This is a genomic window from Streptomyces scabichelini, from assembly GCF_011045015.1.
Taxonomy (GTDB): domain Bacteria; phylum Actinomycetota; class Actinomycetes; order Streptomycetales; family Streptomycetaceae; genus Streptomyces; species Streptomyces scabichelini.
This window is the reverse complement of sequence record NZ_JAAKZY010000013.1, coordinates 1-57,671: the sequence shown is the minus strand read 5'-3', so window position 1 is coordinate 57,671 and position 57,671 is coordinate 1. Positions and strand designations below refer to the sequence as shown.

At 69.7% G+C, this 57,671-nt stretch carries 47 protein-coding genes, 1 pseudogene and 1 riboswitch (1 of these 49 running past the window's edge); of the genes and pseudogenes, 17 read left to right on the top strand and 31 right to left on the bottom strand.

Annotated elements, in window-relative coordinates; all coding sequences use genetic code 11:
* From G5C60_RS06530 to G5C60_RS53985, 6 genes and pseudogenes are all read right to left on the bottom strand, one after another.
* Positions 1–269, bottom strand: the beginning of a protein-coding gene (locus G5C60_RS06530) for an inorganic phosphate transporter (protein ID WP_241266555.1). Its footprint begins 274 nt before the window's first position; 269 of the gene's 543 nt are visible here — the first part of the coding sequence; it begins with the start codon at positions 267–269; its stop codon lies off the left edge, out of view.
* A gap of 321 nt (positions 270–590) precedes the next feature.
* Positions 591–1,349 (bottom strand): SDR family NAD(P)-dependent oxidoreductase, encoded by a 759-nt coding sequence (locus tag G5C60_RS06525; protein ID WP_165255526.1) that lies wholly within the window; start codon positions 1,347–1,349, stop codon positions 591–593.
* A 25-nt stretch (positions 1,350–1,374) separates the two neighbouring features.
* Positions 1,375–2,721: an MFS transporter gene (locus tag G5C60_RS06520; RefSeq protein WP_165255524.1), complete on the bottom strand. Its 1,347-nt coding sequence runs from the start codon at positions 2,719–2,721 to the stop codon at positions 1,375–1,377.
* Between the two features lie 78 nt (positions 2,722–2,799).
* On the bottom strand, positions 2,800–3,384 hold the full coding sequence (locus G5C60_RS06515) for a TetR family transcriptional regulator (protein ID WP_165255521.1): 585 nt from the start codon (positions 3,382–3,384) through the stop codon (positions 2,800–2,802).
* 72 nt (positions 3,385–3,456) lie between these two features.
* Positions 3,457–4,029 carry a recombinase family protein gene (locus G5C60_RS06510; protein ID WP_165255518.1) on the bottom strand — a complete coding sequence of 191 codons (573 nt, stop codon included), beginning with the start codon at positions 4,027–4,029 and terminating at the stop codon, positions 3,457–3,459.
* Between the two features lie 253 nt (positions 4,030–4,282).
* Positions 4,283–4,438: pseudogene (locus G5C60_RS53985) on the bottom strand (IS630 family transposase); the annotation flags it as partial.
* Positions 4,439–4,986: 548 nt separating this feature from the next.
* Here G5C60_RS53985 and G5C60_RS06505 point away from each other — a divergent pair.
* From G5C60_RS06505 to G5C60_RS06490, 3 genes are all read left to right on the top strand, one after another.
* Positions 4,987–5,238 (top strand): hypothetical protein, encoded by a 252-nt coding sequence (locus G5C60_RS06505; protein WP_165255515.1) that lies wholly within the window; start codon positions 4,987–4,989, stop codon positions 5,236–5,238.
* 26 nt (positions 5,239–5,264) lie between these two features.
* Positions 5,265–6,062, top strand: coding sequence for a hypothetical protein (locus G5C60_RS06500; RefSeq protein WP_338145718.1), 798 nt, complete (start codon positions 5,265–5,267; stop codon positions 6,060–6,062).
* 645 nt (positions 6,063–6,707) lie between these two features.
* Positions 6,708–7,352: an RNaseH domain-containing protein gene (locus tag G5C60_RS06490; protein ID WP_165255571.1), complete on the top strand. Its 645-nt coding sequence runs from the start codon at positions 6,708–6,710 to the stop codon at positions 7,350–7,352.
* A gap of 1,021 nt (positions 7,353–8,373) precedes the next feature.
* Here G5C60_RS06490 and G5C60_RS06485 read toward each other — a convergent pair.
* From G5C60_RS06485 to G5C60_RS06470, 4 genes are all read right to left on the bottom strand, one after another.
* Entirely contained in the window at positions 8,374–9,042 is a 669-nt protein-coding gene (locus G5C60_RS06485; RefSeq protein WP_165255509.1) for a thymidine kinase, read from the bottom strand.
* A gap of 87 nt (positions 9,043–9,129) precedes the next feature.
* Positions 9,130–10,323: an alkaline phosphatase family protein gene (locus G5C60_RS06480; protein WP_165255507.1), complete on the bottom strand. Its 1,194-nt coding sequence runs from the start codon at positions 10,321–10,323 to the stop codon at positions 9,130–9,132.
* Positions 10,323–10,910, bottom strand: coding sequence for a DUF5998 family protein (locus G5C60_RS06475; RefSeq protein ID WP_165255504.1), 588 nt, complete (start codon positions 10,908–10,910; stop codon positions 10,323–10,325). The genes G5C60_RS06480 and G5C60_RS06475 overlap by 1 nt, the downstream gene beginning before the upstream one ends.
* A gap of 41 nt (positions 10,911–10,951) precedes the next feature.
* Complete coding sequence (locus tag G5C60_RS06470; protein WP_165255502.1) at positions 10,952–13,780, bottom strand: bifunctional acetate--CoA ligase family protein/GNAT family N-acetyltransferase; 2,829 nt, start codon at positions 13,778–13,780, stop codon at positions 10,952–10,954.
* Positions 13,781–13,952: 172 nt separating this feature from the next.
* Between G5C60_RS06470 and G5C60_RS06465 the strand changes: the two genes are divergently transcribed.
* On the top strand, positions 13,953–14,234 hold the full coding sequence (locus G5C60_RS06465) for an HPr family phosphocarrier protein (protein ID WP_030021209.1): 282 nt from the start codon (positions 13,953–13,955) through the stop codon (positions 14,232–14,234).
* A 223-nt stretch (positions 14,235–14,457) separates the two neighbouring features.
* Here the strand turns inward: G5C60_RS06465 and G5C60_RS06460 are convergent, their stop codons facing one another.
* The 4 genes from G5C60_RS06460 to G5C60_RS06445 form a co-directional block, all read right to left on the bottom strand.
* On the bottom strand, positions 14,458–15,153 hold the full coding sequence (locus tag G5C60_RS06460) for a GntR family transcriptional regulator (RefSeq protein ID WP_165255499.1): 696 nt from the start codon (positions 15,151–15,153) through the stop codon (positions 14,458–14,460).
* Between the two features lie 233 nt (positions 15,154–15,386).
* Positions 15,387–16,175: a M23 family metallopeptidase gene (locus G5C60_RS06455; RefSeq protein ID WP_165255497.1), complete on the bottom strand. Its 789-nt coding sequence runs from the start codon at positions 16,173–16,175 to the stop codon at positions 15,387–15,389.
* Positions 16,176–16,188: 13 nt separating this feature from the next.
* Positions 16,189–16,343, bottom strand: a riboswitch (cyclic di-AMP (ydaO/yuaA leader).
* A 204-nt stretch (positions 16,344–16,547) separates the two neighbouring features.
* The gene (locus tag G5C60_RS06450; RefSeq protein WP_165255495.1) at positions 16,548–17,939 is read right to left on the bottom strand and encodes an insulinase family protein; all 1,392 of its coding nucleotides are present in this window, start codon (positions 17,937–17,939) and stop codon (positions 16,548–16,550) included.
* Positions 17,936–19,273: a M16 family metallopeptidase gene (locus G5C60_RS06445; RefSeq protein WP_206439165.1), complete on the bottom strand. Its 1,338-nt coding sequence runs from the start codon at positions 19,271–19,273 to the stop codon at positions 17,936–17,938. Before G5C60_RS06445 ends, G5C60_RS06450 begins: the two co-directional genes overlap by 4 nt.
* Positions 19,274–19,514: 241 nt before the next feature.
* Here G5C60_RS06445 and G5C60_RS06440 point away from each other — a divergent pair, with 241 nt between their 5' ends.
* A complete protein-coding gene (locus G5C60_RS06440) occupies positions 19,515–21,974 on the top strand; it encodes a DNA gyrase/topoisomerase IV subunit A (RefSeq protein WP_165255492.1) in 2,460 nt (819 codons plus the stop codon).
* On the opposite strand, the gene G5C60_RS06435 is transcribed toward G5C60_RS06440, so the two are convergent.
* Positions 21,975–23,063 carry a CobW family GTP-binding protein gene (locus G5C60_RS06435; protein WP_241266551.1) on the bottom strand — a complete coding sequence of 363 codons (1,089 nt, stop codon included), beginning with the start codon at positions 23,061–23,063 and terminating at the stop codon, positions 21,975–21,977.
* A 326-nt stretch (positions 23,064–23,389) separates the two neighbouring features.
* Here G5C60_RS06435 and G5C60_RS06430 point away from each other — a divergent pair, with 326 nt between their 5' ends.
* The 3 genes from G5C60_RS06430 (at position 23,390) to G5C60_RS53980 (ending at position 24,931) form a co-directional block, all read left to right on the top strand.
* On the top strand, positions 23,390–23,893 hold the full coding sequence (locus G5C60_RS06430) for a DUF6082 family protein (RefSeq protein ID WP_165255487.1): 504 nt from the start codon (positions 23,390–23,392) through the stop codon (positions 23,891–23,893).
* A 302-nt stretch (positions 23,894–24,195) separates the two neighbouring features.
* A complete protein-coding gene (locus tag G5C60_RS06425) occupies positions 24,196–24,432 on the top strand; it encodes a hypothetical protein (RefSeq protein WP_165255485.1) in 237 nt (78 codons plus the stop codon).
* Between the two features lie 124 nt (positions 24,433–24,556).
* Positions 24,557–24,931, top strand: coding sequence for a DUF6082 family protein (locus G5C60_RS53980; protein WP_420907347.1), 375 nt, complete (start codon positions 24,557–24,559; stop codon positions 24,929–24,931).
* Here G5C60_RS53980 and G5C60_RS06420 read toward each other — a convergent pair.
* Positions 24,928–26,094, bottom strand: coding sequence for a citrate synthase/methylcitrate synthase (locus tag G5C60_RS06420; RefSeq protein WP_165255482.1), 1,167 nt, complete (start codon positions 26,092–26,094; stop codon positions 24,928–24,930). The two genes, G5C60_RS53980 and G5C60_RS06420, sit on opposite strands and share 4 nt — an antisense overlap.
* A 106-nt stretch (positions 26,095–26,200) precedes the next feature.
* On the opposite strand from G5C60_RS06420, the gene G5C60_RS06415 reads away from it, so the two are divergent.
* From G5C60_RS06415 to G5C60_RS06395, 5 genes are all read left to right on the top strand, one after another.
* Entirely contained in the window at positions 26,201–27,460 is a 1,260-nt protein-coding gene (locus G5C60_RS06415) for a citrate synthase (protein ID WP_165255480.1), read from the top strand.
* A gap of 51 nt (positions 27,461–27,511) precedes the next feature.
* A complete protein-coding gene (locus G5C60_RS06410) occupies positions 27,512–28,465 on the top strand; it encodes a sucrase ferredoxin (RefSeq protein ID WP_338145717.1) in 954 nt (317 codons plus the stop codon).
* Between the two features lie 88 nt (positions 28,466–28,553).
* A complete protein-coding gene (locus G5C60_RS06405; protein WP_165255476.1) occupies positions 28,554–30,278 on the top strand; it encodes an ATP-binding protein in 1,725 nt (574 codons plus the stop codon).
* Positions 30,275–30,955, top strand: coding sequence for a response regulator (locus G5C60_RS06400; RefSeq protein WP_165255474.1), 681 nt, complete (start codon positions 30,275–30,277; stop codon positions 30,953–30,955). Before G5C60_RS06405 ends, G5C60_RS06400 begins: the two co-directional genes overlap by 4 nt.
* Positions 30,956–31,237: 282 nt before the next feature.
* Positions 31,238–31,930: a response regulator gene (locus tag G5C60_RS06395; protein ID WP_165255472.1), complete on the top strand. Its 693-nt coding sequence runs from the start codon at positions 31,238–31,240 to the stop codon at positions 31,928–31,930.
* A 144-nt stretch (positions 31,931–32,074) separates the two neighbouring features.
* Here G5C60_RS06395 and G5C60_RS06390 read toward each other — a convergent pair whose 3' ends face one another.
* Positions 32,075–34,198, bottom strand: coding sequence for a DNA gyrase subunit B (locus G5C60_RS06390; protein WP_165255469.1), 2,124 nt, complete (start codon positions 34,196–34,198; stop codon positions 32,075–32,077).
* A gap of 444 nt (positions 34,199–34,642) precedes the next feature.
* Between G5C60_RS06390 and G5C60_RS06385 the strand changes: the two genes are divergently transcribed.
* The gene (locus G5C60_RS06385) at positions 34,643–34,873 is read left to right on the top strand and encodes a DUF7455 domain-containing protein (protein WP_165255467.1); all 231 of its coding nucleotides are present in this window, start codon (positions 34,643–34,645) and stop codon (positions 34,871–34,873) included.
* 166 nt (positions 34,874–35,039) lie between these two features.
* Here the strand turns inward: G5C60_RS06385 and G5C60_RS06380 are convergent, their stop codons facing one another.
* The 7 genes from G5C60_RS06380 to G5C60_RS06350 all read right to left on the bottom strand — a co-directional run bounded on the left by G5C60_RS06380 (position 35,040) and on the right by G5C60_RS06350 (position 46,033).
* Positions 35,040–35,858, bottom strand: coding sequence for a S1 family serine peptidase (locus G5C60_RS06380; protein ID WP_165255465.1), 819 nt, complete (start codon positions 35,856–35,858; stop codon positions 35,040–35,042).
* A 130-nt stretch (positions 35,859–35,988) separates the two neighbouring features.
* Positions 35,989–37,536 (bottom strand): RNA polymerase sigma factor, encoded by a 1,548-nt coding sequence (locus G5C60_RS06375; RefSeq protein ID WP_165255463.1) that lies wholly within the window; start codon positions 37,534–37,536, stop codon positions 35,989–35,991.
* A 414-nt stretch (positions 37,537–37,950) separates the two neighbouring features.
* Entirely contained in the window at positions 37,951–38,838 is an 888-nt protein-coding gene (locus G5C60_RS06370; protein WP_165255461.1) for an FCD domain-containing protein, read from the bottom strand.
* A 162-nt stretch (positions 38,839–39,000) separates the two neighbouring features.
* Complete coding sequence (locus tag G5C60_RS06365; protein WP_165255458.1) at positions 39,001–40,764, bottom strand: ATP-binding cassette domain-containing protein; 1,764 nt, start codon at positions 40,762–40,764, stop codon at positions 39,001–39,003.
* Between the two features lie 91 nt (positions 40,765–40,855).
* Entirely contained in the window at positions 40,856–41,614 is a 759-nt protein-coding gene (locus G5C60_RS06360; RefSeq protein WP_165255455.1) for an NUDIX hydrolase, read from the bottom strand.
* A gap of 144 nt (positions 41,615–41,758) precedes the next feature.
* Positions 41,759–43,705: a glycogen debranching N-terminal domain-containing protein gene (locus G5C60_RS06355; protein ID WP_165255566.1), complete on the bottom strand. Its 1,947-nt coding sequence runs from the start codon at positions 43,703–43,705 to the stop codon at positions 41,759–41,761.
* Between the two features lie 663 nt (positions 43,706–44,368).
* Positions 44,369–46,033 carry a DUF4192 domain-containing protein gene (locus G5C60_RS06350; protein ID WP_165255452.1) on the bottom strand — a complete coding sequence of 555 codons (1,665 nt, stop codon included), beginning with the start codon at positions 46,031–46,033 and terminating at the stop codon, positions 44,369–44,371.
* 133 nt (positions 46,034–46,166) lie between these two features.
* Between G5C60_RS06350 and G5C60_RS06345 the strand changes: the two genes are divergently transcribed.
* Entirely contained in the window at positions 46,167–48,329 is a 2,163-nt protein-coding gene (locus G5C60_RS06345) for a RecQ family ATP-dependent DNA helicase (RefSeq protein ID WP_165255450.1), read from the top strand.
* Between the two features lie 219 nt (positions 48,330–48,548).
* Positions 48,549–49,175: a hypothetical protein gene (locus tag G5C60_RS06340; protein WP_165255447.1), complete on the top strand. Its 627-nt coding sequence runs from the start codon at positions 48,549–48,551 to the stop codon at positions 49,173–49,175.
* Positions 49,176–49,531: 356 nt separating this feature from the next.
* On the opposite strand, the gene G5C60_RS06335 is transcribed toward G5C60_RS06340, so the two are convergent.
* From G5C60_RS06335 to G5C60_RS06325, 3 genes are all read right to left on the bottom strand, one after another.
* Positions 49,532–50,161, bottom strand: a complete 630-nt coding sequence (locus tag G5C60_RS06335) for a hypothetical protein (RefSeq protein ID WP_165255445.1) — start codon at positions 50,159–50,161, stop codon at positions 49,532–49,534.
* A 68-nt stretch (positions 50,162–50,229) separates the two neighbouring features.
* Complete coding sequence (locus G5C60_RS06330) at positions 50,230–50,931, bottom strand: ribonuclease HII (protein ID WP_165255442.1); 702 nt, start codon at positions 50,929–50,931, stop codon at positions 50,230–50,232.
* Between the two features lie 105 nt (positions 50,932–51,036).
* A complete protein-coding gene (locus G5C60_RS06325; RefSeq protein ID WP_165255439.1) occupies positions 51,037–51,660 on the bottom strand; it encodes a TetR/AcrR family transcriptional regulator in 624 nt (207 codons plus the stop codon).
* 171 nt (positions 51,661–51,831) lie between these two features.
* Here G5C60_RS06325 and G5C60_RS06320 point away from each other — a divergent pair, with 171 nt between their 5' ends.
* Positions 51,832–53,379 (top strand): DHA2 family efflux MFS transporter permease subunit, encoded by a 1,548-nt coding sequence (locus G5C60_RS06320; protein ID WP_165255437.1) that lies wholly within the window; start codon positions 51,832–51,834, stop codon positions 53,377–53,379.
* Positions 53,380–53,452: 73 nt separating this feature from the next.
* Here the strand turns inward: G5C60_RS06320 and G5C60_RS06315 are convergent, their stop codons facing one another.
* The 4 genes from G5C60_RS06315 to G5C60_RS06300 all read right to left on the bottom strand — a co-directional run.
* Positions 53,453–55,216, bottom strand: a complete 1,764-nt coding sequence (locus tag G5C60_RS06315) for a DUF4153 domain-containing protein (protein ID WP_420907346.1) — start codon at positions 55,214–55,216, stop codon at positions 53,453–53,455.
* Between the two features lie 288 nt (positions 55,217–55,504).
* The gene (locus G5C60_RS06310; RefSeq protein WP_165255434.1) at positions 55,505–56,416 is read right to left on the bottom strand and encodes an ADP-ribosylglycohydrolase family protein; all 912 of its coding nucleotides are present in this window, start codon (positions 56,414–56,416) and stop codon (positions 55,505–55,507) included.
* A gap of 12 nt (positions 56,417–56,428) precedes the next feature.
* Positions 56,429–57,088: a histidine phosphatase family protein gene (locus tag G5C60_RS06305; protein WP_165255431.1), complete on the bottom strand. Its 660-nt coding sequence runs from the start codon at positions 57,086–57,088 to the stop codon at positions 56,429–56,431.
* Between the two features lie 81 nt (positions 57,089–57,169).
* On the bottom strand, positions 57,170–57,671 hold a 502-nt coding region (locus G5C60_RS06300; protein WP_206439154.1), incomplete at its 5' end, for a DUF4937 domain-containing protein.

Below are 57,671 nucleotides of genomic sequence, written 5' to 3'. Positions count from 1 at the left end.
GCCAGCACCACCCACGTCCCGGCCCCGGCCAGGACGGCGAAGGAGAAACCGGACGTCGGCCGCTCGTCCACGATCCCGGAGGAGAACAGCGCGGCCATGCTGCCCGCCAGCCAGACCGAGGCCACCGCCCCCACCACGGTGGTCGCCGCGCCCCAAGCAACCGCCGTGTGGTAGCCGGTCATCCCGGAACCGGCCAGCGTGGCCACGCCCTTGGGCACGTCGTTGGCGCCGTTGGCCACGGCCAGCGTCAGCACGCCGACCAGTACCATCCAGGTCACCGCGTCACCCCCGCTACCTGGCCCGTGCCCCGCCCGCGCCGGTGTGCCGCGAACGGCAGCTCCATGCCGCCTCCCCCTCGTCGCCCGCCACCCAAAGGTGAATGCCATATGAACGGGCAGGAAACCCAGTGGAGGCGAGTGGGTATTCCGTCCGTCCCGGAAGGAGCCAGGCGCAACCCGCGGAGGCCGCGCTCGGAGACACCCTCACCGGTCGGAAGCCCCAGCGCGCGCCAGGACCCGGTACACCGTGGCCCGCTGACAGAGAAGATCTCGGCAAGGTCGGCGATGGTGTGCTCGCCGGTGGCGTGCCCGTCAGGCCGAGGATCCACTGTCGATGACCAGGTCGGTGCCGACCACCGCGCCGGCCGCCGGCGAGGCGAGGTAGAGCACTGCGGCCGCCACTTCTTCGGCCTCCGCCACCCGGCCGAGCGGAGTCGCCGTCTTCATTCGCTCGGTACGGCCGGCCTCGGTCTCACCGGGCAGCAGCGACATGGACGTGGCAGCGGGACCCGGGCTGACCGCGTTGATGCGGATGCCCTGGTGGATGTGGTCGAGAGCGGCGGCGCGGGTCAGCGCGGAGACCGCTGCCTTCGAGGTGATGTAGGCGGCGACGTTCGGGATCCGCAGGTGCGCGCCCAGGTTGGAAGAGATGTTGACGATGGCACCGCCGCCGTTCTCCCTCATGTGCGCGATTTCGTGCTTCATGGCCAGCCAGACACCGGTGACATTGGTCCGCAGCACCGCGTCCCAGTCCTCCTCGCTCACCTCGCCGACGGGTACGGTGCCGCGGAGTATCCCGGCGTTGTTGACCGCGATGTCCAGACCGCCGAAGCGAGTAACGCTCTCGCGTACCAGGTTCTGGAGCCGGCCGGAGTCGGTGACATCGGCGGTCACAGCGGCGGCCGTGCCGCCGGCCGCCTCGATGAGGCCGACCGTCTCGTCCAGGGAGGCCGCGGTGCGTCCCGCGGCGACCACGGATGCGCCCTCGGCGGCGAAGGCGAGCGCGATCGCGCGGCCGAGGCCGGAGCCTGCGCCGGTGACGAGGACGGTCTTGCCGGTGAAGCGGTTCATTTCGGTGACTCCCTTGAGTGATGGATTACTTGGTGCGGTGGTTCAGGAGGGCCACGACGGCGAGGGCGGCCCCCGTCACGGCCAGGGACCAGGCGTCGCTGCCGAGCGTGAGCAGGAAGGCGAACAGGACGGTCGGGCCGAATTCCATCGCAGTGTTAAGCACGCCACCCGCGAGCCCGGTCTGCTGCTGCGGTACACCTTCGGTGGCGAGCACGGCGGCTCCCGCGAAGGAGGCCGCGGTGCCGGCCGGCAGCAGCACAAGGCCCGGCAGCAGTCCATACGCGTACCAGGTGTGCGCATCGAGCCCGGTGAACGCGAGAAGGGTGAGCCCGGCCGCGCCCGTGCCGAGCCCGGCGGCTGTGACGGCTCCGGCCCCGTACCGGCCGATGAGCGGTCCTGCCGCCCGGCCCGAGGCGATCAGCGCGACGGCGAACGGCACGAAGGCGGCCGAGGTCTGCAACTGTGACCAGTCGCGCGCCTGCTGGAGGTGGAGTGAGAGGACCACGAAGGTCATCGCGGTCCCGCAGGCGCTCAGTGCGATGGCCGTGAGGGCGAGGGCCCGCCGCCGGTCAAGCAGGAAGCGGGGTGGCAGCAGCGGGTCGCGGGCCCGGCACTCGACGTACCAGAACGCGGCCAGCAGCGCGGTCCCGCAGAGCAGCGGCACGAGCACGCCGGCCGGCGACCAGGGTTGAGCGTCGGTGACGACGAGCCCGTAACTGGCGAGGGTGATCCCGACGGTGGCAAGCAGAGCACCCGGCAGGTCGAGAGCTCTGTCCCGGCTCGGCGATGTGTCCGGCAGCAGCCGGGGCGTGAGGGCGAGGGCGGCGACCGCCACCACGAAGGGGACGGCGAAGGTCCAACGCCAGGAAAGCAGCGCCGAGATGACGCCGGAGAGCAGATTGCCCGCAGTCGCGCCGAGCACCGAGAGCCCGCCCCAGGTGGCCATCGCCCTGCCGTACGCGGTGGGGGAGGGGAAGACGGCGCGCAGCACGGCCATGGCGGCGGGCGCGACGAGGGCCGCGCCCGCGCCCTGTGCGAAGCGCGCCGCGAGCAGTGCCCCGATGCCGGGGGCGAGCGGGGCGGCGGCCGAGGCGGCGGCGAAGAGGACAAGGCCCGCGGTGAGGGCGCGCCGCCCGCCGTAGCGGTCGGCGAGGCGTCCGCCGAAGAGCACCAGCCCGGCGAAGGTCAGTCCGTAGGCGGCGCTAAGCAGGATCAAGTCAGCGCGCTCCAGGCCGAATTCGCGCCCGATGCGGGGCAGCGGAACAGCGATCGCGGCGAGCGTGAAGATCAGCGTGGTCTGGACGCTGCCGAGGAGGACGAAGGCGCATCGGTGTCGCATGGTGGCGACGCGGGCGGCGCCTGCGGCGGTCATGTCTCCCCCTTGATATTTGACCGATCGGTTCATTATTTGGCGCGCGGAAGGGAGCCCGGTGGCTCCGGTGAGTGTGATTCAGTCCAGCAGGGTCAGCGCCTGCTCGGCCGCGTCCCGCACCCGGGCGGGATCGTTCGACGCCTTGCCGACGATCCGTACGCCCTGCAGCAGGACGAGCAGCATGCGGGCCAGCGCGCGCGGATCGCGGTCCTCGGGAAGCTCGCCCTGAGCCTGGGCCCGTACGAGCGCGGAGTGCAGTGGGGTCTCGAGGTGCTCCCAGCTGATCTCGACCCGGCGGGCCGCAGCAGGGTCGTGCGGGGCCAGCTCGGCCGCGGTATTGGTGACGAAGCAGCCGTTCAGCCGCCCTTCCGGGGAGGCGGCTTCCGCGGCGAAGCGGCGCACCACCGCCCGCACCGCAGGCAGCGCGGGGCCCGGCTGGGACAACTCGACCAGGAGAAGCGGGTCGCGCATCTCGGCGTACCGGTCCATGGCCTTCAGATACAGCTCACGCTTGCTACCGAAGGTCGCGTAGATGCTGGCGCGGCCGATGCCGAGGTGCTCGACGAGGTCCGTCACTGACGTCGCTTCGTAGCCGCGCCGCCAGAACAGCTCAAGGGCCGACTGCAGCGCGGCGTCCGGATCGAATTCCTTGGTCCTGGCCACGTCGAAGACCATAGGCGCATCTAGAACGTTCGGTCAAATAACTGGGCGTCGTGGCCAGGTTCGTGAGGGCTCCTAACTTCCTCCGCGCTCCAGGACCCGGTACACCGTCGCCCGGGAGACGGAGAAGAGTTCGGCGAGATCGGCGATGGTGTGCTCGCCGCTGCGGTGTTCCTTGATGAGATGGGCCTGCTGGCGGGGGGTCAGCTTGGGCTGTTTGCCCTTCAGCTTGCCTTTGGAGCGGGCGACGGCCATGCCTTCGCGTGTCCGCATCCGCAGCAGGTCCACTTCGAACTCGGCGAAGGTGGCCAGGATGTTGAAGAACATCTTGCCCATCGGGTCGGCCGGGTCGTAGAGCGTGCCGCCGAGCGACAGTTTGACGCCGCGCGCGGTGAGGGAGTCGCCGATGTCGCGGGCGTCGGGCACCGAGCGGGCGAGCCGGTCCAGTTTCGGGACGACGAGAGTGTCGCCGGCGCGAACGGCGGCGAGCGCCTGGTCGAGTCCGGGGCGGTCGCGGTTGGTGCCGGTGAGCCCGTGGTCGAGGTAGATGCGGTCTTCGGCGACGCTGAGGCCGAGCAGGATGCCACGCTGCGCGGTGAGGTCCTGCTCGTCGAGACTGCACCTGGCGTAGCCAATGGACTCGTTCATGCCGGGAGTGTACGGATAGCCCCCGCTCACCGTACAGATCACCGGACACCCTAAATGAGACACCGTCACCGCAGGTCGTCCATCGCGCAGTTCCAAGATCGCGACTGTCCGGTCGGGGATCCCCTTACGAACAACCCTCAAAAGGTCCGCTATCTCATGCGACCAGTCCTGACCCGCCAGGGTCCGGACGCGGACAGTAGCGATGGCTACTCAGTGTTACTCGCCACCTGGCGGCAGCTATACGAGAACTGGGCCGCCACCACTGCACCCAACGGACGCTCACCCGCAGGTCCTTGGCGATCACTGAGCTCGCCTCACCCCGAGCGAACCGTTCCGCCGCCTGGAGCCGTAACTCCTCACGAAACTACTACCGTTCGGCGGTCAGCCCGCCCCCTTGTGGATACCCCATGCCTCCGGTGATACCGCGGCCGACGGCCAACCGTCAGCTCCTACGACACCACGAGTTCAACCTCAGTAATTGGACCGCCAAGGGTATGTGGAGTGCTTTTGGCCAAATACCGCGCCTGAGTCACTCCCGATGTGGCGGCCGCAATGGCCGAGGGGATTTTCGGGATGCAGGCGAATGGCTAAAAGTCTGAGCGCTGGCGCAAATTAATCAAGAATATGAGTGACGCTTCGATCAACTCATGCACATAGTGGTGACGGCGATGGGCGGCCACACTTGTTACGCCAAGGCGACAATTTCCCGTCGGAGCAAAACCATAATGGCCGGCGCAAGTCGCATCTCAACGAAGATGGCGATCTCGCGCCAGCCAACCCAGACGGTGAGGCGACGATCGTGGATCACATCGTCGGACGTGATCCCGCCAAATCAGATAGCCCCTTCACGTCGCTAAGCCGCGAGGGGGCGGATGCCAAGGAATTCGATACCGGGAGTGAGTAGACCTGCCTAGGCTAGAGCACGGCATCGCTGCTGGCCGAGTCACGGGGGTCGAGGTGTACTCGCCCGAGGAGGTCCAGACAGCGATCCAGCGGAGTGCGAACAAGTTCGCCGGCCAGGACGCGGACCTTACTGTTCTGCCCGGCTCAACTCGTTCTGATATCCAAGAGATTGCGGAATTACTAGGCCTGAGTAAGGGCAAGACGAAGCGAGTTGCTCAGCGGATGATGGACATGATGCGCGACGAGGAGTGGCTCATCAAGAGTAAAGTCCCGTACGGCTATATCAGCGGACCGTTCGGCGGTTGATCATGAAAGGAGGTGAGAGGTGAGAGGTGAGCCAGTTCAGCCAACTACTGGGCACTGACTTCGACGGCCAGCCGACTACGGATCTTGATGATGTCATCTACGGGGGTCTTGACGACCCGCGACACCGTGACCGTGTACCCGGTCTCATCGAGCTGATGGAGGACGCTTCGGCACCTGTTAGGGAGCGTTTTCTTTCCTGCTTGGCGCTCACTACGTGGGGCGAGTTGGCCGGATACAACGCGGTTATGAGCGCTGCGAGGAACGCCAAACTCGCACCGTGGTACGAAATCCTCATCGACCGGAAGTTTTCGGTAGACAGCACGTTCGCGCAACTTGCGGTGTCCGTTAGCGACAGCGACGAAATGGCGGAAGAGAAGGGGACGCTTACACAGCGGACCGAGGCCTTCCGTGCACTTGTGCACATCGTCGACAGCGAATACTTCGAGGACAAGCTCGGAGAGATCATCGACCGCACCTCAGTGAGCACGCTCCTTGGCGACATCGCTGGGACGGTGGAAAGAGGAGTCGCATCCCTCACCGTTCAGAAACCCCAAAGGTTCGACGTCGCGACTCAACTTGTTGACTTGGCATGTGCGGTGGCACTCGTCGACGGACGCGTTGCCGCAAAGCTGGTCATGGACGTACTGAGTGTTGCACCGTCGCATCGCACGCTGGTGCACGCAGTCACGCTTCTTCACCGCTCGAAATCTCCGGAAGTGCAACAGCTCGGTGATTACATGACCTCGATTGGTGACGAGCAGGTACGTCACATGGTGACGCAAGCTCTCCAACAAGGTGGCGGATCGCATGACCGTCAACCTTGAGCCCTCGTGATGGCGTCGGATTACAGCGGCCAGTTACTGGAGTCGGTGTCGGTTCGGCGTCGGCGGTTGCGGGATGCCGTTCTGTTCGGGGCGCAGCGGCAACGGTGTTCGGTGGATGAGCGGTTGGGGAAGGTGTTCGCCGGGGTTGTGGTCGCGGCGGTTCGGCGGCACCACTTGGCCCCGCGGAGCCGCCACCTCCGAGGTCGTTCGGCTGCCGTGCGGTGGTTGCCGACTGCGCCTACTCCGTCAGCGACGCAGCCGCCTCCCTGGGAGTGTTGACGCAGAACGTCACCACGCCCCTTCCGACCGGCACCCTCCCGGAACGGAGACCAAGGCGACACGCACTCAGGGCGTCAACAAAGGCAGTCCTCGACCTCCTAGCCCGCCAGACCGGTCTGCTCCGCCATCCGGACGCCCCAGGCACCCCAGCATCACCGCTCACCGACGTCACGACCGTCGGCCACTGGGTCGTACGCCGTACCAAAGCACACAAGGCGACGCTCCCCCCTGGCTATCGCGCACATGCCCGACGAGCCCTTCGCCCGCATCCGCCCACCCCCACACAAGCTCATGGGTCCCCTTCGGCCAAGAACTGCTCACACTGGCCGACTACGACATCGAACGCAGACTGACTGACGAACAAGCCTGCAACTCTTCGGCGAGGTCATCGAAGAGATCACCGACGGCTCCGACATCGCGCTGCTCACACTCGCCCAGAACATTCGCTCCGCCTGCCCGGACCTCAACAACACGCTCCTCCAACCCGACACCCTCGCCTTCGACCCCAGACAGCCACTCTCCGAACACCGGCTCAAGGGACTGCGCCACCTACGTCTGCGCACCGACCTCCGCGACGAGACCAGCCAGCACTACAGCCACCGCGGAGAAGACGAGGCCGGAGAGATCGGCGTCGGCTCCCACTTCTGGCGAGACCCCCGACGCCCCCGTCACTACTTCAGCACCGCGAGGAAACCGGCCACCGCCGCCGGCGGCTCACCCCGAGGCTCCCGCGTCGAGGCCCACTGGGCCTGCACCGGCAGGGACAAGAACAAGACCTACGGCATGAAACACGAGATCCACCAGGACGTGTGGAACCCCCAGCTCTTGGAGATCGTCATCGCCCGGCATTCTCTCGATGACGACCCGGCTGCCTGGGCACAACAGCGCTACGAGGCAACGCACTCCTCCGACCCTCTGATCCTCCCCGCGGCGCTCCACCTCGGACACACAGTGAGCAAGCACATCCTGCCTGCCCATCTCGTCGAGCCCCTCACCGAACACGACCGCTAGCGTCATGACGCCATCGGCCCCGCCCCGCGCGACGCCCACGCCCAGTGAGCGTCGCTCAACCCGCGTCAGCAGCGCTACCTCGGTCCTGTACGAACTCGACCATCAAGCCAAGCAAGAACAGCACAACCGCTGGCACCAGAACCTTCCGCGCGAACCAGCAGAAACATGGAGATGGATCCCGTACGCCACCAGATCCCTACTCGCCAACCCCACCCCGGCTCAACAACTTCTCGAAAGCGACGGCCTGCACGACCCAGGCGCCGGAGCAACACTCGCCGCCTGGCCCGCCTAGGCCTCATCCTCCTCCGAGACATCGACATCGGCTCGGCCAAGGGACACACCCGCCAGACACAGATCCGACTCACCAAACTGGGGCGCGCCACCGCCCGAACCACCCAGCCCGCCGCACCCACCCCGAGCGCACACCCCCTTCCCGAATGGCTCATGGAAGCCCTCGCCACCGTCGCCCGCGCGGGGCCTGACGGCCTGCCGAAGTACGAGATCTCACGCGCAGCCGCACCCCGAGTCGGCCCACGCGGACTCCGCCTCATCGAGGAAGGCCAGGCGTGGTCCTACCAGCTCACCATGGCAGGAACCGCCCTACTGAAAAACTCGCCCCCGAGTCCCCGACCGTGATGCCGCCGACACGCTCCGGGCCACCAGACCGTCCGCACAGGCGGCAAACTCAACGAGATCCCGCCTGATCACGACACGGTGCCGCTTCCACCACAACCCGAGCACCGATACCAAGAGCCCATGTCATTCCTGCCCCATCTGTACCGTGCCCTGCCCTGCCGACGCCCCTCGGAACGTCGCGCGCGAAAATTACAGAAGCACGGTCCGTGTCACCCGACCCGCGTCTTCGGCAGATGCGCGGACATGGCCACAACCAGTGAATCTCCGCAGGTCACCCGGAGAGCGGCGCGACCAGCCCTTGTCGTCGGCTCCTGCCGGACACTCGAACCCGCGGCCAACGCACCGGCGCTCCAGATGAACAACATGCCCTTACCGTTCGAGCCGTTCAAGCGGCCCCTTCATCCACCTCTGCCCCAACCGGCAGCACGTCGGGCGACAGAGCCGCTGCGTGCGCCGCGGCACTGGTCATCCGCTTACGGTGGTGGCGCCGACACAGCACCTCGTACCCCACGTCCTTCGCCGGCCGGTGCACGTCTCCGACAACGACCTGCTCGCCCTCGACCACCATCTCCCCGCCCACCGTCCGCGCATTGTGCGTTGCCCGGGCACCGCACCAGCACATCGCCTCGACCTGCAGCGTCGCCAGCCGGTCGGCCAGCTCGATCAGCCGCTGCGAGCCAGGGAAAAGCCGGGTGCGGAAGTCGGTGGTGATACCGAACGCGAACACGTCCAGATGCAGGTCGTCGACGATGCGGGCCAGTTGGTCGACCTGCGCCGGCGCAAGGAACTGAGCCTCGTCCACGATCACGTAGTCGACCTTGCCGCCCCGCGACAACTGCTCCACCACATAGCCGTACAGATCCCTGCCCGGGCCCGCCTCCACCGCCTCGGTCACCAACCCCAGCCGAGACGACAGCTTCCCCTCCCCCGCGCGGTCGTCCCGCGTGAAGATCACACCCTGGAGCCCTCTGGCCGACCGGTTGTGGCCAATTTGAAGCGCCAAAGTCGACTTCCCACAGTCCATCGTCCCGGAGAAGAACACCAGCTCGGGCATGGCGAGTTGAGCACCTTTCGACCGAAGGGGGGCCAGGGAAGGAGGTCCAGGGAAGGGGTTCCAGAAGGGAATTCAAGCAGGCGATGATCAGGAGCGTACTTCGAGCAGCGGGACCAGCTGCTCCGCGGGTGTCATCGAACCGTGGTTGCCGAACATCGACGACTCCTTCGGTTCCCGCTCCGAGGCGATGAGCAGGACGTCGTCGCGAGCCGCCGCGACCACGTCGCCGATCCGGGCGTACACCCGCTCCTCGATCTCATGGGGCCGCCCGAACCAGCCCGCCGCGATCGCCTCGTCCCGGGATGCCACCCAGAACTGCTCGCCGAGCACCTCGCGCCAGCAGGTCAGGACGTCCGACTCGGCGCCCGGGACGGCGTACACATGCCGGGCGCGGCCCTCGCCGCCGAGCAGGGCGACCCCGGCACGCAGCTCCCAGTCCTCGTCGAAGTCGATGCGGTGGGGCTCACCGAAGGGAATGTCGATCATGCCGTGGTCGGCGGTGACGTACAGGGCCGTGCGGGGCGGCAGTTGCTCGGCCAGGCGCTGGACCAGGCGGTCGACGTACATGAGCTGTCCGCGCCAGGGATCCGAGTCGACGCCGAAACGGTGGCCCTTGCCGTCCACCTCGGCGTAGTACGTGTAGACCAACGAGCGGTCCCCGGCGGCCAGCTGCCGGGCCGCGAGGTCCATGCGGTCCTCACCGGAGAGGCGTCCGTGGAACGTTCCGCCGCTCAGCGCGACCTTCGTCAGAGGCGTGTTCGCGAAGTTCGGCGACGAGACCTGCGCGGTGTGCACACCCGCCGCGTCGGCCCGCTGGAAGACCGTGGGGTACGGCTGCCAGACGTGCGGCGGCGTCCAGGGGTTCCAGCGGAGCTGGTTCATCAGCTCGCCGGTCTCGGGATTGCGCACGGTGTAACCGGGCATGCCGTGTACGCCCGGCGGCAGCCCCGTACCGACCGTGGCGAGCGAGGTCGCGGTGGTCGCGGGGTAGGCCGCGGTGATCGGGCGGCCGGTGCCGCCGCGGGAGCTGCCCAGGAGGGAGCTCATGAAGGGGGCCTCTTCGGGGTGCGCCTTCAGCTGCTCCCAGCCGAGGCCGTCGATCAGGAAGACGCAGTTCCGGTCGGCCGGGGTCAGTTCCGCCAGCGTGGCGCTCAGATCCGGTACGCCCATGCCCGCGGCGAGCGTGGGCAGCAGATCGGCGAGCGAACCGGAGCCGTACTCGGGCACGGGTGCGGACTCGACGGTGAGCGGTTCCGGGTGGTCCCAGAGGGGCTGCGCCATTACGGGGTGACGTCCGCGGTCGCCTCGGAGAGCGACTGCGCGAAGGCGAGTGTCTGCCGCACGGCGTCCGGGCCGTCCCCGGCCTCGCTGACGCGCAGGCTGAGGTCGTCCGCCGTCGAGCTGCCCGTATACCCGTGGTCCGCCTCGCAGTTGGGGTCGCCGCAGGCCGCCGGCTCCAGGTCGAGGCGGGAGACCGCGCCCCAGCCGATGGTGAGGACGACCTCGCGGGGCAGCGTCCCGGGCACGTACTTCTCCGGATTGGCGACGACCCGGCTGAGGACGACCGACGAGATCCGGCCGAGCTTCACGGACTCGGTGGACGTCGTCGCGTACGGCGTCGGCGAGGTGCTGTCCGCCGCCTGCTCGTCGGTGTGGCTCACGATGAAGCGGTTGTCGGTGAGGACGAGCACCGTCACATGCCGACGCACCTCGTTGGCGTCGAACGTCGTCTCCTGGTGGACCAGATACGACCGGATGGCCTCGCCGCCGACAGCGGCCTCCACCGCCTCGGCCACGAGGGCCGGGTAGTAGCCGCTGCGCTCGATCGCCGCTCGCAGCCCCTGGGTCGATGTACTGGTCTTGGCCATGACGCCCATCCTACGGGGGCGCACTGACTGCGAGGCACCGCTCAGTACACAGGAAGCGTGCGCGGACCGAGGTCGTCGCGGGCGGGCGGGGGCGCGAGCCGGACGGAGGCGCCGAGCACGGTCAGACCGCGCGGGGCCACGACCACGGGCTCCAGGGTGACGGAGACCACCTCCGGGTGGTCGTCGACGAGGCGCGACAGGCGCAACAGCAGTTCTTCCAGTGCCGCCGTGTCGGCCGGTGCCGAGCCCCGCCAGCCGAAGAGGAGCGGCGCGGTCCGGATCGACCGGACCAGCGAGGCCGCCTCGCGGTCGGTGACCGGAATCAGTCGGTGTGCGGTGTCGCCGAGCAGCTCCGAAGCGGCCCCGGCGAGCCCGAACGAGAGCACCGCTCCGGCCGCCGGGTCGATGACCGCGCGGACGACGGTGTCGACCCCGCGCGGCGCCATCTGCTGCACCACCGGACGCAGCACCTCGGGCGTCCCGAAGAGGTCCGTCAACTCGGTGTACGCCCGCCGCAGTTGCTCCTCGTCCGACAGATCCAGCCGTACGCCGCCCAGGTCCGCGCGGTGCCGCAGGTGCGGGGCGGTGGTCTTGAGCGCCACGGGGTAGCCGAGGCGCGCCGCCGCCGCGACGGCTTCGTCGGGTGTCGGCGCGGGCAGGGCACGGCGTACGTCGATGCCGTACCGCCCGAGCAGCGTGCAGGTGTCGTCGGTGCCGAGGGTGAGGCCGCCGCCCATGGCGCCGTTCCCCAGCAGCCCGTCGATCTGCTCGGCGGCACCCTTCTCGTCGATGTCCTCGAACTCGGGGACCCGGCCGGGCTCGGCGGCATCGCGCCGCCACTGTCCGTATCTGACGGCTTCGGCGAGGGCCCGGACGGCACGCTCGGCGGCGGGATAGGCGGGGATGAGACGCGTCTCGTCGACGGGGGGCTGCGCCGGGCGCTCGGCAGGAGGGGACACCTGAGGTCCGACGGCGTGAGGTGCTGCGCTGCTGGTGGCGGGGGGTGCGGTGCTGGTGGCGGCGGAGAGGGCCTCGGCGAGCCCGCCGAGTTCCACGTGGACCACGAGGACCGGCTTCGCCGGGGAGGCCGCCGCGGCCGAGCGGAGCGCCTCGGCCAGGGCGGCGTCGGCCACCGACGTCTCGGCCACCGCCGGGATCGCGGTGACCACCACGGCGTCGCACCCCTCATCGGCCAGCGCACGCGACACCGCTGCGTGGAAATCGTCCGCCGAAGCCGCCGTGGTGAGATCCAGCGGCGGCAGCGGCCGCAGCCCTTCGGCCAGACAGGCGTCGTACGTGAGCAGCCCCAGCGACTCGGAGTTCCCGAGGATCGCCACGCGCGGCCCGGCGGGGAGCGGCTGGCGTGCCAGCAGCAGCCCCGCGTCGACCAGCTCGGTGATCGTGTCCACCCGGATGACCCCGGCCTGCCTCAGCAGCGCGGACACGGTCGCGTGCGGCAGCCGGGTGGCCCGTACGGCGTGCCCCGGGGGTGCGGCCCCGCCGTGCCGCGCCCCCTGCACGACGACCAGCGGCTTGGCCGCGGCGGTCCGCCGCGCAAGGCGCGTGAACTTCCGCGGGTTCCCGATGGACTCGAGGTACATGAGCGCGACATCGGTGTCGGGATCGTCGTACCAGTACTGCAGTACGTCGTTGCCGGACACGTCCGCTCGATTGCCGGAGGAGACGAACGTCGACACTCCGGTCACGCCCGTGACGCCGCCGCCGCGCCGGTGCAGCCGGGACAGCAGCGCGATCCCGATGGCGCCGGACTGTGCGAACAGGCCGATCCGCCCGGTCCGCGGCATCTGCGGCGCGAGCGAGGCGTTGAGCCGCACGTCCGGTGCGGTGTTGATGACTCCGAAGGCGTTGGGCCCGATGATGCGCATGCCGTACGTGCGCGCGTGGCGCACGAGTTCGCGCTGGCGCTCCAGGCCCTCGGGGCCGCTCTCGGCGTACCCCGCGGCGATCACGACGAGCCCCTGCACCCCGTGCTCACCGCACTCGGCGACGGCCTGGGGCACGTGCTCGGCCGGGACGGCGACGACGGCGAGGTCGACGGGCTCGGCGATGTCGCGGATCGAGCGGTACGCCGCGACCCCGCCGAGCTCCTTCTCCTGAAGCGCCCTGTTCACCGCGTACAGCCGCCCGGTGAACCCGGCGTCGCGGAGGTTGTCGAGGACGCTGCGGCCCACTCCCCCGGGCGCGCGGCCCGCCCCGATGACGGCGACCGAGCCGGGCGCGAGGAGCCGGGCCACGGACCGTGCCTCGGCGCGCTGCTCCCGCGCGCGCTGCACGGCCAGCGAGCGGTCGGTGGGCTCCAGGTCGAACTCCAGGCGTACGACGCCGTCTTCGAAGCTGCGCTTCTGCTGGTACCCGGCGTCCGTGAACACCTTGATCATCTTGGTGTTGGCGGGCAGCACCTCGGCGGCGAACCGGCGGATGCCGCGCTCACGGGCCACCGCGGCGACGTGTTCGAGGAGAGCGGAGGCGACGCCGCGGCCCTGGTGGGCGTCCTGCACGAGGAAGGCGACCTCGGCCTCGTCGGCGGGCGCGGAGGCGGGCAGCCCCTCGGCGTTGATGCGGTCGTAGCGTACGGTGGCGATGAACTCGCCGCCGACCGTGGCCGCGAGTCCCACCCGGTCCACAAAGTCGTGGTGCGTGAAGCGGTGGACATCCTTGGCGGACAGGCGCGGGTACGGCGCGAAGAAGCGGTAGTACTTCGACTCGTCGGACACCTGCTCGTAGAAGCTGACCAGGCGGTCGGCGTCCTCGGTCGTGATCGGCCGGATGCGCGCGGTGCCACCGTCGCGCAGCACGACGTCGGCCTCCCAGTGGGCGGGATACTCGTGCCGGTCCGACGAGGTCTGCATGGGCCCCAGAGTACGGCTCGCGTCCGACAACGGCGCGAGGCAGTCTGGGGACCGCACTCGGGCCCCCGCCGGGCTCATGGCCTCCACCGGGCTCAACACCCGCTCGGGGGCGCGCTTCACGATATGGAACAATGGTCTAGACAACCATGAGACACCTGAAGGGCAGCATCACATGGCTGAGCGCCGCGTCAACGTCGGCTGGGCCGAGGGCCTCCACGCCCGTCCCGCCTCCATCTTCGTCCGTGCGGCCACGGCCGCCGGCGTCCCTGTGACGATCGCCAAGGCCGACGGCAACCCCGTCAACGCCGCTTCCATGCTCGCGGTGCTCGGCCTGGGCGCCCAGGGCGGCGAGGAGATCGTCCTGGCCTCCGACGCCGAGGGCGCGGACGCCGCGCTCGACCGCCTGGCCAAGCTGGTCGCGGAGGGCCTGGAGGAGCTGCCCGAGACTGTCTGATGCGCCCCTGTGCGCCTGAACCGGCGCCGCTCTCGCGGACCTGGTTGGGCGCCGTCGGGGTTCCTCAATTGTTGGTTGCGGTAGTGGTCGCTCCAAAGACGCCATCCACACGCACACCAAAAGGGCTCGCCCGGAATACCGGGCGGGCCCTTTGCTATTCCAGATTGCGGGCAGCAGAAATAATCCCCCGCGAATTACTTCCCCTTTGTATACGGCGCCACTGTTAATGCCGCAGGCTCGCTGTGTTTACGGGGTGTTGCGAAGTCCTCACACGCTCCACGCGATCACCGCGTTCGGGAAAGCGCAACCGGTGCGCGGCCGTCGCCCGCTCGGTGTGCAGTGCCGTGATCGCCCGGGCCCGCTCGCTGTCGCCGCGCGCGACGGCGTCCACGATGCCGCCGTGCTCCGACCAGGACTCGGCGGGGTGGGCCGGCGCCTCGACCGAGTACATCCAGGCGATCTTGTGCCGCAGCTGGGTGAGCATCGAGGTCAGCGCGGGGCTGCCGGAGGCCTGCGCGAGCGTCTCGTGGAACCAGCCGCCCAATGAGCGCAGATCCTCGCTGTGGCCCCTCCTGGCCCGCTCCTGCCCCAGCCTGACCAGGCCTCGCAGCACCTTGAGGTGCGCTTCGGTACGGCGCTGCGCGGCGCGCGCCGCGCCCAGCGGCTCCAGGAGCATACGCATCTCCAGGAGGTCGGCGGCCTCCTGCTCGGTGGGTTCCGCGACGCACGCGCCCGCGTGCCGGCGGGTCACGACGAAGCCCTCCGCCTCCAGCGTGCGCAGGGCCTCCCGCACGGGAACCCGCGAGACGCCGTAGCGACGCGCGAGCAGTTCCTCGGTGAGCCGGCTGCCGCGTTCGTAGACACCCGCGACGATGTCGTCACGGATCGCCGTGCATACCGAGTGCGCGGGAATACGCATGACCGGACCTCCGCCTTAATCCCCGCGAAACGCGGTCGATTGACGCTAGTTCAGTGACTCTATTGCAGAGAGCCGGAAATTCCGATGGCGGGCCGGAATCCATAGCTATTTTTTGGACACACGGTGACACGGAACAGGCAGTCGTCCCGTCGGCATACGGACATACGCGAAAGCCCCGGCTCGGTGAAGCCGGGGCCTTCGGGAGCGGTGCGGTGAGCGCGAGGGGGGGAGCGTCAGACGTCCACGCCGTGCGAGCGGAGGTAGGCGAGGGGGTCCATGTCCGAGCCGTACTCCGGGGACGTACGCGCCTCGAAGTGCAGGTGTGCTCCGGTGACGTTGCCGGTGGCCCCGGAGAGGCCTATCTGCTGGCCCGGGGTGACGGTCTGGCCGACGGAGACGGAGATGGACGACATGTGGCCGTACTGGGTGTAGGTGCCGTCGTTCATCTTGATCACGACCTGGTTGCCGTACGAGCCCTCGAAGCCGGCCTCTACGACGGTGCCGGCGCCCACGGCGTGGACGGTGGTGCCGCTGGCTGCGTGGAAGTCGATGCCGGTGTGGCTGCCGGAGGACCAGACGGAGCCGCCGGCCTTGTAGCCGGTGGAGACGTACGAGTCGCTGATCGGCGCGACGAAGGAGTTGAGGAGACGCTTGCGCTCGGCCTCGCGGGCGGCGCGCTCCTTGGCCTCGCGTTCCGCCTTGGCCTTCGCCTCCGCCCGGGCCTTCTCCTCGGCGGCCCGCTTCTTCGCGGCCTCCTCGGCCTTCTTGCGGGCCTCGGCCTCGTCGGCGGCCTGCTGCTGGGCGACGGCCTGGGCGTCGATCTGGTCGGCGATCGAGTCGCCGACGGTGAGGGCCTGGGTCAGACCGGTCTGCTCGACGGAGCTTTCGGCGGCGAGCGCCGGGACGGTCAGGGTGCCGATGACGCCGGTGGTGGTCAGCGCGGCGACGCCCACGGTCCTCGTGGTCGTGCGCTTCACGCGGCTCGGACGACGGTGCTTCCCGGTGGCGCGGGTGAACGCCATGGAGTGGCTGGTCCTTTCCTTCCTTCTCGCCTACCGGGTTAGCTGACGGGTTCGGAGCAGGAAGGTCTCCTACGGGCCCCCTACGGGAGGGCGCCCGATTCACCCCAGGGACGATGGGTCCCCGGCTCCCCTGGCTCGCGCCGTACGGGGACTCGGCGATGACTGTCCGGTGCCGCGGGTGCGGCGCACTGCCTGACGAACAGCCGGACTGACGCTAAGCGGGACATCTTTCAAACAACAAACGCATCACGGGTTTTGTAGCGCATGCCACAGGGCAGACGGGCAGCCTTCCCATCAACTCCCAATCAATATGGACAAAGAGGGACCCTGAAGGCTCTTCAGCCTCCAGGGTCCCCAGGGTGTCCAGCGGCTCTACTCGGCCGCGACCACGCTCACTTCACCGATTCCGAGCGCCTTGACGGGCTCCTCGATCTCGGCGGCGTCCCCGACGAGGACGGTCACCAGACGGTCCACCGGGAAGGCGCTCACGGCGGCCGCGGTGGCCTCCACGGTGCCCGTCGCGGCGAGTTGCCGGTACAGCGTCGCCTGGAAGTCGTCCGGCAGGTGCTGCTCGACCTGATCGGCGAGCGTGCCGGCGACGGCGCCCGCGGTCTCGTACTTGAGGGGCGCCACGCCCACCAGGTTCTGCACGGCGACGTCGCGCTCGGCGTCCGTCAGGCCCTCGGCCGCGAGCGTGCGCAGCACCTTCCAGAGGTCGTCGAGCGCCGGGCCGGTGTTCGGCGTGTCGACGGATCCGCTGATGGCGAGCATCGCGGCGCCTGTGCCGTCCGGGGCGGAGCGCAGCACCTGGCCGAACGCACGCACACCGTAGGTGTAGCCCTTTTCCTCGCGCAGGACGCGGTCCAGGCGCGAGGTGAGGGTGCCGCCGAGGCAGTACGTGCCGAGCACCTGGGCGGGCCACACGCGGTCGTGCCGGTCGGCACCGACACGGCCGATCAGCAGCTGTGTCTGGACGGCCCCGGGACGGTCGACGATGATCACGCGGCCGGTGTCGTCGGCGGTCACCGGCGGCACGGGACGGGCCTCGGCCGGCGAACCGGTCCAGGCACCGAGCGTGTCGCCGAGCAGCGCGTCGAGGTCGACACCGGTCAGGTCGCCGACGACGACCGCGGTGGCCGTGGCGGGGCGTACGTGCTTCTCGTAGAAGGCGCGTACGGCAGCCGAGTCGATGCTCGCAACCGTCTCCTCGGTGCCCTGGCGCGGGCGCGACATGCGCGAGGTCGCGGGGAAGAGCTCCTTGGAGAGCTCCTTGGCGGCGCGGCGGGCCGGGTTGGCGGTCTCGTGCGGGATCTCGTCGAGCCGGTTGCGGACCAGCCGTTCGACCTCGCTGTCCGCGAAAGCGGGCGCCCTCAGGGCATCGGCGAGCAGGCCGAGCCCCTTGGAGAGCCTCGACACCGGAACTTCGAGGCTCAGCCGTACGCCCGGGTGGTCGGCGTGCGCGTCCAGCGTGGCGCCGCAGCGCTCCAGCTCGGCGGCGAACTCCTCGGCGGAGTGCTTGTCGGTGCCTTCGGAGAAGGCGCGCGCCATGATCGTGGCGACACCGTCGAGGCCCTGCGGCTCGGCCTCCAGCGGTGCGTTCAGGAGGACTTCCACGGCTACGACCTGCTGGCCGGGGCGGTGGCAGCGCAGCAGCGTCAGGCCGTTGGCGAGCAGGCCGCGCTCGGGCGCCGGGAACGCCCAGGGCTTGGCCTCGCCGGCCGAAGGCTGGGGGTGGAAATCCATGGTCACGGTGGCCTCGGTCACTGGGCGGTCTCCTCGTCGGTGGCGGACTCCTCATCGGGGGCGATCGGCTCGTACACGAGCACCGCGCGGTTGTCGGGGCGCAGACGGGTCTTGGCGACCTCCTGGACCTCCTCGGCCGTGACGTCGAGCACACGCTGTACGGCGGTCAGGGCGAGCTGCGGGTCGCCGAACAGCACGGCGTACCGGCACAGTTCGTCGGCGCGGCCCGCGACCGTGCCGAGCCGGTCCAGCCACTCGCGCTCCAACTGGGCCTGGGCGCGCTCCATCTCCTCGGCCGTGGGGCCCTCCTCGGCGAACCGGGCGAGCTCCTCGTCGACGGCCGCCTCGATGACGGGTACTTCGACATCGCCGGAGGTCTTCACATCGAGCCAGCCCAGGGAGGGCGCTCCGGCGAGGCGCAGCAGACCGAATCCGGCCGCCACAGCCGTACGGTCGCGGCGTACGAGCCGGTTGTAGAGGCGGGACGACTCGCCGCCGCCGAGGACGGTCAGGGCCAGGTCGGCCGCGTCGCACGCGCGCGTGCCGTCCTCCGGGAGCCGGTAGGCGGCCATCAGCGCGCGCGCCGGGACCTCCTCCTCGACGACCTCGCGCAGCTGCTCGCCGATGATCTCCGGCAGGGAGCCGTCACGCGGGGCGGGCTTGCCGTCGTGCCCCGGGATGGAGCCGAAGTACTTCTCGACCCAGGCGAGCGTCGCCTCCGGGTCGATGTCGCCGACGATCGACAGGACGGCGTTGTTGGGCGCGTAGTAGGTGCGGAAGAACGCGCGTGCGTCCTCCAGGGTCGCCGCGTCCAGGTCGGCCATCGACCCGATCGGGGTGTGGTGGTACGGGTGGCCCTCCGGATACGCGAGGCCGGTCAGCTTCTCGAAAGCGGTGCCGTAGGGGACGTTGTCGTAGCGCTGGCGGCGCTCGTTCTTGACGACGTCCCGCTGGTTCTCCATCGACTCGTCGTCGAGCGCGGCAAGCAGCGAGCCCATGCGGTCGGCCTCCAGCCAGAGAGCGAGCTCCAGCTGGTGGGCGGGCATGGTCTCGAAGTAGTTGGTGCGCTCGAAACTGGTCGTGCCGTTGAGCGAACCGCCCGCGCCCTGCACCAGCTCGAAGTGGCCGTTGCCCTTCACCTGGGCGGAGCCCTGGAACATCAGGTGCTCAAAGAGGTGGGCGAGTCCGGTAAGGCCCTTGACCTCATGGCGCGAGCCGACGTCGTACCAGAGGCACACCGCCGCGACCGGGGTCAGATGATCTTCGGAGAGCACCACGCGCAGGCCGTTGGCAAGGCGGTGCTCGGTCGCTGTCAGCCCGCCGGAGCCGGCCTCGACGGTGGCCGTGTGACCCATGGGCATGTACGTCCCTTCGATCGCGGAAAACTGCTGAATTCCTGCTAGTCATGCCACTGTATGCAAGCGCGCCGACAGCTGGCGAAGTTCCCGGAACGGCTACGCCGAGAGCGAGCGCGCCCGTGCCCGGCGGACCCCTGAGAACGGGGCGTGGTCCGCGTTGTCAGTGGGGCGGTCCACAATGGAGCTCGTCAGATCCCGTTCATGCCCCGGCAGACACTGTGAAGGAGTCGCAGCAGCGATGGCCCGCCGCAGCACGAAGACCCCGCGACCCGATGACGATGCTGACTTCGAGGAGCGCATCCTCGACATCGACGTCGTCGACGAGATGCAGGGCTCCTTCCTCGAGTACGCGTACTCGGTGATCTACTCCAGGGCCCTGCCGGACGCCCGCGACGGCCTCAAGCCCGTGCACCGCCGCATCGTCTACCAGATGAACGAGATGGGGCTGCGCCCCGACCGCGGCTATGTGAAGTGCGCCCGCGTCGTCGGCGAGGTCATGGGTAAGTTGCACCCCCACGGCGACGCGTCGATCTACGACGCCCTGGTGCGCCTGGCCCAGCCCTTCTCCATGCGCCTGCCCCTGGTCGACGGCCACGGCAACTTCGGCTCGCTGGGCAACGACGACCCGCCGGCCGCCATGCGGTACACCGAGTGCCGGATGGCCGACGCGACGTCCCTCATGACGGAGTCGATCGACGAGAACACGGTCGACTTCGCGCCGAACTACGACGGCCAGGAGCAGGAGCCGGGCGTCCTTCCGGCCGCGTATCCGAACCTGCTGGTGAACGGCGCGTCGGGCATCGCCGTCGGCATGGCCACGAACATGCCGCCGCACAACCTCGGCGAGGTGATCGCCGCCGCCCGTCATCTGATCCGCTACCCGGGCGCCGATCTCGAGACGCTGATGAGGCACGTCCCGGGTCCCGACCTGCCCACCGGCGGCCGCATCGTCGGCCTCTCCGGGATCAGGGACGCGTACGAATCGGGCCGCGGCAGCTTCAAGATCCGCGCGACGGTCTCGGTGGAGAACGTGACGGCGCGCCGCAAGGGCATCGTGGTCACCGAGCTGCCCTTCACCGTGGGCCCGGAGAAGGTGATCGCCAAGATCAAGGATCTGGTCGGCGCCAAGAAGCTGCAGGGCATCGCCGACGTCAAGGACCTCACCGACCGCTCGCACGGCCTGCGCCTGGTCATCGAGATCAAGAACGGCTTCGTGCCGGAAGCCGTCCTGGAGCAGCTCTACAAGCTGACGCCGATGGAGGAGTCCTTCGGCATCAACAACGTCGCGCTGGTCGACGGCCAGCCCCTCACGCTGGGCCTCAAGGAGCTCCTGGAGGTCTACCTCGATCACCGCTTCGAGGTGGTGAGGCGGAGGTCCGAGTTCCGCCGTGGCAAGAAGCGCGACCGGCTGCACCTGGTCGAGGGCCTGCTGGTCGCCCTCATCGACATCGACGAGGTCATCCGCCTGATCCGCTCCAGCGACAACTCCGCGCAGGCCAAGGAGCGCCTGATCGAGCGCTTCTCGCTGAGCGAGGTCCAGACGCAGTACATCCTGGACACTCCCCTGCGCCGGCTCACCAGGTTCGACCGCATCGAGCTGGAGTCGGAGCGCGACCGGCTCAACCGCGAGATCGAGGAGCTGACCCGGATCCTGGAGTCGGACGCCGAGCTGCGCAAGCTGGTGTCGGGCGAACTGGCCGTGGTGGCCAAGAAGTTCGGCACCCCGCGGCGTACGGTGCTGCTGGAGTCCTCCGGTGCCTCCGCCACGGCCGTACCGCTGCAGGTGGCCGACGATCCGTGCCGGGTACTGCTGTCGTCGACGGGACTTCTCGCACGTACGGCGAACGGTGACCCCTTCGGGGAGAGTGACGGCAGGCGCGCCAAGCACGATCTGATCGTCTCGTCCGTCCCGGCGACGGCCCAGGGCGAGGTGGGCGCGGTCACCTCGGCCGGCCGGCTGCTGCGCATCAACGTCATCGACCTTCCGCAGCTGCCAGAGACGACCGCGGCGCCCAACCTCGCCGGAGGAGCCCCGATTTCGGAGTTCCTCACCCTGGAGGGCGACGAGGAAGTGGTCTGCCTGATGACGCTCGACGAGTCGTCGCCTGGTCTGGCGCTCGGCACGCAGCAGGGTGTCGTGAAGCGTGTGGTGCCCGACTACCCCTCGAACAAGGAGGAGTTGGAGGTCATCACGCTCAAGGACGGCGACCGGATCGTCGGCGCGGCCGAGCTGCGCACGGGCGACGAGGACCTCGTCTTCATCACCGACGACGCCCAGTTGCTGCGCTACCAGGCCTCGCAGGTCCGCCCGCAGGGCCGGCCCGCGGGTGGCGTGGCGGGCATCAAGCTCACCGAAGGGGCCAAGGTGATCTCCTTCACCGCCGTCGACCCGGCCGCGGACGCGGTGGTCTTCACGGTGGCGGGCTCGCGCGGCACGCTCGACGACTCGGTCCAGACGACGGCCAAGCTGACGCCGTTCGACCAGTACCCGCGCAAGGGCCGCGCCACGGGCGGTGTGCGCTGCCAGCGGTTCCTGAAGGGCGAGGACTGCCTCAGCCTGGCCTGGGCCGGTCCCGCTCCGGCCCGGGCCGCGCAGAAGAACGGCACACCGGCCGACCTGCCGGAGATGGACCCGCGCCGCGACGGCTCGGGCGTCTCGCTGCCGAAGACGGTGTCGGTGGTGGCCGGACCGGTGTGATCAGGCCTCGGGGCCCGGTTCCACGGGCTCCGGGCTCTGCTCCCGTAGGTCGGGGTCCTGTGCCTCCGGGTCCTGTACGTAGCGGAGGACGCCCCACATGCTGTGCTCGTCGGCGTGCGGGGCGCCGTCCTTGCACGCCTCCAACTCCTTGCCGAGACCAGAGTTGTCGATGCCGGAGCCGATGAGGACGAGCTGGGTGAGGCGCTCGTCGCCGGGCGCCCAGGGCTCCGGGTAGAACCGCAGGAAACGGCCCACGGCATGCACGGCGTACCGGTTGCGGCTGTCGGCGGCGCCGAAATCGACGTACCCCTTGATGCGGTACAGGCCCTCGGGCCTGCTGTCGAGAAAGTCCATCAACCGGCGCGGGCTGAGAGGCACTTCAGAAGTGAAGTCGAGGGATTCGTAAGCGGAGTGCAGGTGTCCGGCGTGCCGGTTGCCGTGCTCATGAAGGTCGTCGAAGGACAGCTGCCCGATCCGCTCCCTGGACGGCTTGCAGTCGAAAAGGAGCTCCGGGTCGATCCGCCCGTACGTGGCAGGGACGACGGCGGCGCGGTCGGTGAGCGTCCGGACGAGACGGAGCACACGCTCGGGGTCCTCGGCCCGGTCCGCCTTGTTGACGACGACGAGATCGGCGATGGCGAGGTGCCGGTCGATCTCGGGATGCTTCTGCCTCGTGTCGTCGAACTCGGCGGCGTCGACGACCTCCACGAGCCCGCCGTAGACGACACGTGGGTTCTCGCTGGCAAGAAGCATCCGCACGAGTTCCTGCGGCTCGGCGAGACCGCTCGCCTCGATGACGATGACGTCGATGCCGACGGAGGGCTGGGCGAGCCGTTCCAGGTAGACGTCCAGTTCGCCGGCGTCGACGGCACAGCACAGACATCCGTTCCCGAGGGAGACGGTGGAGTCGCCCAGCGCGCCGGCCACCGCCATCGCGTCGATCTCGATCGCCCCGAAGTCATTGACCACGGCCCCGATACGACTGCCTCCGCTGCTGTGCAGGAGGTGGTTGAGCAGGGTGGTCTTGCCGGACCCGAGGAAGCCTGCGAGGACGACGACCGGGATCTGCTGGGGGCTCGCAGGACTCAACGCGCGACCTCTCTCACACCGATGCGTGCACCGGCTCATGGACCGGCTCTCGTTACGAGGACTGAATGCCGACTCAGGATACGAGCCGGTGGAAACCCCGCGAAGTGAACGATTGTTAGCGGCGTTCAGGGGGCACACGTTGGGCATGGCGCCAGGAAGTGCGACCCGCGCTTCCATCTGTGCGCCCTCCTCGCCGCCTCCCAGCCGATCAGAGCCGCTCGGCACCCTGGAAGGCGGCAAGCGCGCCCGCCCACCGCTCGCCGGTCCGTTCCCTGTCGACCCGCACCCGACGACCGGCGTGACGGCCGCCTGATTCGGGGGTTGACATGGTCACACAGAGTGTGTTGAAGGGGCGGCTTTCCGCTGCCCGGGCGAGGCTCGCGTCCGCGGCCGGCTCCGTCGCAGAGGCGGGGGCGCGGCACCGCAGGCGCGCCGCACTCACCGAACAGCACCGCCTCCATTTCGACCTGCTCTGCAAGGCCATGGACGATCCTGCCCTCGCCGAGGTCCTCAACACGTACGAGGTTGACATCGCCCCTGAGAAACAGCGGCAGTACCTCTTCGCGAACGCTCTCTACACCAACGCTCTGTACTTTCACCGCATCGGCGCCCTGACCCGCCGAGAGCTGTACGGACACTTCCGCGTCATGTGCCAGAACAAGGTCTTCCAGGAGTACTGGGCCGCTACCCAACACCACCGGGAGAGTCTGCCCGACTCGTCGGAGGAGGCCGAGCTGGGCCAGATGATGGACAGCCTGATCCAGGAGCAGGCTGACACCGACACCGACGAGTGGTGGGTTGTGGGAGAGCCGCCCGACGAGTCTCTGTAACTCCCCACACCATCGTCGCCCTCGCGCTCCATGACCCCGATGCCCGCTATCACCCCGACACCAGTAACCGTCAAGGCATGAGGCCAAAGTTCACTCGACCACATCGCGTTTCTTTACACATCAGGGGCACCGACAAGGTTAAATGTTCTCGGCTCACTCTGTGGGCACTCCGACGGCCACCCGCACGCTCGGAGACACCTCGCCTCCGACGAAAACCTCGGCTCGGAGACCGTCATGCTCCGACCACCCCCTTCAGCTCGTCGGAGGCCACCAATCTGTAGTCATAAGGCTGGTATTTCTCCGTGAAAATCGTGCGACGTGTCGGAGCCTCACCACGCGAGCGCGGCAGCGCCACTGGTCAGACATGCCCCGACATCTTCGAGCTCAGCGATGGCAGCTTCGCTGTCATCGGGCGAGAGGCCACCACGGAACTCGACCCCGAGCTCCCGCCCGACGCCGCACGAGCAGACTACGAGCGGATCGTGATCATTACGCGCGAGACTCTGTTGCGCGCGAAGGAGGACATTCCCGATGCTTGAGACCGGGATTCCTCGGTGACTTCGCCTCGGGCGCCGGAGAAGCGACAGAGGAGCTCAAGAGCAAGCTCCGCCTCGACATTCCGCCCACAGGGTTGAGACGCTTCGGGCCCCGGCATCGAACACGATGCCGGGGCCTTCGTGTGTCCACAGCCGGTCCCGCCCGATTTGCTTCACCGGACGCGGGATGCGAACGGCAGTCGGCGGACCGCTGCGGAACGAAGCGCCCTGGGCGACTACTTCGGTTCCATCAGTGCGATTTTCTCAGGCCTGGCTTTGCTCCCTTTCTCTGGCCGCGGTGTGGACCACCTCCCACGACGAGCCGGAGTCGGCAGTGCGGCAACATCTCTTCGCCAACCTGGTCTTCAGCCACTTCGTATTGGCCCGTAGTTGGGGAACGTTCTCTGATGCAGATCTGCTGGCCCACGCCCAAGGCCTGCTTCACAACCCCGTGTTCCACCGCTACTGGGACGCCACCCGCCCCCCTCCAGGCCATGACTAGATCGCTGCCGGCACCGCCACCGGCGGAACCGGCCCCACATACCGAGCCACCGGACGGATGATCTTCGAGTCCTCCGCCTGTTCCAGGATGTTGGCGCTCCAGCCGACGACGCGGGCTGTGGCGAAGGTGGGGGTGAACATCTCGCGGGGGAGGCCGCACAGCTCCATGACGACGCCCGCGTAGAACTCGACGTTGGTGTGGAGATCCCGGCCGGGCTTGAGCTCGGCGAGGATCGCCTCCACGTGGCGCTCGACCTCGACGGCGAAGTCGACGAGAGGGCCGCCGGACCGCTGGGCGATGCCGCGGAGCATGCGGGAGCGGGGATCCTCGGTGCGGTAGACGGCATGGCCGAAGCCCATGATGCGGTCGCCCGCGTGGACCCGCTCGCGGACCCAGGAATCGATGCGGTCGGGCGTCCCGATCGCATCGAGGGTGTCCAGGGCCCGGCTCGGGGCGCCGCCGTGCAGCGGCCCGGAAAGGGCTCCCACCGCACCCACGAGGCAGGCCGCCACATCCGCTCCCGTCGAGGCGATCACCCGGGCGGTGAATGTTGACGCGTTGAATCCATGGTCAATGGTTGAGATCAAGTACTGCTCGATCGCCCGGGCACGCTCCGGCTCCGGTTCCGAACCCGTCAACATGTAGAGGTAGTTGGCGGCGTGAGGCAGGTCGTCCCTCGGCTCGACCGGGTCGAGGCCGCGGCCCAACCGGTGGAGCGCCGTCAGCAACGTCGGCACGGCCGCCGCCGCGGTCAGCGTGTCCGCGCGACGCTGGTCAGCGTCAATGTCGTACACCGGCCGGAACCCTCGCGCCGCGCCGAGCAGCGACAAGGCGGTCCGCATCCCGGCGAGCGGCCCGGAACGCCCACTCGCCGCCGCGATGGCAGGCAGCGCGGCCGACACCTCGTCGGGCAGCCGCCGCAGCGAAGCGGTCCGTGCCAAGAAGGCGGAACGCTGTGCCGCGTCCGGCAGTTCACCATGGACCAGCAGATGCCACACGTCCTCGAATCCACGGGTCTGCGCGAGCTCGACGGCCGAGTACTGGCGATAGTGATAGAACCCCTCGAGCCCCCGGACATCGCCCAGCGCGGTGTCGGTGACGACGACGCCGGTGAGTCCTCGCGGTACGTCGGCAGAGGCGGTCTCGGCACGGTTGATCGGCATGTTTCCTCCCTGAAATCGATTCGACTGTCCATGCTTGACTCATCCTCTGTCAATATTGATTGAATCAATCTTCAGCTGCACAGATCCATACAGATACGGTGACGCCATGAGGGATCAAGGGCCTGCCCCCGCGCATGAGGGCCGGCGGATCAGCACCAAGGAGACCGCCGAGCTGCTCGGCGTGAAGCCCGAGACGGTGTACGCGTACGTGAGCCGCGGTCAGCTCAGCAGCCGACGTGAGCCCGGAAGCCGCGGCAGCACCTTCGACGCCAAGGAGGTGGAGGCGCTCGCACGACGCAACAGGCGGGAGGCGAGCGAGAGTTCACCGGGCGCGGGCAGGCTCTCCGTCCGCACCCGCATCACCCTGATCGACAAGGACCGCTACTACTTCCGCGGTGTCGACGCGACCGAACTGGCCGCGCGCCACTCCTACGAAGAGGTCGCCGAGTGGCTGTGGACGGGCGTGCTGCGCCCCGGCACGACCTTCACCGCCCCGGAGGCGTCCGTCACCGTCGCGCGCCGAGCCGTCGACGCACTGCCCGAGCACACGGGCCCGACCGACCGGCTCCGCGTCGCGGCCATCGCCGCGGCGGCCGCGGACCCGCTGCGCTTCGACCTCTCCGAGGAGGCGGTGCTCGGCACGGCGCGCACCCTCATCCCCACGCTCGTGGCCGCGCTGCCACCCCTGCGGCGCGACCATCGGGACCGCGGCCCGTTGGCGCACCGCCTGTGGGCGCGGCTCAGCGGCCGAAAGGCCGACGACGCGTCACTGCGCGCCCTGGACATGGCACTTGCCCTTCTCCTGGACCACGACCTGGCCGCCTCGACCCTCGCCGTCCGGGTCGCCGCGTCGGCCCGCGCACACACGTACGCCGCCGTGTCCGCGGGGCTCGGCGTCCTGGAAGGCCCGCTGCACGGAGCTGCCAGCGGGTTCGCGCACCGGCTGATCCTCGACGTACTGGACCGGGGCACCGCGGCCCCCGTGGTCGCGGACGAACTGCGCGCCGGGCGCCGCGTCCCGGGGCTCGGCCACTACATCTACCCGGGCGAGGACCCACGCGCGCGTGCACTGTTCGCGCTCTTGGAGGAGGTCCCCGGGGCCGCGCCCGGCCTGGCGGCGGCCCACGACATCGTGGCCACGACCGCCCGCCACGCCCCGCTGCACGCCAATGTCGACCTGGCCCTCGCCGTCCTCACGGTCGCGTCGGGCATGGAGGCGTCGGCGGGCGAGACGATCTTCGCCGTGGCTCGCACGGGGGGCTGGATCGCCCACGTCCTGGAAGAGTACGAGGCGATCCCGATGCGCATGCGCCCGAGCGGGACGTACGTAGGGCCCCGGCCACCTCAGCCACTACCGGAACTCTGACCTCGATGGCCCCGCATGCCACCCTGGTCAACTCAGGTTAGGCTTACCTCCGTGAGTACGTCGTGCACGAAGGCCTCCCGGGACCTGGACGAGCCCCTCGCGGGGACCGCCGCCACCGCGAGGACCTGGCTGCTCCTGGAACAGCCCGGCCCCTGGGGTGCCAAAGCGCTGACCTCGAGCCATCTGGACCCGGCGCTCGGCCACGCCCTCGAGAAGGCCACCGAGGGCACCGGCGTACGCATTGCACTGATCCGCCGCCCGGGACGGCACGCCGACTGCCACACGGTCGCCGAGCGACAGGTGTACGCGGCCCACACCGCTCCCGGAAACATATGGCTGCACAGCGCCACCACGTCAGACCCCGAGGAACTGCTCAATCTTGACTTCGCCGGCCTGGGCGGAGGCGCATCCGGCACCTTCGACTCGGTTCTCGGCGGCCGCCCGCACACCGGCGACCCGCTCGCCCTCGTCTGCACCAACGGCAAGCGTGACCGCTGTTGCGCCCTCCTCGGCCGCCCCCTCGCGGCCGAACTGGCCGCCTCCGGAGTGGACGGCGCGTGGGAGGTGACCCACCTGGGCGGCCACCGCTTCTCGCCCACCCTGCTCGTGCTGCCGTTCGGCTACGCGTACGGACGCGCCGAGGCCCATGCCGTCAAGGGGATCCTCCAGGGCGTACGGGAGGGTCGTGTGGTCACCGAAGGGTGCCGCGGAAGCTCCGCCTGGGAACGTCCCGGACAGGCGGCCGAGCTGGCGGTACGCACGACGGCGGGCGAGGAGGCGGCGGACACACTGACCGTCGTCCGCACGGACGGCGCGGCGCCGCGCTGGGAGGTGACCGTCGCCCACACCGACGGCCGCGTCTGGCGTGTCACGGTCGCCCAGGGCGCCTCGGTTCCGTCCCGCCCGGAAAGCTGCGGCTCGGCCCTCGGTTCCCCGGCCCGGATGGACATACTGGCGGTACGCGAACTCTCCCGTACGGCCGTGGCGAGCCTCGTACCCCACTGATCACGCCTCTATATCAAGGGATCCACTACAAGAGATCCACGCCACACCCCCTACGGCACCGCGCGCCCGCCCCCGTACCGTCGTAGGCATGAGTCCCACTCCCCCTGCCCGACGACGCCGTCTAGGCATGCCGAAGCGGATGTTCTCGCAGGTGCTGCTGATGCAGGTGGCGATCGCCGCCGGAGTCGCCGTGCTCGCGACCGGGCTGTTCCTCGCTCCGCTCAGCGACCAGCTGGACGACCAGGCGATGCGCCGGGCCCTCGCGATCGCGCAGACCACCGCCGCGCAGCCGCAGCTCGCCGAGGAGCTGACGTCGACGCGTCCCTCGGTCGGCGGGCCCGTACAGGCCGAGGCGGAACGGATCCGGAAGGCCAGCGGGGCCGAGTACGTCGTGGTGATGAACATGGACGGCGTGCGCTGGTCGCACACCGATCCCGCCCGGATCGGCGGGAAGGTCTCGACCGACCCCGGACAGGCCCTGGCCGGCCGGGACGTCATGGAGATCGACAGTGGCACGCTGGGCCGCTCGGCCCGCGGCAAGGTGCCCTTGCGCGACAGCGACGGCGACATCGTCGGCGCGGTCTCCGTCGGCATCGAGTACGACAGCGTGCGCGCCCGCCTCCTCAACGCGATCCCCGGCCTCTTCGCGTACGCGGGCGGGGCCATGGCCGTCGGCGCGCTGGCCGCGTACCTGATCTCCAGGCGGGTCCAGCGGCAGACCCGCGACCTGGCCTTCTCGGACATCGCCGCACTCCTCGCGGAACGTGAGGCGATGCTGCACGGCATCAGGGAGGGCGTCGTCGCGCTGGACCGCGGGGGCAGGATCCGGCTCCTCAACGACGAGGCCCAGCGTCTGCTGGGCCTCGGCGACGAGGTGGTCGGACAGCCGCTCGACGAGGCGCTCGGCGAGGGACGTACGACCGATGTGCTGGCCGGACGCGTCACCGGCACCGATCTGCTCACCGTCCGCGGTCAGCGCGTCCTGGTCGCCAACCGCATGCCCACCGACGACGGCGGCGCCGTCGCCACGCTGCGCGACCGCACCGAACTGGAGCAGCTCGGCCGCGAACTCGATTCCACCCGCGGCCTGATCGACGCCCTGCGCGCCCAGGACCACGAGCACGCCAACCGTATGCACACGCTCCTGGGCCTGCTGGAACTGGAGATGTACGACGACGCCGTGGAGTTCGTCGGCGAGGTGGTCGGCGACCACAGGGCCACCGCGGAACAGGTCACCGAGAAGATCCAGGACCCGCTGCTCGCCGCCCTGCTGGTCGGCAAGGCCACCGTCGCGGCGGAGCGCGGAGTGGCCCTGTGGATCTCGGACAGCACGCTGTTCCCCGACCGGCTGATCGACCCGCGGGGACTGGTCACGATCGTCGGCAACCTCGTCGACAACGCCCTCGACGCCGTCGCCGGCAAGCACCACGCGCGCGTGGAGGTCGAATTGCGCGCAGAGGGACATACGGCGGTACTCAGGGTGTGGGACACCGGGCCCGGAGTCCCCGCCGAACAGCGTGAGTTGATCTTCACGGACGGGTGGTCCACCAAGAAGCCCCCGGCGCACGGAAAGCGCGGGATCGGCCTCTCCCTGGTGCGACGGCTCGCCGAGCGGCAGGGCGGCAGCGCGCGGGTCGCGGAGGCGGACGGCGGGGGCGCGGAGTTCACCGTCGTACTGCCGGAGACACTGGCGGAGCCGGGACTCGCGCCGGAACCCGGGCTCACACGAGAGCCACGTCTCGTGCCCGACTCCGGCCCGTCCCAGGAAGCCGCCGTGGCAGGCACCACGACCACCAAGGAGGAGCCGAGATGATCGAGGTACTGGTCGTGGACGACGACACCCGGGTCGCTCGGGTCAACGCCGCCTACGTGCAGAAGGTCGCGGGCTTCCATGTCGCGGGCGAGGCGCACTCCGCGGCGGAGGCGCTGCGGCAGCTGGAGACGCTGCCGCACCTGGATCTAGTGCTCCTCGACCACTATCTGCCCGACGAGACGGGTCTCGCGGTCGTCCAGGAGATGCGGCGCCGCGGTCACCAGACAGACGTGATCATGGTGACCGCGGCCCGTGACGTCTCCACAGTGCAGGCCGCGATGCGGCACGGCGCGCTCCAGTACCTGGTCAAGCCGTTCGCCTTTGCCGGACTGCGCGCCAAGCTGGAGGCGTACGCGGCGCTGCGGCGGACCCTCGACGTCGGCGGCGAGGCCGAACAGGCCGAGGTCGACCGGATCTTCGGCGCCCTCTCGGCGGGCTCGGAGCCGGATCTGCCCAAGGGGCACTCCCCCACCACCGCGGAGGCCGTACGCCGGGCACTGGTGAGCGCCGAAGGCCCCCTGTCGGCCCAGGAGGTCGCGGACCGGACGGGTCTGAGCCGGCAGACCGCCCAGCGCTATCTGAAGCTCCTGGAGCGCACCGGGAGGGCGACGCTGAGCCTCAAATATGGCGACGCGGGCCGCCCTGAGCACCGTTACGTCTGGGCGACCCGCGTCTGAGGGCACGGTCGAAGTACGGGGAATGCAACCGCGCCCCACCTCAGCACGGCTGTCAGGGGAGGCCAGCCGTGCGAGGGAGCTCAGCCCGCGGCCTTCTTCACGAACTCCGTGTCTGCACTCACGTCTTGTGACCGTAGATGCGCCACGTGCCGCAACAGCAGTCTTGTGAGCGCAAGGCCTTCTTCTGCTTGCAAAAGAGTGTTGTGCTCGTTTTGCTCGCGCTACAACACTGGAGCCGGAGCACGGGCTCAACGCAGGCCCGGGCTCGGGAAGAGAGGCCCGATGATTGACGTCCTGGTCGTGGACGACGACTTCCGTGTCGCCGAGATCAACGCCAAGTACGTGGGAAAAGTGCCCGGCTTCCGGGTCACCGCCCGTGCTCACACCGCGGCTCAGGCCCTGGCCGCCGTGGCTCGCGAACCCATCGACCTGGTGCTGCTCGACCACTATCTGCCCGACCAGACGGGTCTCGAACTCGTCCGGCGGATGCGGGAACTCGGCCACGCGAGCGACGTCATCATGATCACGGCGGCCGGCGACGTGGAGACCGTGCGGGCCGCGATGCGCCTCGGCGCCCTGCACTATCTGGTCAAGCCGTTCACCTTCGCCGCGCTGCGCACCCGCCTCGACTCCTACGCCGCCCTGCACCGCACCGTCGAGCGGGTCGAGGGCCAGGGCGTGGCGGGCCAGGAGCAGGTCGACCGGATCTTCGGCGCCCTGCGTACGACGCCCACCGCCTCCTCACCGGGCCTGCCCAGCGGCCAGTCGGAACCCACCACGGACCTGATCTGCGACGTCCTGCACCAGGCCGACCATCCGCTGTCGGCCCACGAGGTCGCCGCCAGGACCGGCCTCAGCCGCTCCACCGCCCAGCGCTATCTCCGCCACCTGGAACAGGCCGGACGGCTGCGGCTCACCCTCAAGTACGGGGACACGGGACGGCCCGAGCATCGCTACGCGTGGGTGGCGCCCTGAGGCGCTTGGCCGCTTGGGGTGCGCCCCGAAGGAGGTCGCAGGCCTCTTAGGGGCGCGGGGCTGTATCAAATTTGCGGCTCCGCCGCGCGGGCGCGACCAGCCACAACGAACCCGCAGCTACGAACTCCCCTCCCAGCGGAGCGCCTACGCGTCGATGCGCGAGCGGTCCAGCGTCGCCGCCGAGTTGGAGATGAACTCCTTGCGCGGCGCCACCTCGTTGCCCATCAGCAGGTCGAACACCTGCTCAGAGGCTTCCAGGTCGGAGATGTTGATACGGCGCAGGGTGCGGTGGCGCGGGTCCATCGTGGTCTCGGCCAGCTGGTCGGCGTCCATCTCACCGAGGCCCTTGTAGCGCTGGATGGAGTCCTTGTACCGGATGCCCTTGCTCTGGAACTCCAGCAACTTGTCGCGCAGCTCACGGTCCGAGTACGTGTAGACGTACTTGTCCTGGCCCTTCTTCGGCTGAATCAGCTCGACGCGGTGCAGCGGCGGGACCGCGGCGAACACCCGGCCCGCCTCGACCATGGGCCGCATATAGCGCTGGAAGAGCGTGAGCAGCAGGATGCGGATGTGCGCGCCGTCGACATCGGCGTCGACGAGCAGGATGATCTTCCCGTAACGGGCCGCGTCGATGTCGAAGGTCCGGCCGGACCCGGCTCCTATGACCTGGATGATCGCTCCGCACTCGGCGTTCTTGAGCATGTCCGAGATGGACGCCTTCTGGACATTGAGGATCTTGCCGCGAATCGGCAGCAGCGCCTGGAACTCGGAGTTCCGGGCCAGCTTGGCGGTGCCCAGCGCGGAGTCTCCCTCGACGATGAACAGCTCGCTGCGCTCCACGTCGTCGCTACGGCAGTCGGCGAGCTTGGCGGGCAGCGACGAGGACTCCAGTGCCGTCTTCCGGCGCTGTGCGTCCTTGTGCTGGCGGGCCGCGATACGCGTACGGGCGGCGGCGACGGTCTTCTCCAGGACGGCGCGGGCCTGCGCGGCCGCGTCCCGCTTCGTGGAGGTCAGGAACGCCTTGAGCTCCTTGGAGACCACGTTCGTCACGATGCGACGGGCCGCCGAGGTGCCGAGCACCTCCTTGGTCTGTCCCTCGAACTGCGGCTCCGCGAGTCGCACCGTCACGACCGCGGTGAGTCCCTCCAGGGCGTCGTCCTTGACGATGTCGTCCTCGGCGACGCGCAGCAGCTTCTTCGTGCGCAGCACTTCGTTGACCGTCTTGGCGACGGCCTGCTCGAAGCCCGCGACATGTGTGCCGCCCTTGGGCGTGGCGATGATGTTCACGAACGACTTGAGCGTCGTGTCGTAGCCGGTGCCCCAGCGCATCGCGACGTCGACGCCGAGCTCACGGGTGACCTCGGTGGGCGTCATCTGGCCGTGGTCGTCCAGGACCGGGACCGTCTCCTTGAAGATGCCCTGGCCGGAGAAGCGGAGCACGTCGCAGACGGGCTTGTCGGCGGCCAGGTACTCGCAGAACTCGCTGATGCCTCCGTCGAAACGGAAGGACTCCTCGCCCTTGCTGCCATCCTCGCCGAGGCCGTACTCGTCGCGGACGACGATGGTCAGTCCCGGTACCAGGAAGGCGGTCTGGCGGGCGCGCTGGTGCAGCGTGTCCAGGGAGAGCTTGGCGTCCTTGAGGAAGATCTGACGGTCCGCCCAGTAGCGCACGCGAGTGCCGGTGCGGGTCTTGGGGATCTTCTTGAGCTTGCGCAGACCGGCCGACGCGTCGAAGGGCGCGTCCGGACCGGCCCCCTTGAAGGCACCCGGTGTGCCTCGCCGGAAGCTCACGGAGTGTGTGTGCCCATTGCGGTCCACCTCGACGTCCAGGCGGGCCGACAGGGCGTTCACCACGGAGGCACCCACACCGTGCAGGCCGCCGGAAGCCGCGTACGAGCCGCCTCCGAACTTGCCGCCGGCGTGCAGCTTGGTCATCACGACCTCGACACCGGAGAGGCCGGTCTTGGGCTCGACGTCGACGGGAATGCCACGGCCGTTGTCCCGCACCTCCACTGAGGCGTCGTCGTGCAGGATCACCTCGATGTGGTCGCAGTGCCCACCCAGGGCCTCGTCCACGGAGTTGTCGATGATCTCCCAGAGGCAGTGCAGCAGACCGCGGCTGTCGGTTGATCCGATGTACATGCCCGGGCGCTTCCGCACGGCCTCGAGCCCCTCGAGGACGAGCAGGTGCCGCGCGGTGTAGTTGGAACCGTCCCGGTCTGCTCCTGTCAGCAGCGCTGTGGACGGCACGGACGTCTCGGCGGTCACGCGGTTCGCTCCTCGCTGAATTTCAAGTGGGGCCCTTTAGGGTAAGGACCGGCTTCGGTCGCCGGTCCGAGGGTACCGAGGCCTGGTAGAGCCGTTGTAACGCCACCCTCATGTGAGACTCACCCTAGTCCAGGGTCGCATGCATGTTCGATCCCTCGATGGAGTGAAGTACATATCACGTTCCCTTCCAGGCATGAACCATTTAGGCTCCGGGCACGTCCTCATGAACAACCGGCAACCCAGCCGGGAGGACTTGACCCTGACAGACAGAGCGAACCCGTAAGACACAAAGACACGCAATACGGCTCATTCGCCGCCAACCGGCAGCAGACAGCCGACTCGGAGAGAAATTTTTTTCGAGGCAGAGCCACGAGCGGGAACGTTTTAGGCCTGGTTGGATGTTGACCCTGGTACGACAGCTCGTCGAGCTAGAGAAGAGGCGACGTGACTACTGTTCTGACCCCCGCGAGCCCGCTGACGGCCGCTGACCGCTGCGACCGTTGCGGCGCCCAGGCATATCTGCGCGTCGTCCTCCTCAGCGGTGGTGAACTGCTCTTTTGCGCCCACCATGGCCGCAAGTTCGAGCCGGAACTCAAGAAGATCGCCGCTGAGATACAGGACGAGACGGAGCGGCTGACGGCCGCCCCGGCAAGCGCCAACGAAGAAGAGCGCTGACACTTCGCATCCACGACGAGCCAGCTCCGGCACAGGCCGGTGACCGGGCGGCTGCCCCTGATTTCAGGGACAGCCGCCCGTACTCATGCCCGGACGCGCGCTTGTAGGTCCGTGTCACAGGCCGCGCTTGTACGTCCCTGTCACAGGCCGTGCTTGTGCGTCCCTGTCAGCGGCCCCTGCCCGGCGTCCTGAGGGCGCCCGAGACCCTCGTATAGACCCCTGGGCTGTCGGCCTCGCCGCAGCCGCTCCCCCACGACACAAGACCGATCAGCCGCCCCTGAGCCACCAGCGGCCCGCCGCTGTCCCCCTGGCAGGCGTCCCGGCCACCGGCCGGCTCCCCGGCGCACAGCATGGAGCCGACCGCATACGTTCCGTCCTCGCCGCCCGGATACGCCTCCTCGCAGACAGTGTCGGACAGCACCCGCACCCGCGCGGCCCGCAGAACGTGCGCAAAGTCACCCGTGCCCGTGGTGTCGCCCCAGCCGTAGACCACGGCGCCCGTACCGGGCCTGTAGGCCGCGTTGCCGGAGCCCGCCACGCGAATCACCGAGCTCGCGGGAAGCGGCTCGGCGAGAGTGAGCACAGCGACGTCACCGGCGTTCGTGTAGCTGTCGTACGCCGGGTTGATCCAGACGCGACGTACCGGGATCTCCCTGCCCTCGTTCGCCAGCAGGTTCCCGCGCCCCGCGATCACCTTCAGATCGCGGATCTTCCTCGAGGGCGCGCCCAGCACCTCCTCGCCCAGGCAGTGGGCCGCGGTCAGGACGGCCGACCGGCCGATCACCGCTCCCCCGCAGAACTGTCCCGCACGCTTACGCCCGAACCGGTCACGGCTGGACAGCGCCACCGCCCACGGGCTCTTGGAGATCTCGACGGGATAGCCGCCGATGACGACGCCGTCGGCGCCCGCGGGGACGGGAGACACCAGCGGCGTCACGGCCGCCACGGCCGCGGGGGCCAGCGCTCGCAGCAGGGGCCGACGCATACGCGCTCCTCACTCTGAGGTTGCCATGAGAAACCCAGAGTGATTCACGGGGCGGTGGCTCGCACTCCGCACAGACCGAGGGCCCGGCTCCCTGAGGGGAGACGGGCCCGTGGTGACGTACGGCCGAGACCTAGTCGAGGTAGTCGCGCAGGACCTGCGAGCGCGACGGGTGACGCAGCTTGGACATCGTCTTCGACTCGATCTGGCGGATGCGCTCACGCGTCACGCCGTACACCTTGCCGATCTCGTCGAGGGTCTTCGGCTGACCGTCGGTGAGACCGAAGCGCATGGAGACGACGCCCGCCTCGCGCTCGGACAGGGTGTCCAGGACGGAGTGCAGCTGCTCCTGGAGGAGCGTGAAGCTGACCGCGTCGGCCGGGACCACGGCCTCGGAGTCCTCGATGAGGTCGCCGAACTCGCTGTCTCCATCCTCACCCAGCGGAGTGTGCAGGGAGATGGGCTCACGGCCGTACTTCTGGACCTCGATGACCTTCTCCGGGGTCATGTCGAGCTCCTTGGCCAGCTCCTCCGGGGTGGGCTCGCGGCCCAGGTCCTGGAGCATCTGACGCTGCACGCGCGCGAGCTTGTTGATGACCTCGACCATGTGCACCGGGATACGGATGGTGCGGGCCTGGTCGGCCATCGCGCGGGTGATCGCCTGACGGATCCACCAGGTGGCGTACGTGGAGAACTTGTAGCCCTTGGTGTAGTCGAACTTCTCCACCGCGCGGATCAGACCGAGGTTGCCCTCCTGGATGAGGTCCAGGAAGAGCATGCCGCGGCCGGTGTAGCGCTTGGCCAGGGAGACCACCAGGCGGAGGTTGGCCTCCAGGAGGTGGTTCTTGGCGCGGCGGCCGTCCTCGGCGATGATCTCCAGCTCGCGCTTGAGCTTGGGGGCGAGCTTGTCGGCGTTGGACAGCTTGTCCTCGGCGAACAGACCGGCCTCGATGCGCTTGGCGAGCTCGACCTCCTGCTCGGCGTTGAGCAGCGGAACCTTGCCGATCTGCTTGAGGTAGTCCTTGACGGGGTCGGCCGTGGCACCGGCCGCGGCGACCTGCTGCGCGGGCGCGTCGTCCTCGTCCTCGTCCGAGAGGACGAAGCCCTGGGCGCCGTCCTCGGCGGGCTCTTCGGTACCGGCCTTGCCGGTACCCGGGGTCTCCTCGACCGCCTCTTCGTCGATCGCCTCGACGTCGTCCTTCTTGGCGGTCGTCTTCTTGGCCGTCGCCTTCTTTGCGACGGTTTTCTTCGCGACGGGCTTCTTGGCAGTCGCCTTCTTGGCAGCGGCCTTCTTGGCGGGAGCGTCCTCGGCGGGAGCGTCGACGGAAGGCATCGCCGGGGCGGCGGTGGCGGTAGCGGTGGCCTGCTCGGCCGTCGCCGTCTTCGCCGCGACGGTCTTGGTGGCGGTGCGCTTGGCCGGACTCTTCGCTGCGACGCTCTTTCGGGTGCGCTTGGGCTCCGCGGCACTGACCATCAGCGTCACACCCTCTTCCTCGAGGATCTGGTTGAGGCTGCGCAGTACGTTCTTCCACTGAGTGGCCGGAATCTGGTCAGCTTCGAAGGCCCGACGCACGTCATCGCCGGCGATCTGCCCCTCAGCCTTTCCCCGCTCAATGAGCGCCATGACAGAGACGGATTCGGCGATCTCCGGCGGGAGCGTACGGGATGTGCTGGCCGACACGAACAACCTCTCGGAACGTTGGAAAACGGCTTCCGGCCCCGTCCAATGTGGACCGGAGCCGACGACCGTCGACTGGGGGATGAGCCGACGGCGCGGGCGGGGCCGCGAAGATGCACAGCGCCATGAACGGCGTCCGTATTCCCTCGTCGGCTGTCACCTCTTAGGTCATCGCGCTGTTCCGAGGAGCGTTACGCCCAATCTGCGTGGCCCGAGTCACACCCCGTAAGCACCCAAAAGCGGTCAGACACGGTCATAGGTGGTCAACCAGCGGGCTCGGTGTCTCATCGCACCGCCGGACTCTGCCAGATTCCAGAGAATCCGGCAGAGTCCGGCAGGGTCCGGCGGCAGATGGTTCGCCGGCCGAGCGATGACACGAGGGGACACGTCCCCGACTGCGCCGCCCTCGGTGCGCGGTCAGTACTCGCGCGGCGCGGGCACCACGCGCTCCACCTCGGGATGGACGGTGAGCAGTTGACGCATGGCTGCCTCGGCCGCGGCCCCGTCGCCGGCAGCGAGGGCGTCGACGATCCGGGCGTGGTGCGCGAGAGAGATCTCGTTCGGCCGGTCGCAGCCGGCGACCGGGCCGCCGGAGACCTGGAGCGCGGCCGACACGATCCCGGAGAGGTGCTCCAACATGCGATTGCCTGCGACCTGGATGAGGAGCGAGTGAAACTCCGCGTCGGCGCGCGAGAAGGTGAGCGAGTCGCCCTGCGCCATGGCGTGCCCCATGATCTCGACCATGTCGGCGAGCCGCTGCTGCACCTCCTCGCGTCCGTGTCCGGCGGCAAGGCGGGCGGCCAGCGGCTCGATCGTCCAGCGCAGCTCGCTCAGCTCGCGCCGCTGATCGTCGCGCTGCGGCCCGTAGGCCCGCCACTCGATGATGTCCGGGTCAAGGAGGTTCCAGTCGCTGACGGGCCGAACGCGCGTGCCGACATTGGGGCGGGCGCTGACCAGGCCCTTGGCCTCGAGGACGCGGAGTGACTCACGGACGACGGTGCGGGAGACCTCGAACCGCTGGCCGATCTCCTCGGGCACGAGCGGGCGGTCCGCTCCCAGGTCTCCGGAGACGATCATCTGGCCCAGCTGTTGGACGAGTTGGCCGTGCAGGCCACGGCCGCGGCTGCCCGCGGCACGCCTGCCCACACGGCCCATCTCCGGGTCCGTGCCGTCCCACACGGGTGCGCCGACGCGGTCGACGCCGGGGGCCTCGGCGTAGGGGTAGCGGTCGAGTTCGCCCGGGCCGGCGAGGCCGGAGTCTGCGGAGCGGGCGGCGGTCATCATGGTGTGCGCAAGGGTACTCACGCATCCTTTGTCGGCGCCGTCCCCAACTCCCTTGAGGTCTTTGGTGAAAAGCACACGAAAGGGTGATCGCTCACCCCGTCGCAATTGACGCCTTATCGGAAAGAAATGGGCGTCCCCCGATGAGTTGTGCGCATCGAGGGAACACTTGTGCCGCACACGGGGTCATCGGACCCTGCTGCGCAGGGTCGTGAGCAGATACGCGCAGAGCAGCATGGCCAGCGACAACATCAGCGCGCCGCCCACGGGTTGGGTGATCATCCGCGCCCCCGCAGCCAGAATTCGCTCGCCCCCGAAGGGCCAGTCCACCAGCACGAACTGACGCAGCCGCGTCGAAAACCCGGTCGCGGTCCGCACGGACGATCCCTCCAGGATCTTCTGCACGAGGGGCACGACGACGACCGGCACCGTGAGAACGGCCGCGAGTCCGGCGGTCGTCGACCGGAAGATGCCCGCGGCCAGCACACCCGCCCAGGCGCAGCCCACCACAAGACCGATCCAACTCGCGCTCAGCGAAAGCCAGCCGTCGGGAACTCCGGCGAGCTCCCGTCCGTAGACGATGTAGAGCAGTTCGGCGTCCACGCCCACCGTGAGGACGGCCAGGATCAGCGCCGTGGCGGCGGCGACGAGGAGTTTGGCGGCGAGCAGTCCCAGGCGGCGGGGGACGGTGCCGCGATCCGCGGCCAGGGCGGGGTGGCGGAACTCGTCGCCGAAGGCGACGGCACCGAGCAGCCCCGCGCCGAGCGCCGCGGGAGGCAGTGGGAACTGCTGCGGCCATGCGGTGAGCAGGCGCGACTGTGGCGTGTGTCCCACCCCCGCCAGGAGTACGGAGATGAGGGCGGAGCTGATGAGCACGGCGGCGGCGGTGAGGTAACCGGTGCCGACTCCTGCCGCGCGGCGCAGTTCGTAGCGCAGCGGGCGCAGCGGGTTGGGGCCTGGACGGACGGTGATGGGAGGCGGGAGGGGGGACAGCGCATCCGTACCCTCCGGCTCGGCGGGCCTCGGGGACGCCTCGGCCTCCTGAGGTGCCTTCACGGGACGCTGCTCGGCCGCGGACCCCATGTCGCCGATCTCGTCGGCCAGTTGATGTACGAGGATGCCGTGGCGATACGCGGTTTCGCCGACGTCGGCACAGGTGCTGCCGTACACCGAGAGGCGGTTGCCGCCCTCTCGCACGACTTCGACGGAACGCCGTGCGGTGCGAGCCTCCTTGGTGAGGTGGGCGGCGAGCCGGGCGGCGTGGGGGCTGCGGACGGCGACGCGGGGCCGGAGCCGGGTGCGGGCGAAGTCCGCGACTTCCTGGTCGGCGACGAGCTTGCCCTTCTCGATCGTGACGACCTGGTCGGCGATCCGCGCGGCCTCCTTCGGATCGTCCGTGGTGAACAGCACGGTGCCGCCGTCGGCGGCGTACGCGCGCAGAACTCCGTGCAGCCAGCGGCTCTCGCGGGCGGAGAGCCCGTCCGCGGGGTCATCGAGCACGAGCGTGTGCGGATCGGGCAGCAACGCACAGGCCAGGCCGAGGCGACGGTCCATACCGCGGGATAGCGCGCTGAGGCGTTCGTCGCGCAGGCTGACGAGGCCGACCACTTCGAGGACTTCGTCGGCGCGCCGGACGGGCACGCCCACAGCGGCGCACAACATACGGAGTTGACCGCGGACGGTGCGCGCCGGATGGCCGGGCACCTCTCCGAGGAGGACGCCCACTTCGCGTGCGGGATGGGCGATACGGTGCAGCGGACGGCCTCTGAAGTGGGTGATTCCGCGCCCCTGCTGGAGTTCGAGCATGAGCCTCAGCACCGTGGTCTTGCCTGCGCCCGGCGCTCCTAGGAGCGCCGTGACGCGGCCCGCGTGTGCCTCGAAGGACACGTCGTCGACAGCGGGCGGAAGCTCCTTGCGGGGGTTGCTGGTCAGTCCGATGGCCTGGATCACCCAACGCAAGATAGCGCGATATGTACGGTTTTTCGGGCACCTTGATCCCACTCCGGGACGGGCCTCGTACGGGTTGGGCCCGTGTCCGGTGTCAGACCTCTGGGCGCAGCATCGGCGGGTTGAGCAGTGTGGCGCCGCCCGCGCGGAAGAGCTGGGCGGGGCGACCGCCCTGCCGGGTGGTCGTACCGCCGGTGGGGACGAGGAAGCCCGGGGTGCCGGTCACCTTGCGGTGGAAGTTGCGGGGGTCGAGGGCCACTCCCCACACCGCCTCGTACACACGACGCAGCTCGCCGACGGTGAACTCGGTGGGGCAGAAGGCAGTGGCCAGCGACGAGTACTCGATCTTGGAACGGGCGCGCTCCACCCCGTCGGCCAAGATCTGGGCGTGGTCGAAGGCGAGCGGCGCCGCCTGTTCGCCGTCCCGGCCATAGCCGCCCCGCTGGAGCAGTTCCTCGACGGGGGCCCAACGCGCGCTGTTCGCGTCGCCGCCCGCCCGGGGCGCGGGCAGATCGGGGGCGAGCGCAAGATGAGCAACGCTGACGACCCTCATCCTCGGGTCCCGCTTGGGGTCGCCGTAGGTGGCGAGCTGCTCCAGGTGCGCTCCGTTGTCCTGTGCGGGGGCATCCGGGTCGTGAGCGCACAGCCCGGTCTCCTCGACCAGCTCCCGCGCGGCGGCCTGCGCCAGGTCCTCGTCGGGCCGTACGAAGCCGCCGGGCAGCGCCCACCGCCCCTGGAACGGGGGCTCGCCCCTCCGTACCGCCAGCGCGCACAGGGCGTGGCGACGCACGGTCAATACGACCAGGTCAACGGTGACGGCGAAGGGCGGAAAGGCTGACGGGTCGTAAGGCATGCCGCGATCATAGTCGTCTGCCTGACGATAAGCACTCCTTTCACCGGTCGCCCGGATGGCTGATCCACTTCGCTCCGGAAGGGACGTCATAGGAGGCCGCCAGTCTTGATTCCGTCGCTCTTGATCCCGTCGAGTCCCACAAGCTCACACTCCCAGTTGCAGCCCGTCGGCCGCCTCCTCGACCATGGCGAGGCCGAGCCTGCTGACACGTACGGAAAAAGGGGCGCCCGCGACGCGCAGACCGGTCAGGCCGATCTCGCCCAACGGCGCACTGCGAATCGGTCGCAGCGTCACCGTCCCGGCGGGGGCATCGGGGCGGATTCCGGTGAGGGCGGTGAGGAGGAGCACGCCGGCGGCCGCGGCCGTGGCCGCCGGTCGGCAGGCCGCCGGGTGCGGCACCGGGGAGCCCCCTTCCGTGCGCTGCTCGCCCGAGTACATCTCAGGAAGCCGATGGCCGAAGGCCTCGGCCGCCGACAGCACACCGCGCAGCAGCGAACTCGCCTCCTTCTCATAGCCCGCGGCGGCCAGTCCCGCGACGGCGACAGCCGTCTCGTAAACCCGCACGGCCCCACCGCGATGCCCGAACGGGTTGTACGCCACGTCCTTCACACCAAGGCTCCGCAGCCCCCAGCCCGAGTCCATGGCGGGGCCGCCGATCAGCCGCGCGAGCTGTTCGGTCTGCACCTTGTCGAGCAGTCCCGGGGCCGACGCACCCGCGCCGAGCAGGCCGGTGTCGAGCAGGTGGACGCTGCTCGCGCCGAGGTGCGGTATGAGCCGCCCGTCCGAGGTACGAGCCGCTGCCGGTCTGCCACCACCCCTGTCCTCGATCCAGAAGTCCTCCCGGAAGGCTGATCTCATCTCCTGTGCCCACTGCCGTAGGCCTGCACCGTCTGTCCCGCCGTGAGCGTCGAGGAGATCAGCACCCAGCAGCGCGACCCGGTGGGCGTACGCCTGTGTCTCACAACGCCGCGGTCCACCGGGGTGCGGGTCGGGCAGATACGTGCCGTCCCCGACCGAGCGCCGCAACCACTGAAGGCAACGCTCGGCTGTGGGCAGCAACTCCTCGATCTCCCGCTCGGGAAGCCCCCACCGCCAGGCCTCTGCGAGGAGCACGGGGAACAGCAGGGTGGCCTCGACGCCCGTACAGCTCGGTGGCAGATGCGGGCCGGCGTCCCGTCGCGGTCCTGGTATCACGCCGGACTGCGCTCCCGGCCCCGCGAGTTGGGTCCGGGCGAGGGTGCGCAAGGTGCCCACCACGAGCCGGGTGCCGAGCGGCAGGGTCATCCGTGCCGCGGCGAGCGCCTCGGCCGGAGCCATGCCGCAACGCCACGGTGTGCCGGCCGCGACGTGCGTGTCGGCCGGATGTGCCGGGTCCCGCACCATCAGCGCCTGAAGGTCCTCGATGCTCGTGCGGAGGAGCGCCTGGGCCCTGGGGTCGTCGCCCACGGCTCGTGCCGGGGCGAGAGGGCTCGTGGCGCTGCGTCCCACCGCTCGGATGGGCCCCGCACCGGCCGGCCGTACCCTCAGCTCAACGTTTCGGGCTCCGCCGGGAGGCAGTTCGAGTTCCCAGCGCAGTAGCCCTGCCGAGGCCAGCGCGTCCGCGGGCGGCGGGTCGGCGGTGACGACGGAGTGCCCGGTGGCACAGGACCACCGCATTCCGGAGTCGTGAACGCTGGCAGGCAGTTCAGGACCGGCTCGCCCCGAGGCGACCGCGCCCAGCTCCGCCAGGTCCGTGCCGAGCGCCACCTCGACGGGCAGTCTCAGATGGTGGTGGGCCGCGCTGCGCAGGGTGATCCGCTCCGTGCCGTCCGCATAGCGTGTCCGCTCGACGACGACGTCCGGGTCGGGGCCGCCGTCGTCGGACAGACTCAGCGTCGCCACGAAACGGGCCTGGTCGGCCGCGAGCATCCGGGCCTGGACCGCGAGCGGTTCCCTCCCCGCGACCCGCAGTTGGCATCGGGAGAGCATGCGCCGTCCCCCACGGTAGAAGCCCTCCAGACCCCGGCCTGTCAGCTGCCCCCGCTCCGAGGAGATCGCGAGCCCCGGAAGGGCGACACAGATCAGAGCGGTGTGCGTGGGTGGCAGGTTCATGGTCCGGCGAGGCGCCAGGAACGGTGCCTGTGAGCTCGTGACACCGGCTGACCTCCTGCGGGGCTGTGCGAGCCCGTGCAGGAGAGGGTGATCGCCGTCGGAGGCGGAGGGTGGGGTGAGCAGGGGCATGGGGTGGCTTCTTCTGCGCTCCGTGCGCTGAGTGCGCGCTCGGCGTCGTGTGGAGGGCTCCGGAGGGGCGAGGGCGATGTGGCGGCGCGGCCCGGTCGCGGACTGCGCCAATCAGGTGAACGGAGCAGGCCCCTCCCGGGTCACGCCCGCGTTCGCGGAAGCCGGCTGAAGGGCGGTGAGCTGGGACGCTTGGGTGTGAGGGCAGCGCAGGAGGAGCGAGGACCCCGGGCAGGGCGAGCGCGTCTGGGGAGCCCGGGTTTCGTGCCTGGAGCTGCCCATCCGTGGCCGGGAGTGGCTCGCGCTGGGGCGGCGGCCCGGGGCGGATCCGGAGCAACAACCGCTGGGGCCCGGCCCAGAGCTTGGGCAATGCCCGCCGACGTCCGGCCGACGAACAGAGCAGCACCCACCCGAGCGCCGTCCACCCCCAGATCGTCACCCATAACCGCCGACTGCGACCTCGAAGCCAGGCCGTCGGCACCGCTCCGTACCGCTCCCCCACCCTCATGTCTCCCTCCCCTCCTCATGTGTCCCTCCTCATGTGTCCCTCTTCGTTTCGTGGCGGCCGGCCCCTCGCTGAGATCGAGGAACGCTGCCCGTGCCGCCGGCAGCCCGGCCGGGCCCTTCGGCTGCGGGAGGGCCCTCGGCGGCGGGCCGGTTGTGGCGCGTGCCTCCCGTCCCGGGGGAACGCCGGCTCGGACGGCTGCGGGCACCGTCTGTGGACCGCGTCCTGCGTCGGCGACGGGAAACCACCCGTGTCGACTGCGCCGGGGTGTGCCTGGCCGACCCGTCGGTTCCGGTCCGCGACGCCGGGGAAGCACTCTCCTCGGCCCCCACCTCGGCACCAGTCCGATCGGTACGTTCTTTCCGAAGGCACCGGCGAATCGACTCCGGATCCAGCCCCTCGTTGCACGCCTGGTGCAGAAGGCGTGCGAAGAGATATCCGGGATCCGCGCCGAGTGCCATGGCGAGGGCTTCCCGGGCCTCCAGCTCGTCGCCGGAAGACCAGGCGACCCATCCCGCGAGAGTGAGCGGCGCCGCGGCGTGCTCGCCGTACGGACCGACGCAGCGGCGGGCCAGGGCACGCCAGAGACGTAGCGCGGGACCCGCCTCATCACCCTCCATCCACTCAGCCGCCCTGTCGCGCGTCGTGCGGTCCTGGAGGCCGAGGATGAGCGTGGCGGCCTCGTCATGACCGAGTAGCCCGTCGTCCCGGAGATCCGCCGGAAGGGTGCCGGACAAGGGTGGGGCATCGGCGAACCGGCGCATGATCCGGTCGGCCAGTTCAATGGTCTGGGCCGCCACGTCCGCACGGCTCTCGTCGTCTAGGATCCTGGGAATGAGGGCCATGCTCACGGCGTCCAGCGCGGATTCCTGCTCCAGCGCCGCCGCGGTCTCCCAGGGAACGAGCCGCGCCCTCAACTCCCGTAGAGTGCCCCGCACTTGGAGACCAGCGTACGTCGCGGCGGCGGCCAGGACCGACGTGCCGGGCAGGCCCATGGGCGTCCCGCCGGAAGGACAGCACTGTTCACTGGGGCAGCAGTACGACCAGAAGCGGCCGTCCGAGATGCACAGAGCCTCCACCACAGGGACGTCGAGAACGCCGCAGGCCTTGCGCAGCAGCTGCGCGAGCGGGCGCAGGCGTTCCATGGCCTCCTGCCCCGACTCGCCGTCCTGGGGGTCCTGACAGAGGAAGGCGACCATGCTCTCGACCGGTGCGCCCCTGCGTTCGCTTCCTTTGACGAGCCCGTGCGCCAGCTGCTCGGCCACGGCCGGCCAGTCGTCCTCGTGGCCTGGGATGCCCAGCCGTGCGCGCCCGCCGAACCGGCCACGTCCGTCACGGTCGTGCAGCGCGACGAGCACGATGCTGTCCTCGGGCCGGTACCCGAGCAGGTACGGAAGAGCGTCGGCCAGTTCGGCCGGAGTACGGAGTGTGACCTGGTGCTCGGCGCACGAGGCACCGGCCGGATCGCCTCCCGTGCAGGCGGCATCTTCACCGGCACGATCTTCCCTTTGTCCATTGCCTTCCCCCTGCCCGCTGCCTCCCCGAGCTTCCCCGTGCCCGCCAGGCCCGCGACCGTCATGCTCGCGAGACACCGGCTCTTCCCCATGTCCGGCGCTCCGGGCGTCCTCCCCACGCCCGTCGTACCCGCTGATGTCACCGTTGCCGGAAGTCCCGGCCGCTTCGCTGTGATTCGTCATGTGGCGACCATCCCGCGGATCCCAGGATTCCGCTTTGCCCTGTGGACAACCACGACCATGACCACGTCAGAAGTTGTCCACAGCTCGGCGGACTCGTTCGCGCGATGTCCGACCCATCGGGTTGCATGGGGTCATGAGCAACGAAGACCTGCGTACTGCGGCCGATACCGTTCTCGCCCGCCTCGTCGGCGCCCGGGCGGGCGAGGCCCGGCTGCGCGAGGACCAGTGGCGCGCCATCGAGGCGCTCGTCGCCGACAAGCGCAGAGCCCTGGTCGTGCAGCGCACCGGCTGGGGCAAGTCCGCGGTGTACTTCGTCGCGACCGCGCTGCTGCGGGAGCAGGGCGCGGGCCCCACGGTCATCGTCTCCCCACTCCTCGCGCTCATGCGCAACCAGGTCGAGGCGGCAGCGCGCGCCGGAATCCACGCGCGAACCATCAACTCGTCCAACACAGAGCAGTGGGACACGATCCAGGACGAGGTGGCCGCGGGTGAGGTCGATGTACTCCTGGTGAGCCCGGAGCGGCTCAACAACCCCGACTTCCGCGATCAGGTACTGCCGAAACTCGCCGCGGCGACCGGCCTCCTGGTGGTCGACGAGGCGCACTGCATCTCCGACTGGGGTCACGACTTCCGGCCGGACTACCGCAGGCTGCGCACCATGCTGGCCGATCTCCCGCCCGGCGTCCCGGTCCTGGCCACCACCGCGACGGCCAACGCGCGCGTGACGGCCGATGTGGCCGAGCAGTTGGGCACCGGCGGCAGCGCGGACGCGCTCGTCCTGCGCGGCCCACTGGACCGGGAGAGTCTGAGCCTCGGCGTGCTGCGACTGCCGGACGCCGCCCACCGGATGGCCTGGCTCGCCGAGCACCTCGACGAACTGCCTGGTTCCGGGATCATCTACACGCTCACGGTGGCGGCGGCCGAGGAGGTCACCGTGTTCCTGCGGCAGTGCGGGCACACGGTGGCGTCGTACACGGGAAAGACGGAGAACGCGGACCGACAGCAAGCCGAAGAAGATCTGCTCGCCAACCGTGTCAAGGCCCTGGTCGCCACATCCGCGCTGGGCATGGGCTTCGACAAGCCCGACCTCGGATTCGTGGTGCACCTGGGGTCGCCGTCGTCCCCCATCGCGTACTACCAGCAGGTGGGACGCGCGGGGCGTGGTGTGGAGCACGCAGAGGTGCTGCTCCTGCCGGGCAAGGAGGACGAGGCGATCTGGCAGTACTTCGCCTCGATCGCCTTCCCTCCGGAGGAGCAGGTACGGCGCACGCTGGACGCCCTCGCGCAGGCGGGCAGGCCGCTCTCGCTGCCCGCCCTCGAACCGCTGGTGGAGCTGCGCCGGTCCCGGCTCGAGACGATGCTCAAGGTCCTGGATGTGGACGGCGCGGTACAGCGGGTCAAGGGCGGCTGGATCTCCACGGGGGCCCCGTGGACGTACGACGCCGAGCGCTATGCCTGGGTGGCCAAGCAGCGTGCCGCCGAGCAGCAGGCGATGCGCGACTACGTGACGACGACCGGCTGCCGGATGGAGTTCCTGCGGCGGCAGTTGGACGACGAGGGGGCGGCTCCGTGCGGGCGCTGCGACAGTTGCGCCGGACCGAGGTTCACCGACACCGTCTCCCCCGCCGCACTGGACTCCGCGCGCGGTGAGCTCGGCCGCGCGGGTGTCGAGGTAGAGCCCCGCAAGATGTGGCCGACAGGCCTGCCCTCGATCGGTGTCGACCTGAAGGGACGTATCCCGGCCGGCGAACAGGCCTCGTCCGGGCGGGCGTTGGGCCGGCTCTCTGACATCGGCTGGGGCAACCGGCTGCGGCCGATGCTCGCACCCCAGGCCCCTGACGGACCCGTTCCGGACGATGTGGTGAAGGCCGTGATCGGAGTGCTGGCCGACTGGGCGAAGGGGCCCGGCGGCTGGGCTTCAGGGAGCCCCGACGCGCAGCCACGCCCGGTCGGCGTCGTCACCATGGCCTCGCACAGCCGACCGCGCCTGATCCAGTCACTGGGAGCGCGGATCGCCGAGATCGGGCGCCTGCCGTTGCTGGGCTCGCTGGAGTACACGGCTGGAGCCGAGGCGGCTCAGGTCTCCAGGAGCAACAGCGCGCAGCGGCTCAAGGCACTCGACGGGGCACTGGCGGTGCCTCCCGCCCTGGCCGAGTCCCTCGTGCAGGCCCAGGGTCCCGTACTGCTCGTGGACGATCTGACCGAGACCGGCTGGACGCTCGCGGTGGCCGCGCGCATCCTCCGGAGGACCGGCGCGCAGGGAGTGTTGCCGCTGGTCCTCGCCGTGCAAAGCTGACTCGGGCGTGGCCTTGGAGGGCCCTGGGCAGGGATATAGGAGACGCATCGCCAGATAACGGTCGGTGGCTCTGATTGCTCGTTGCCGCAATCAAGTTCGACAGGAAGAATTGGAGTCGCGCCCCGCGCGGCCCGTCCGAGGCCCGGTAGGGCTGTGCCGCGGTGCGCTCCCCAGTCCGACCCCCGCCCGCAGTGTGGGCGCGTAGCCGAAGGGAGGACCGTGACCTTCGGATTCGCTCCGTCCTCGGCGGCATCGATGCCGACGTCCGCCGCGTCCGCCAACTCACTGGCCCGGATGCTCGAACCCGCCGAGTGGGCCGCCGCGGGGATTCCGCTGCTGCGCAGTCCACGTGAGGTTGTCAGCGGGCTGCACTCCCGGCATCAGCCGCGGCCCACGACCGCGGTCGTGGCCGTCCTCGATGCCGAGGAACGGCTGAAGGCGAGCGCCTCGTTCACCCGGCGTCCGGCTCCGGCGGACGGCTGGATGTTCCGCAATGCGCTGCTCGCACAGCTGCGCCGGGTCATTCCGCACGACCTGCGACGCCGCACCCCGGTGCGTACGGCCGTGCTGCTCTACTGCCGTGAGGGCGACGCGCGTTGGACGGAGGAGGACGGGGCGTGGATGTGGGGGCTGCGGGACGCGTGCACGCTGCACGGGCTGCGCTGCGGGGCGTACATCACGCTGACGAGTGACGGCTGGCAGGTGCTGGGCGAGGGGCGCGGCGGTCGCCGCCCCAACGCGGACTCACCGCCGGAGTCCTTCGAGTCCTTCGCCGCGGCCGATACGCCCCAGCAGCGCACCGGAGGTGCCGCCTCGGATGTGCTGCGCCGCGCGGCCGCCCGCTGAGCGGCGAACGCCACCGTCGGACCGGGCGGCCGGGTCCATCCCGCAGCATCAGCCCACCGTCACCACGGTCCTTGACGTCTGCCTCGCCGAGCCACGAGTGCAAGCCCCGCGCCCGCGCGGCGTGAAGCCCGACGGCACCACGCCCCACGAAGGCATGTGACCAGCAGACCCCCTGGGGCATACGAAAACCACCCCAGAACTCCGCATGGACAGAACGTCCGCATGGAGCCATGGATTGGGCCGCGTCACCTCAGGACGCCCACACCGCCGCATCCCCGCACGGGCACACGTCAAATCGTCCACCGTGCACACGCCGCCGCGGCTGCACCCCGCTTCCTCAAGAAAGCGGGGTGTTCTCAGACCCCCGCACCCAGTACCGAGTTGATCTTCTGCGGGTCGCCGCAGACGATCAGCAGGGCGCCGGCTCGACCGAGGGCCAGCGGCAGGGCGGTGGCGGCGGCAGCGTCCGGACCGCCGTTGACAGCGACGACGACCACGGGACGGGACGCGGCACGACCGGCGGCGGAGGCGTCGGCGTAGAAGACGTCGTCGCCCGCGTCGTGCTGCGCCCAATACGCGGCCTCGCCGAAGGACAACTCGTGCGCGGCCCACGGGTGCGGCTCGCCGGTGGTGATCACCAGCACATCACCAGGGGCACGGCCCGATTCGAGAAGCAGATCGACCGCTTCCTCGGCGGCGTCCAGCGCGCCCTCGGCCGAAGCCGGGATCAGCTGGATCTGCGGAGTCGAGGGAGCGGCGGGGGCCACCGGAGCGGACGGCTCCGGCTTGGCCACAGCCGTGTCGCGCGGCGCGCGTTGCGCCGGCGGCATCGGCCGAACGGCACCCGGACGACCGGGACGCGGCGGAGCCGCGGGACGGGGACCGGGTACGGGGCGGGGGGTCGGCGCGTTGCGGCCGTTGGCCGGAGTGGCGCGGGGACCCTGGGCACTCTCGTGAATCTGAGGCTCCTCGGGAATGAGAGGCATGAGCTGATTTTTATCAAACGCCGGTGCGACTCGCGTCGGCGGGTGGCACATGAATGCGAGCGGAACCGTCAGAAGTCGAGGCCGAGCTGCCCCTCGATCTCCGGAACGCTTCCGTCCGCCCAGCTGCGGGCCTTCTTGAGGTGCCGCCACTGGGGCAGCGCATCAAGATACGCCCACGACAGCCGGTGGTACGGGGTGGGGCCCCGCAACTCCAGCGCGGCCTTGTGCACCGGTGACGGATACCCGGCGTTGGTCGCAAAACCGAAGTCTGCATGTTCGATGCCCAGTTCGGCCATCATTTTGTCGCGTTCGACCTTGGCGATCACCGAGGCCGCCGATACGGCCACGCACGTCAGGTCGCCCTTGATGACCGGACGGACCCGCCATGGAGTGCCGAGATAGTCGTACTTTCCGTCGAGGATGATCGCGTCGGGGCGCACCGGCAGGGCTTCCAGAGCACGCCCGGCGGCGAGCCGCAGCGCCGCCGTCATCCCCAGGTCGTCGATCTCCTCCGGAGATGCGTGCCCCAGGGCGTACGACGTCACCCACTTGGTGAGCTCCTCGGCAAGCTTGGTGCGTCGCTTGACGGTGAGGAGCTTGGAGTCGGTGAGGCCTTCGGGCGGGCGGCGCAGTCCCGTGACCGCCGCACAGACGGTGACCGGGCCGGCCCACGCGCCGCGTCCCACCTCGTCGACACCGGCAATGACCTTCGCTCCAGTGGTGGCGCGCAAGGAGCGCTCGACGGTGTGAGTGGGTGCTTCGTAGGCCATGGCGGCACCAGACTACGCCGCCCGGAACCCCGCGCGACACCCAGGTTTCCCCAAGCGACCAGAGCGGCGCGTCGGACAGCGCTCGTCGGTGCCACCGGCATCAGGTCACGTTCCGCTCCGCCGCAGCAGCGGCACCATCAACTGGTCGACCATCTCTTCCAGATCCTGCTCGTTCCATTCGCTGGCGCACACCTTGGAGCGGTACATCAGCATCGCCGGAATGGCGTCGAAGACGTACCCGTTCGCGGCATCGGGGCGTACCTCTCCCCGTGCGATCCCACGGCGAACGACTTCCTGGACCAGCCGCGCCCCTGGCTCCACGACCCCTTCGAGGATCACCGCATGAAAGCGTTCGGCCATGCTGAAGTCGCACTCGTAAAGCACCGAGCGGACGGCGAACCCGGAACGCGAGTACATCGCCTCACGTATCCGGCGGCACAGATCCAGGAGTTCCTCGCGCACGCTCCCGAGGTCGGGCGCGTCCTCGAGGGACGGCAGTCCGGCCCGGAGCGCGTCGACGACGAGGTCCTCCTTGGACGGCCAGCGACGGTAGACCGCGGCCTTGCCGGTCTGGGCGCCCGCGGCGACGCCCTCCATCGTGAGGCCGTTCCAGCCGACCGTGCCGAGCTGATCGAGCGCGGCCTCGAGGATCGCGCGTTCGAGTACGGCACCGCGCCGACGCAGGGAGGCCGACTGAGCGGGTGCGGCCGTCAAGCGCGAAGTAGCCATCTGAGTATCTCCGTTGTGCGGGGGGAGCGGGATCTTCGGGGAAAGCGAGCGGTCTGGTGACGCGACACGAAAGCGATTCAGTGAACGCTTGCGTTCACTGAAGGGGACTCACTAACGTTGACGCGACAGTGAACGCGAGCGTTCACTAACGTACTTGTGGGGGACCCAATAGTGACAACCTCTCAACTGACTCAGGACCAGAAACCAGGGAAAGCCCGCCGGGAGGGGCGTCCCGGCATCGCGCTCACCGTCATCGCGGCCTGCCAACTCATGGTGGTACTCGATGCGACGATTGTGAACATCGCACTCCCGCACATTCAAGACGCGCTCAAGTTCTCCACGACCGATCTCACATGGGTCGTCAGCGCGTACACGCTCACCTTCGGCGGCCTGCTGCTGCTCGGCGGCCGGGCCGGCGACATCCTCGGCCGGCGCCGGGTCTTCATGATCGGCATCCTGCTCTTCACGCTTGCCTCGATGCTCGGCGGCTTCGCCCAGGAACCCTGGCAGCTGCTGGCCGCACGCGCCCTTCAAGGCGTGGGTGGCGCGATCGCGTCGCCCACCGCACTGGCCCTCATCACCACGACCTTCCCCGAAGGCCCCGAACGCAACAAGGCGCTCGGTGTCTTCGCCGCGGTCTCGGCCGGCGGCGGCGCCATCGGTCTGCTGGCCGGCGGCATGCTCACCGAGTGGCTCGACTGGCGCTGGGTGCTCTTCGTCAACGTACCCATCGGCCTGCTGATCGCCTTCCTCACGCCGCTCTACATCAGCGAGTCCGAGCGGCATCCAGGGCGCTTCGACGTCGCGGGCGCGCTGACCTCGACGGCCGGCATGGCGTCCCTCGTCTACGGCTTCATCCGGGCCTCGGAGGAAGGCTGGCGGGACAGCCTCACCATCGGGTCCTTCGGAGCTGCGGCGGTCCTGCTGCTGGCCTTCGGACTGATCGAGACCCGCGCCAAGGAACCGATCACGCCGCTGCGCATGTTCGCCGACCGCAACCGCTCGGGCACGTATGTGATCATGCTGAGCCTGGCCGCGGCGATGTTCGGCATGTTCTTCTTCATCGTGCTCTTCGTGCAGAACGTGCTGGACTACACGCCGATCGAGGCGGGCCTGGCCTTCCTTCCGGTAACGGTCGCGATCGCGTTCGGTGCGGGTCTGTCCCAGCGGTTGCTCCCCGTACTCGGCCCGAAGCCGTTCATGACCGTCGGCTCGGCGCTCGCCGTGATCGGGCTCGGCTGGCAGACCTTCATCAGCCCGGACAGCTCGTACGCCGGCGGGGTCCTCGGCCCGATGCTGGTGTTCGGCTTCGGCATGGGTCTGAACTTCGTGACGCTGACGCTCACCGCGGTCTCCGGTGTCGCCCAGCACGAGGCGGGCGCCGCGTCCGGGCTGCTCAACGTCACGCAGCAGGTGGGCGGTTCGCTCGGCCTCGCCATCCTGACCACGGTCTTCGGCTCGGCGAGCCGTGACGAGGCGGAGAAACAACTGCCCGCGTTCATGGCGAACGCCTCGCCCGAGCAGAAGGCGGAGTTCGCGCAGACGCAGCAGCTGCCCGCTCCCTGGGGCGGTGAGGTGCTGGCCCAGGGCATATCCACCGCCTTCATCCCGGCCGCCGCGATGGCCGTACTGGCGCTGGCCGTCGCCGCGTTGGTGATCCGCGTCCGCAAGAGCGACCTCGACGCTCTCGCGGGCACCGCGGGGCCTGCCGGAGGCTGACGCCGACACCGACGAGAAGGCCGGACCGCGTCCCGGGGGACGCCGGTCCGGCCTTCTCGGTATGTTCCGCGCCTTAGCGGTACAGGAGCTCGTCATGCACGCGATAGCACTCGCTCCGCTCCGCCTCGTCCAACAGCGGCCGGTCCTCGAGGATGCTCCGGGCACGGGCCTCGCCCCAACTGGTGGCGTACCAGGGCTTGTTCTCCTTCTCCACGTCCTTCGCGATGGACTCGAGCGCACAGGAACGCAGTGGCTCCGCGAGCTTGTCGAGAGCCGGTACGGCGTCCGCGGACAGGCCGCGCGCGTAGCCGAGGTCGAACTTGCCCTCGCCCTCCTTGCTCGTGACCTCGTACCGCTCGACGTTGCGCTCGGCGATCAAGGCGTCCGGCGACAGGAACCCGAAGGCGAGCACACCCACGGCGGCACTGGCCATCACGGAGCGCGGCAGCCAGCGGGCGCCCCATACGCCGGCCGCCATGATGAGCACGATGACCAGGCCGAGCCAGAGCTCCACGGCCACCACCGAGATCCTCAGCCGCGTCAGTCCATACGCCTCCACGTACATGTCCATACGTCGAACCGCCGATGCCACGACAACGAGCGCGAGAACACAGAGAGTTCCCAGGACGACGCGGACGAGCGTCCGGTCGCGCGCACCGTCGCGCGGGGCCCAGCGCAGGGCGAAGACGATGACGAGCAGGGTGAGCAGCGTGACCAGGAGCAGCTGCCAGAAGCCCTGGCGTGCGTACTCCGCGTACGTCTGGCCGGTCTTCTCCAGCACCGCGTCGTATCCGCCGAACAGGACCGCGAGCTGGACGGCGTTGAAGGCCGCGAAGAGCACGACGAGCACGATCAGGGGCAGCGCCCATTCGACACGGCCACGGGCCCGGCCGGGGGGCACCTCGACACGGTCCCACTGAACGGGCGCTGCGGCCGTGTGTGCCGCCGCCAGCGCTCCCACCAGGCCGAGCACCAGCAGCACGACGCGCCAGGGGCCGCCGGAAACGGAGGCGTCCGGCATGAGGCCGCCGAGCAGATCCGCGAAGGCGGCGTCGGCCCCGGCGAACAGCGCGCCGAAGACCAGCAGCAGGACCGCCGCCACCGCGAGCGCGCGCAGTACCGGACCCAGACTGCCGCGGGCGCCGCCGAACCGTTCCCGCAGACCGCGCCAGCCCCAGGCGGGGCCGGTGAGAACCGAGGTGTACAGGCCGATCGGACCGAACAGCACTCCGGTCCAGGTACGGCCGCCGTGCAGGGCGAGCGAGCCCGCGGCCACAGCACTCACGACGGCGAGGAACGACGGCCAGTCGGCGTCGCGCAGCGCCGGCACGGTCAGCAGGGCGAGGCCGCCCACGCCCCACACCAGCGTCCAGCGGCGCGGACCGCGGCCGGCCGCCTGGGCGGCGTAGTACGCGGCGAGCGCGGCCGGTATCGCCACGAGCAGGAGGTTGATGGCCAGGCCGTCGCCGAGCAGGAGCATGCTCAACACACCGGTGGCCAGGGCGGCCCAGAGAGTGGCGGGACGGACGGGAGCCGGGGCCTCCGCCTGAAGGTCGGCGAACCACCAGGCGGACTCGGCGACCGGGTAGCCCCAGTCGACATCCTCCGCGTCCGGGTCGTCCTCCGAGGGCCCGTCGCCGGAGTAGGAAGCGGGGACGGCGTCCTCGGGCTCTTCGGTGTCGACGGCGGGCTTCTTGGTCAGGGCGGCGGCACGTCCACCGACACCACCGCCTCCAGCGCCCGCTGCTCTGGAGCCCTCACCGGACCCCCCCTCGGCAACCGCTGCATCCTCCGCTCCCGGCCCTCTCGGCTCGGCCTCGGACGGCGTGTCTGACACGGGACCCCCTCCCGACCGGCCCACGGGCGGCGCCGAGCACGTGGCTGCGGCGGAAGGCCAAGGACCGGTGTCTTGTCGGCGCACGCCCGAGATGATCAACGGGCGGCGTGGCGCACAGGGTATCCACGGGGCAGCCGACGCAGCGGGGCACGGGCCCTCTGTGTCAGGTCTGTGACAGTCACGGAGGCTTGCGCCGGGAGGAAGCGGGGCACACGCGGTGCTCACACGGGCCGACCGCCGTGGCACGGCGACCTCCCGGCCGCATCCCACTCGGCAGGCGTTCGAGACCTACGCCGCGTCCTCCACCGACATCCAGCCCGGCAGCTCCTCGGTCCGTTCCGCCCACTCCACAGGCGGCGCGCCCGCCTTCCCTGCCGCCACTACACCCCCGACGATGGCGCAGTTCGTGTCCACGTCCCCGCCCACCTGGGCGGTCGCCCAGAAGGCCCGCTCGTAGTCGCCGAGGGCACGCGCGGCCGACCAGAGTGCGAAAGGCACGGTGTCGTGCGCGCTCGTACGCCGCCCGCAGCCGAGGACCGCGGCGACCGTCGTCGCGTCGTCGTAGTCGAGCATGTCCCGGGCACGCCGCAGGCCGGCCTCCACGGCGCTGCGCGGCATGAGGGCGATGACGCCGTCGAGCAGCGCCTCGGGGCGGGGCGGACCTCCCGGTGCGGCTGCCAGCGCGGCCGCCGCGGCCACGGCCATGGCGCCGACGACGGCCTCGCGGTGCTGATGCGTGGGATACGCCGAGATCTCGGCCTGATGCGTCGCCTGCTCCGGATCGTCCGCGTACCAGGCACCCAGGGGCGCGATCCGCATCGCGGCGCCGTTCCCCCACGACCCCTGCCCCTTGAAGAGGGCCGAGGCCAGCTCGCGCCAGTCGCCGCCCTCCCGGATCAGCCGCAGCAGCCGGTTGACCGCGGGCCCGTAGCCCCGGTCGAAGTCGTGGTGCTCCGCGAAGGAGCGGGCCAGCTCGTCCTGGTCGATACGGCGGTGGGCCGCCAGAACGGCGACTACGGAGCAGGCCATTTCGGTGTCGTCGGTCCACTGCCAGGGGCCGGAGGGCAGGGCACGGCGCTTGAGCAGCGGATAGTTCTCCGGCACGAAGAACTGCGAGCCCAGCGCGTCCCCCACCGCGAGTCCGCGCAGGCTGGCCAGGGCGCGGGCCGAGCGCCCGTCAGGAGAGGAGTCAGCGATCATCGCCTTGCCACCCTATCCGGTGGCTCCGTACGGCTTCGGCTCGCGCCAGCGGTCGAATGGCCGGTCAAGCGTGTACTTTCCGTCCTCACCGAGAACGAGCATCCGCATCTCCCCGTTCCCGGGGTTCACCAGGCACTCGAACTCCGCGACCGACCAGTGGAACCAGCGCATGCAGAACAGCCGCATGGCCAGGCCATGGGTCACCAGGAGCACGTTCGGCGGGTGGTCGGGCGCCTCGAAGCTGCGGAACAGGCTCTCCAGGAAGCCGCCGACCCGGTCGTACACATCGGCGCCGGACTCCCCCTGTGCGAAGCGGTAGAAGAAGTGGCCGTACGCGTCGCGGTAGGACTTCTGGAGGCGTACGTCGTCCCGGTCCTGCCAGTTTCCCCAGTCCTGCTCGCGCAGCCGCGGCTCCTCGCGTACGCGCACAAGGTCCGGGTCGAGATGGAAGGCCCGGAACGTCTCGTGCGTACGGCGGTACGGGGAGACGTAAACGCTTACGCGCTCATGTCCGAACACCTCCCGCAACCGCTTGCCGGTCTCCTCCGCCTGCCGCCACCCCGTCTCGGTGAGGGCCAGTGCGTGATCGGGTTCGCGTTCGTACACGGTGTCATCGGCATTGCCGGCCGACTCGCCGTGCCGGACGAGGACGATGCGCCGTGGTCGTGCCATGCCAAAACCCTAGATCGGATCGGGCGGATCGAGCACTCGTACGGGTCCCTTACGGCGTAGGTCACACAAACGTGACCCGCTTCAGACCGTCCAGCTCGGTTCCAGCTCCACGATGTCGCCCGCGAGGGCCGCGATGTCCGCCTCGATCTGGGCCCGAAGCGCGAGGCGCTCGACGCGCTCGGCGCGGTACTTGCCGTGTTCGGCGGCCGACTGCCACATCGACAGCACCAGGAACTCGTGGCCGGGCGCCTCACCGAACAGCCCGCGCACCATGCCCGGCGAGCCGGCCATCGCCGGGTTCCACACCTTCTCCTGCATCAGCGCGAAGTGCTCGGCCCTCTCTTCGTGGACGCGGCAGTGCGCCACCCGCACCAGGTCGGCGTCCGTGAAGCGCGGCTCGAAACCCATCTTCACATCGAACCGGTGATCGAAGAGTTTGATATGTGGATCCTTGAAGGTGCCGGACTGCGCGGCGGCCAGCCGGTCATGGGAGCGGGCCATGAAGGAGTCGTAGAACGCACGGCTCTCCCAGAAGGCGAAGATGTGGGCCACTCCGGGTCGCCCCCGGCTCCAGCCCCCGCCC

Excerpts from the sequence above, each read along its gene's own strand:
- G5C60_RS06525 (WP_165255526.1), bottom strand. The coding sequence starts at position 1,349 with ATGAACCGCTTCACCGGCAAGACCGTCCTCGTCACCGGCGCAGGCTCC.
- G5C60_RS06520 (WP_165255524.1), bottom strand. The coding sequence starts at position 2,721 with ATGACCGCCGCAGGCGCCGCCCGCGTCGCCACCATGCGACACCGATGC.
- G5C60_RS06510 (WP_165255518.1), bottom strand. The coding sequence starts at position 4,029 with ATGAACGAGTCCATTGGCTACGCCAGGTGCAGTCTCGACGAGCAGGAC.
- G5C60_RS06485 (WP_165255509.1), bottom strand. The coding sequence starts at position 9,042 with ATGCCCGAGCTGGTGTTCTTCTCCGGGACGATGGACTGTGGGAAGTCG.
- G5C60_RS06480 (WP_165255507.1), bottom strand. The coding sequence starts at position 10,323 with ATGGCGCAGCCCCTCTGGGACCACCCGGAACCGCTCACCGTCGAGTCC.
- G5C60_RS06475 (WP_165255504.1), bottom strand. The coding sequence starts at position 10,910 with ATGGCCAAGACCAGTACATCGACCCAGGGGCTGCGAGCGGCGATCGAG.
- G5C60_RS06470 (WP_165255502.1), bottom strand. The coding sequence starts at position 13,780 with ATGCAGACCTCGTCGGACCGGCACGAGTATCCCGCCCACTGGGAGGCC.
- G5C60_RS06465 (WP_030021209.1), top strand. The coding sequence starts at position 13,953 with ATGGCTGAGCGCCGCGTCAACGTCGGCTGGGCCGAGGGCCTCCACGCC.
- G5C60_RS06460 (WP_165255499.1), bottom strand. The coding sequence starts at position 15,153 with ATGCGTATTCCCGCGCACTCGGTATGCACGGCGATCCGTGACGACATC.
- G5C60_RS06455 (WP_165255497.1), bottom strand. The coding sequence starts at position 16,175 with ATGGCGTTCACCCGCGCCACCGGGAAGCACCGTCGTCCGAGCCGCGTG.
- G5C60_RS06445 (WP_206439165.1), bottom strand. The coding sequence starts at position 19,273 with ATGGGTCACACGGCCACCGTCGAGGCCGGCTCCGGCGGGCTGACAGCG.
- G5C60_RS06440 (WP_165255492.1), top strand. The coding sequence starts at position 19,515 with ATGGCCCGCCGCAGCACGAAGACCCCGCGACCCGATGACGATGCTGAC.
- G5C60_RS06430 (WP_165255487.1), top strand. The coding sequence starts at position 23,390 with ATGGTCACACAGAGTGTGTTGAAGGGGCGGCTTTCCGCTGCCCGGGCG.
- G5C60_RS53980 (WP_420907347.1), top strand. The coding sequence starts at position 24,557 with ATGCCGGGGCCTTCGTGTGTCCACAGCCGGTCCCGCCCGATTTGCTTC.
- G5C60_RS06420 (WP_165255482.1), bottom strand. The coding sequence starts at position 26,094 with ATGCCGATCAACCGTGCCGAGACCGCCTCTGCCGACGTACCGCGAGGA.
- G5C60_RS06415 (WP_165255480.1), top strand. The coding sequence starts at position 26,201 with ATGAGGGATCAAGGGCCTGCCCCCGCGCATGAGGGCCGGCGGATCAGC.
- G5C60_RS06405 (WP_165255476.1), top strand. The coding sequence starts at position 28,554 with ATGAGTCCCACTCCCCCTGCCCGACGACGCCGTCTAGGCATGCCGAAG.
- G5C60_RS06400 (WP_165255474.1), top strand. The coding sequence starts at position 30,275 with ATGATCGAGGTACTGGTCGTGGACGACGACACCCGGGTCGCTCGGGTC.
- G5C60_RS06395 (WP_165255472.1), top strand. The coding sequence starts at position 31,238 with ATGATTGACGTCCTGGTCGTGGACGACGACTTCCGTGTCGCCGAGATC.
- G5C60_RS06380 (WP_165255465.1), bottom strand. The coding sequence starts at position 35,858 with ATGCGTCGGCCCCTGCTGCGAGCGCTGGCCCCCGCGGCCGTGGCGGCC.
- G5C60_RS06360 (WP_165255455.1), bottom strand. The coding sequence starts at position 41,614 with ATGCCTTACGACCCGTCAGCCTTTCCGCCCTTCGCCGTCACCGTTGAC.
- G5C60_RS06355 (WP_165255566.1), bottom strand. The coding sequence starts at position 43,705 with ATGAACCTGCCACCCACGCACACCGCTCTGATCTGTGTCGCCCTTCCG.
- G5C60_RS06350 (WP_165255452.1), bottom strand. The coding sequence starts at position 46,033 with ATGACGAATCACAGCGAAGCGGCCGGGACTTCCGGCAACGGTGACATC.
- G5C60_RS06345 (WP_165255450.1), top strand. The coding sequence starts at position 46,167 with ATGAGCAACGAAGACCTGCGTACTGCGGCCGATACCGTTCTCGCCCGC.
- G5C60_RS06335 (WP_165255445.1), bottom strand. The coding sequence starts at position 50,161 with ATGCCTCTCATTCCCGAGGAGCCTCAGATTCACGAGAGTGCCCAGGGT.
- G5C60_RS06330 (WP_165255442.1), bottom strand. The coding sequence starts at position 50,931 with ATGGCCTACGAAGCACCCACTCACACCGTCGAGCGCTCCTTGCGCGCC.
- G5C60_RS06325 (WP_165255439.1), bottom strand. The coding sequence starts at position 51,660 with ATGGCTACTTCGCGCTTGACGGCCGCACCCGCTCAGTCGGCCTCCCTG.
- G5C60_RS06310 (WP_165255434.1), bottom strand. The coding sequence starts at position 56,416 with ATGATCGCTGACTCCTCTCCTGACGGGCGCTCGGCCCGCGCCCTGGCC.
- G5C60_RS06305 (WP_165255431.1), bottom strand. The coding sequence starts at position 57,088 with ATGGCACGACCACGGCGCATCGTCCTCGTCCGGCACGGCGAGTCGGCC.